Annotated in this window: 43 protein-coding genes (1 of these 43 running past the window's edge); 27 read left to right on the top strand and 16 right to left on the bottom strand. The window is 40.8% G+C overall.

Features of this window, described 5'->3' with window-relative positions:
* Positions 1–428 precede the first annotated feature (428 nt).
* Positions 429–953, top strand: coding sequence for a gamma carbonic anhydrase family protein (locus HJG39_RS08485; RefSeq protein WP_268408484.1), 525 nt, complete (start codon positions 429–431; stop codon positions 951–953).
* Between the two features lie 45 nt (positions 954–998).
* Here the strand turns inward: HJG39_RS08485 and aroE are convergent, their stop codons facing one another.
* The 7 genes from aroE to HJG39_RS08450 all read right to left on the bottom strand — a co-directional run bounded on the left by aroE (position 999) and on the right by HJG39_RS08450 (position 6,756).
* Positions 999–1,820: a shikimate dehydrogenase gene (aroE, locus tag HJG39_RS08480; RefSeq protein ID WP_268408483.1), complete on the bottom strand. Its 822-nt coding sequence runs from the start codon at positions 1,818–1,820 to the stop codon at positions 999–1,001.
* Positions 1,821–2,750 (bottom strand): oxygen-dependent coproporphyrinogen oxidase, encoded by a 930-nt coding sequence (gene hemF, locus HJG39_RS08475; RefSeq protein ID WP_268408482.1) that lies wholly within the window; start codon positions 2,748–2,750, stop codon positions 1,821–1,823.
* Positions 2,750–3,304 (bottom strand): Sua5/YciO/YrdC/YwlC family protein, encoded by a 555-nt coding sequence (locus HJG39_RS08470; RefSeq protein WP_268408481.1) that lies wholly within the window; start codon positions 3,302–3,304, stop codon positions 2,750–2,752. Before HJG39_RS08470 ends, hemF begins: the two co-directional genes overlap by 1 nt.
* 59 nt (positions 3,305–3,363) lie before the next feature.
* The gene (locus tag HJG39_RS08465) at positions 3,364–3,930 is read right to left on the bottom strand and encodes a DNA topoisomerase family protein (RefSeq protein WP_268408479.1); all 567 of its coding nucleotides are present in this window, start codon (positions 3,928–3,930) and stop codon (positions 3,364–3,366) included.
* Positions 3,931–4,002: 72 nt separating this feature from the next.
* The gene (locus tag HJG39_RS08460) at positions 4,003–4,479 is read right to left on the bottom strand and encodes a DUF494 family protein (RefSeq protein WP_268408478.1); all 477 of its coding nucleotides are present in this window, start codon (positions 4,477–4,479) and stop codon (positions 4,003–4,005) included.
* Between the two features lie 4 nt (positions 4,480–4,483).
* Positions 4,484–5,641, bottom strand: coding sequence for a DNA-processing protein DprA (gene dprA, locus HJG39_RS08455; RefSeq protein WP_268408476.1), 1,158 nt, complete (start codon positions 5,639–5,641; stop codon positions 4,484–4,486).
* Between the two features lie 41 nt (positions 5,642–5,682).
* Positions 5,683–6,756: a LysM peptidoglycan-binding domain-containing protein gene (locus tag HJG39_RS08450; RefSeq protein WP_268408474.1), complete on the bottom strand. Its 1,074-nt coding sequence runs from the start codon at positions 6,754–6,756 to the stop codon at positions 5,683–5,685.
* Between the two features lie 218 nt (positions 6,757–6,974).
* On the opposite strand from HJG39_RS08450, the gene def reads away from it, so the two are divergent.
* The 4 genes from def (at position 6,975) to trkA (ending at position 11,190) form a co-directional block, all read left to right on the top strand.
* Positions 6,975–7,478, top strand: coding sequence for a peptide deformylase (def, locus tag HJG39_RS08445; protein ID WP_268408473.1), 504 nt, complete (start codon positions 6,975–6,977; stop codon positions 7,476–7,478).
* Between the two features lie 83 nt (positions 7,479–7,561).
* On the top strand, positions 7,562–8,452 hold the full coding sequence (fmt, locus tag HJG39_RS08440) for a methionyl-tRNA formyltransferase (protein WP_442781014.1): 891 nt from the start codon (positions 7,562–7,564) through the stop codon (positions 8,450–8,452).
* The gene (rsmB, locus tag HJG39_RS08435) at positions 8,452–9,771 is read left to right on the top strand and encodes a 16S rRNA (cytosine(967)-C(5))-methyltransferase RsmB (RefSeq protein ID WP_268408471.1); all 1,320 of its coding nucleotides are present in this window, start codon (positions 8,452–8,454) and stop codon (positions 9,769–9,771) included. The genes fmt and rsmB overlap by 1 nt, the downstream gene beginning before the upstream one ends.
* Before the next feature lie 39 nt (positions 9,772–9,810).
* The gene (gene trkA, locus HJG39_RS08430) at positions 9,811–11,190 is read left to right on the top strand and encodes a Trk system potassium transporter TrkA (RefSeq protein ID WP_268408470.1); all 1,380 of its coding nucleotides are present in this window, start codon (positions 9,811–9,813) and stop codon (positions 11,188–11,190) included.
* 53 nt (positions 11,191–11,243) lie between these two features.
* On the opposite strand, the gene HJG39_RS08425 is transcribed toward trkA, so the two are convergent.
* Entirely contained in the window at positions 11,244–12,695 is a 1,452-nt protein-coding gene (locus tag HJG39_RS08425; protein ID WP_268408469.1) for a TrkH family potassium uptake protein, read from the bottom strand.
* A 784-nt stretch (positions 12,696–13,479) separates the two neighbouring features.
* On the opposite strand from HJG39_RS08425, the gene polA reads away from it, so the two are divergent.
* Positions 13,480–16,263, top strand: coding sequence for a DNA polymerase I (gene polA / locus HJG39_RS08420; protein ID WP_268408467.1), 2,784 nt, complete (start codon positions 13,480–13,482; stop codon positions 16,261–16,263).
* A gap of 452 nt (positions 16,264–16,715) precedes the next feature.
* On the opposite strand, the gene yihA is transcribed toward polA, so the two are convergent.
* A complete protein-coding gene (yihA, locus tag HJG39_RS08415) occupies positions 16,716–17,327 on the bottom strand; it encodes a ribosome biogenesis GTP-binding protein YihA/YsxC (RefSeq protein WP_268408466.1) in 612 nt (203 codons plus the stop codon).
* Positions 17,328–17,495: 168 nt separating this feature from the next.
* Here yihA and HJG39_RS08410 point away from each other — a divergent pair, with 168 nt between their 5' ends.
* The gene (locus HJG39_RS08410) at positions 17,496–18,119 is read left to right on the top strand and encodes a c-type cytochrome (RefSeq protein ID WP_268408492.1); all 624 of its coding nucleotides are present in this window, start codon (positions 17,496–17,498) and stop codon (positions 18,117–18,119) included.
* Between the two features lie 476 nt (positions 18,120–18,595).
* Entirely contained in the window at positions 18,596–19,447 is an 852-nt protein-coding gene (locus HJG39_RS08405; protein ID WP_268408465.1) for a glycosyltransferase family 8 protein, read from the top strand.
* Here HJG39_RS08405 and HJG39_RS08400 read toward each other — a convergent pair.
* Positions 19,434–20,018 (bottom strand): DNA-3-methyladenine glycosylase I, encoded by a 585-nt coding sequence (locus HJG39_RS08400; RefSeq protein WP_268408464.1) that lies wholly within the window; start codon positions 20,016–20,018, stop codon positions 19,434–19,436. The genes HJG39_RS08405 and HJG39_RS08400 overlap by 14 nt on opposite strands.
* Positions 20,019–20,143: 125 nt before the next feature.
* Here HJG39_RS08400 and glyQ point away from each other — a divergent pair, with 125 nt between their 5' ends.
* The 3 genes from glyQ to HJG39_RS08385 are packed head-to-tail and all read left to right on the top strand — an operon-like array spanning position 20,144 to position 23,632.
* The gene (gene glyQ / locus HJG39_RS08395) at positions 20,144–21,052 is read left to right on the top strand and encodes a glycine--tRNA ligase subunit alpha (RefSeq protein WP_268408463.1); all 909 of its coding nucleotides are present in this window, start codon (positions 20,144–20,146) and stop codon (positions 21,050–21,052) included.
* Entirely contained in the window at positions 21,052–23,130 is a 2,079-nt protein-coding gene (gene glyS, locus HJG39_RS08390; RefSeq protein ID WP_268408461.1) for a glycine--tRNA ligase subunit beta, read from the top strand. The genes glyQ and glyS overlap by 1 nt, the downstream gene beginning before the upstream one ends.
* A gap of 22 nt (positions 23,131–23,152) precedes the next feature.
* Positions 23,153–23,632 (top strand): hypothetical protein, encoded by a 480-nt coding sequence (locus HJG39_RS08385; RefSeq protein WP_268408459.1) that lies wholly within the window; start codon positions 23,153–23,155, stop codon positions 23,630–23,632.
* A 123-nt stretch (positions 23,633–23,755) separates the two neighbouring features.
* Here HJG39_RS08385 and gyrB read toward each other — a convergent pair whose 3' ends face one another.
* From gyrB to dnaA, 4 genes are read right to left on the bottom strand one after another with little or no spacing between them, the layout of a single operon-like run.
* Complete coding sequence (gyrB, locus tag HJG39_RS08380) at positions 23,756–26,185, bottom strand: DNA topoisomerase (ATP-hydrolyzing) subunit B (RefSeq protein WP_268408457.1); 2,430 nt, start codon at positions 26,183–26,185, stop codon at positions 23,756–23,758.
* A gap of 6 nt (positions 26,186–26,191) precedes the next feature.
* Positions 26,192–27,292: a DNA replication/repair protein RecF gene (gene recF, locus HJG39_RS08375; RefSeq protein WP_268408456.1), complete on the bottom strand. Its 1,101-nt coding sequence runs from the start codon at positions 27,290–27,292 to the stop codon at positions 26,192–26,194.
* A gap of 6 nt (positions 27,293–27,298) precedes the next feature.
* Positions 27,299–28,402, bottom strand: coding sequence for a DNA polymerase III subunit beta (dnaN, locus tag HJG39_RS08370; protein ID WP_268408455.1), 1,104 nt, complete (start codon positions 28,400–28,402; stop codon positions 27,299–27,301).
* A 16-nt stretch (positions 28,403–28,418) separates the two neighbouring features.
* On the bottom strand, positions 28,419–29,849 hold the full coding sequence (gene dnaA / locus HJG39_RS08365; RefSeq protein WP_268408454.1) for a chromosomal replication initiator protein DnaA: 1,431 nt from the start codon (positions 29,847–29,849) through the stop codon (positions 28,419–28,421).
* A 607-nt stretch (positions 29,850–30,456) separates the two neighbouring features.
* Here dnaA and rpmH point away from each other — a divergent pair.
* The 6 genes from rpmH to mnmE are packed head-to-tail and all read left to right on the top strand — an operon-like array spanning position 30,457 to position 34,766.
* On the top strand, positions 30,457–30,591 hold the full coding sequence (gene rpmH / locus HJG39_RS08360; protein WP_131257565.1) for a 50S ribosomal protein L34: 135 nt from the start codon (positions 30,457–30,459) through the stop codon (positions 30,589–30,591).
* A 14-nt stretch (positions 30,592–30,605) separates the two neighbouring features.
* The gene (rnpA, locus tag HJG39_RS08355) at positions 30,606–30,974 is read left to right on the top strand and encodes a ribonuclease P protein component (protein ID WP_268408452.1); all 369 of its coding nucleotides are present in this window, start codon (positions 30,606–30,608) and stop codon (positions 30,972–30,974) included.
* Positions 30,929–31,195: a membrane protein insertion efficiency factor YidD gene (gene yidD, locus HJG39_RS08350; protein ID WP_268408451.1), complete on the top strand. Its 267-nt coding sequence runs from the start codon at positions 30,929–30,931 to the stop codon at positions 31,193–31,195. The genes rnpA and yidD overlap by 46 nt, the downstream gene beginning before the upstream one ends.
* Before the next feature lie 2 nt (positions 31,196–31,197).
* Complete coding sequence (yidC, locus tag HJG39_RS08345) at positions 31,198–32,841, top strand: membrane protein insertase YidC (RefSeq protein WP_268408450.1); 1,644 nt, start codon at positions 31,198–31,200, stop codon at positions 32,839–32,841.
* A 26-nt stretch (positions 32,842–32,867) separates the two neighbouring features.
* The gene (locus HJG39_RS08340) at positions 32,868–33,350 is read left to right on the top strand and encodes a YajQ family cyclic di-GMP-binding protein (RefSeq protein ID WP_268408449.1); all 483 of its coding nucleotides are present in this window, start codon (positions 32,868–32,870) and stop codon (positions 33,348–33,350) included.
* A gap of 42 nt (positions 33,351–33,392) precedes the next feature.
* A complete protein-coding gene (gene mnmE / locus HJG39_RS08335) occupies positions 33,393–34,766 on the top strand; it encodes a tRNA uridine-5-carboxymethylaminomethyl(34) synthesis GTPase MnmE (RefSeq protein WP_268408490.1) in 1,374 nt (457 codons plus the stop codon).
* Between the two features lie 615 nt (positions 34,767–35,381).
* On the opposite strand, the gene HJG39_RS08330 is transcribed toward mnmE, so the two are convergent.
* Positions 35,382–35,927, bottom strand: coding sequence for a TetR/AcrR family transcriptional regulator (locus HJG39_RS08330; protein ID WP_268408448.1), 546 nt, complete (start codon positions 35,925–35,927; stop codon positions 35,382–35,384).
* A gap of 155 nt (positions 35,928–36,082) precedes the next feature.
* Between HJG39_RS08330 and HJG39_RS08325 the strand changes: the two genes are divergently transcribed.
* The 8 genes from HJG39_RS08325 (at position 36,083) to HJG39_RS08290 (ending at position 42,483) form a co-directional block, all read left to right on the top strand.
* Complete coding sequence (locus HJG39_RS08325; protein WP_268408447.1) at positions 36,083–36,610, top strand: HPP family protein; 528 nt, start codon at positions 36,083–36,085, stop codon at positions 36,608–36,610.
* A gap of 31 nt (positions 36,611–36,641) precedes the next feature.
* On the top strand, positions 36,642–37,049 hold the full coding sequence (locus tag HJG39_RS08320; RefSeq protein WP_268408445.1) for a hypothetical protein: 408 nt from the start codon (positions 36,642–36,644) through the stop codon (positions 37,047–37,049).
* A complete protein-coding gene (locus HJG39_RS08315; RefSeq protein WP_268408443.1) occupies positions 37,039–37,437 on the top strand; it encodes a cupin domain-containing protein in 399 nt (132 codons plus the stop codon). The genes HJG39_RS08320 and HJG39_RS08315 overlap by 11 nt, the downstream gene beginning before the upstream one ends.
* Positions 37,438–37,442: 5 nt before the next feature.
* Positions 37,443–38,915 carry a CoA-transferase gene (locus HJG39_RS08310; protein ID WP_268408442.1) on the top strand — a complete coding sequence of 491 codons (1,473 nt, stop codon included), beginning with the start codon at positions 37,443–37,445 and terminating at the stop codon, positions 38,913–38,915.
* A gap of 8 nt (positions 38,916–38,923) precedes the next feature.
* A complete protein-coding gene (locus HJG39_RS08305) occupies positions 38,924–40,450 on the top strand; it encodes an FAD/NAD(P)-binding protein (RefSeq protein WP_268408440.1) in 1,527 nt (508 codons plus the stop codon).
* 132 nt (positions 40,451–40,582) lie between these two features.
* Complete coding sequence (gene mioC, locus HJG39_RS08300; protein WP_268408439.1) at positions 40,583–41,029, top strand: FMN-binding protein MioC; 447 nt, start codon at positions 40,583–40,585, stop codon at positions 41,027–41,029.
* A gap of 4 nt (positions 41,030–41,033) precedes the next feature.
* Positions 41,034–41,684 carry a DnaT-like ssDNA-binding domain-containing protein gene (locus HJG39_RS08295; RefSeq protein ID WP_268408438.1) on the top strand — a complete coding sequence of 217 codons (651 nt, stop codon included), beginning with the start codon at positions 41,034–41,036 and terminating at the stop codon, positions 41,682–41,684.
* Positions 41,665–42,483, top strand: coding sequence for an ATP-binding protein (locus tag HJG39_RS08290; RefSeq protein ID WP_268408437.1), 819 nt, complete (start codon positions 41,665–41,667; stop codon positions 42,481–42,483). The genes HJG39_RS08295 and HJG39_RS08290 overlap by 20 nt, the downstream gene beginning before the upstream one ends.
* A gap of 85 nt (positions 42,484–42,568) precedes the next feature.
* Here the strand turns inward: HJG39_RS08290 and HJG39_RS08285 are convergent, their stop codons facing one another.
* Positions 42,569–43,015 carry a YHS domain-containing (seleno)protein gene (locus HJG39_RS08285; RefSeq protein WP_268408436.1) on the bottom strand — a complete coding sequence of 149 codons (447 nt, stop codon included), beginning with the start codon at positions 43,013–43,015 and terminating at the stop codon, positions 42,569–42,571.
* 753 nt (positions 43,016–43,768) lie between these two features.
* Between HJG39_RS08285 and mnmG the strand changes: the two genes are divergently transcribed.
* A complete protein-coding gene (mnmG, locus tag HJG39_RS08280) occupies positions 43,769–45,664 on the top strand; it encodes a tRNA uridine-5-carboxymethylaminomethyl(34) synthesis enzyme MnmG (RefSeq protein ID WP_268408434.1) in 1,896 nt (631 codons plus the stop codon).
* Positions 45,664–45,684: the 5' end (the start) of a 16S rRNA (guanine(527)-N(7))-methyltransferase RsmG gene (gene rsmG / locus HJG39_RS08275; protein WP_268408433.1), read on the top strand. 618 nt of this gene lie beyond the right edge of the window; only the first 21 of its 639 coding nucleotides appear in the window; the start codon lies at positions 45,664–45,666; its stop codon lies off the right edge, out of view. Before mnmG ends, rsmG begins: the two co-directional genes overlap by 1 nt.

Here is a 45,684-nt window from a genome sequence, read left to right as displayed (position 1 = left end):
TTTCTTGGTTAGCACTCTTTTTTAGTGAGTGCCCACACAAATTGTCTATTGCAAATTGTTAAAGAACGTTTGCTTCGGCTTTTGGTTATGCCCGAAGCGGAGGCGCATTCTACGCCATCCCGCGTTTCTGTCAAGCGCTTTTTTAAATCTTTTTAAAAACGCTTTTCCTTGAATCGTTTTGAGACACTCCTTTTTCACTTTAGATAAGGAGGATACTTCCTGCCTTGTCTGCTGTGTGTCTCAGCGAGGCCGCGAATAATACAGACATGAATTTTGAGGTCAACACTTATTTAGAAAAAATCCGTAATATTTGTTTATTCGACGAGGAAACATACAATACGTAGTTTTTTGAAGCGTTTTATCTATTACAATGTCTCTATCTCCTAGGGATTTAATCATAGACCCTTTTACCAAAGCTTGAGAAATAAATGACGATTCGTAAATATAAAGGCATTGAGCCTAAATTTGGCAAAGCATGCTATATAGATGAAACCAGCGTTTTAGTTGGGGACATAACATGTGGGGATGATGTCAGCTTCTGGCCATTCGTTGCTGCAAGAGGTGACGTTAATAAAATCACAATTGGCGATAGGACCAATGTACAAGACGCAACGGTCTTACATGTCACCCGAAAAAGTACAAAACGTCCGAATGGGTATCCATTAACTATAGGCGATGATGTTACTATTGGTCATCAATGCATGTTGCATGGATGTACATTGGGCAATCGCATTTTAGTTGGTATGGGTGCCATTATCATGGATGGTGTTGAAGTAGGCGATGACGTCATAATCGGGGCCGGTGCCTTAGTTCCGCCAAATAAAGCATTAGAAGCTGGACACTTGTATGTTGGCAATCCATGTCAGAAAAAACGGAAATTAACGGAAGAAGAGATTTTGTTTCTAGCACAATCATCTTTGAATTATGTCGCGCTAAAAAATGACTACCTGTAGCGTTAAATTAATATAGAGCATGTGGGCTGCTTCACATATTTTGTATCAGCCCTTCTTCTTCAAAGCTTCGATAACAGGTTCTATCTCTGGCCGTACACCTCTCCATAAATAGAAACTTTCGGCAGCCTGTCCGACTAACATTCCCATTCCATCACTTACCTTAACCGATGGATTTTCTTTAGTTACTTTTTCTATAAAGGCAGTAGATTCAGCGCTGTAGAACATGTCATAGGCAAAAATCAATTTATCAAACAGTGAATCATCGATAGTTGGCACATCACCTGACACACTGGCAGAGGTACTATTAATGATGATTTGATAATCTTGATTGGGAATGTTACCAAAGCCAGAGGCACTTATATTTTGACAACTCGCATTTGCTGAAAAAGAGCTTATAAGCGATTTTGCTTTTTCTTCTGTTCTATTAGCTATGTGCAGATGCGAAATACCGGCTGAAAATAGAGGCGCTATGCATCCCCTTGCAGCACCACCAGCACCAAGCATCAAAACACGCCACTTCTCTAGTGGGCCAAACTGGCGAATTAAGTCATAAACCAACCCAACACCATCAGTATTGTCACCGATTAAACTTTCATTTTTTAGAAATAACGTATTAACCGCACCAGCCAACCTCGCTCGTTCAGTTAATTCGTTCGCAACGGAAAAGGCTTGTTCTTTAAATGGTAGAGTAACATTGGCCCCCTTCCCTCCTTCACCAAAGAATGATTTCACCACATCAAGGAAGTCCCCTTCGACCAAACACTTCTCATATACCATGTCTTGCTGAGTTTGTTGTGCAAACATATTATGGATAAAAGGAGAACGACTGTGCTTAATTGGGTTTCCGAAAACGACATAGCGATCCATTTATAACTCATCCTCACTTAATGCCAACCAATCTCTTGGGCGAAGGAACGAGTCATATAGCTTTGCTTCGGCAGATCCCGCCTCGGGAGAGTAGTTGTATTTCCACCTCGCTAACGGCGGCATTGACATCAAAATTGATTCAGTTCTACCACCACTCTGAATACCGAAAAGCGTCCCTCTGTCGTAAAGTAAGTTAAATTCCACATAACGACCACGTCGATACAACTGGAAATTCCGCTGCGCTTCAGTAAAAGCTTCATCCTTACGCCTCAATACAATTGGCACATAAGCATCTAAATACCCTTCACCAACCGCTTTCATAAAATCAAAGCTTCGCTCAAATCCCCATTCGTTAAGATCGTCGAAAAACAACCCACCTATGCCACGAGTCTCATTACGGTGCTTTAGGAAGAAATAATCGTCGCACCATGTTTTATATTTTGGGTACACCTCTTCACCAAATGGTTCACACAAAGACTTAGCCACTTGATGCCAATGCTTGGCATCGTCGAGGTAAGGGTAAAACGGTGTTAAATCGAAACCTCCACCAAACCACCAAACCGGTTCTTCACCTTCTTTTTCCGCAATAAAAAAACGCACATTCGCATGCGAGGTAGGCACATTCGGATTTTTAGGATGGATAACTAAAGAGACTCCCATTGCTTGAAAGCTTCGACCTGCCAGTTCTGGCCTAGAAGCCGTTGCAGAAGCAGGTAGTTGCCCACCGAATACATGAGAGAAATTCACTCCCCCTTGTTCAAATACATCTCCATCAGCTAACACCCGAGAAACACCACCACCGCCTTGATCACGGTCCCAGTCATCTGTTTCAAATTTAGCTTTACCGTCTACCTGTTCAAGCTTTTGGCAGATCTTGTTTTGCAATCCCAACAAGAAAGACTTTACTTCTTCAATATTAATTGAGGCCACTAGTTTCCCCTGATAATTTTTCCAGTTAAAGCATGGCGAATTTGGCTAGGTTTTTCTTCTCCACCTAACTCTCCATCGATGTATTCAACTTGATCACCAAATACTTTATATAATTCGCTTCTATTTTTAATTGCATCCTGCCCAGAGATATTCGCGCTTGTAGACACTAAGACACTATCTAATGATTTACATAAACCACTCACAACAGGATGTGCCGATACTCTTAAAGCAACAAGCTCTGAATTACCGCATATCCAATCTGGTACGCTTTTAGATTTTGGCACTAGCCAAGTAACAAACCCTGGCCAAGAATCAAGCACTTCTTTTTTGATACTGGGCTCAAGCTGAGACTCATCAATATATGAAGAAGCCCTTCCAAAAGAATCCGCTACCAAAATAAGCCCTTTTTCAACTGGGCGAGACTTTAAATCGAGCAACCGCTGCACAGCATTTTCATTTAACGGGTCACACCCCAAACCAAACACTGCCTCAGTAGGATAAGCAAATATTTTACCCTTTTGAAATAAACTTTTTAATTTTTCTGGATCATGCATATTCATACACTAAACAACATTTAAGAAATCGGATTAAAACGGGGTTGAGACAAGTTATCTTATTCAACTCTTTCTTTATGATGGCACTGCTTCTGAGGGCATTCTAATATACGCCCTTGTGAAGTATTCTTTTCAACCATAATAGGCCAATCACATTTTGGGCAAGTGCGCTTCACAGGGGGGGAATTCAAAATATACTTACATTTGGGATAACCATTACAAGCAAAAAAGCTTTTACCAAACTTATTTGTTCTTGCGACTAAATGCCCTTCTTTGCAAACAGGGCACATTATTTGGGTATCGTCAGATTTGTTAATTGGTTCGTGGTGATGGCATTCGGGGAAATGAGTACAGCCAATGAATAAGCCATATCTCCCCTTTTTAATTACTAATATTCCCCCGCACTCAGGACACTCAGAGCCTTCAATTTCTTTGATGACCTCTGGGCTTGGCAGATGGCTAAGCGTCTTTTTATAATCGCATTGGGGATAATTTAAACAACCGATGAAGGCGCCGTTTTTGCCTCTTTTAATCCCTAGTTCTCCGCCACATTCAGGACAGTGACCAAAGGCTTCTTTCAGCGCCGTTTTTGTTCCAGTAAATAAGGAGTGATCAATTTTTGACAACGGTATTACCTAATCAATAACAATGCCATCAAGGACCTTACGCTATTGACCAATGTAACGTTCCATTCGTCTTTAATGCAATGGCCCTTCTGGCATTTCAAATAGCAAGTCTTCCATCTGAGCGTAGGCGTTTTCTTTCCCAGGTACATTGAATAACACCATAAGAACGACCCACTTAAGATCTTCTAAGCAAAACTCACTTGAATCAATTTCCATAACTCGATCTATCACCATTTCCCTTGTTGTGGAATCAAGTACATTAACTTGCTCCAAAAACATCAGGAAACCGCGACACTCTACGTCTAATCGAGCTTCTTCTTCCGCAGTATAAATGCGCGTGACAAGGGCCGCTGGGCCTTTAGTTAAATAGGGGTTGATGTCAGTTTCTTGAAGCTCTGCTAATTTTTCAAGCCACTCTAAGGCCTTGAAAATTTCATCATGATGAAAACCGGCTCGAATTAGTTCATCGGTAAGCTCATCTTGATCAACGCGGAACTCAGTCTCGTTATGAATAAAGTTCTCAAAGAGATACATGAGGATGTCAAACATATTTTTAGTCCCCTAATTTGACGTAACCTCCAGGTACAGAGGATACCAAACCGCGCAGCTCATACTCTAATAATCGAGTTAACACCACTGAAATTGGGAGCCCGCTACGCCTTGCTACCAAATCGACTGACGTGGCCTCATAGTCAACACTATCTAACAATGGGTCTAAAGCCAAGCTTTGATCTTCACTTTTTTGTATATTTTTACTAGGTTTGCTCCCTTGTTTATTGGTGAAGAATGAAAATTCCTCAAGTATGTCTCCTACACTTTCTACCAATTTAGCACCTTGTTTAATCAAATGATGCCCCCCTTGTGTCAATGGATTATTGACGCTACCGGGAATAGCAAACACTTCTCGATTTTGCTGAAGTGCGTAGTAAGCAGTAATTAAAGAGCCACTTTTTATTGCAGCTTCAACGACTAGAGTGCCGAGTGACAAACCACTTACCATCCTATTTCGCCTAGGAAAATGATGTGAAAGTGGACGAGTTCCCGGCAAAAACTCGGAAACAATGCAGCCACCTTGATTGACGATATTAGCAAAGAGAGCGTTATTTCTTTTCGGATAACACACGTCAATACCTGACCCCAAGACAGCAATAGTATTTGCGTCATTCGCTAGTGCGCCTTTGTGTGCAAAACTATCAATTCCCAACGCTAAGCCACTGGTAACTCCACAGCCTAATTCCGTTAGAGCTTTTGCAAAATCAAATGCCAAACGCTTTCCAGCTTCCGTCGGATTGCGACTGCCAACAACGGCTAACTGAGGCTGATGTAAACGTTCTACATTTCCGACACCATAAATGACTAGAGGCGGAGACGATATTTCACGGAGAGAGTGAGGGTATTTAGGGTGGTGATAAGTTAGGGCAAAATGTCCTGAATCTTGGCTCAACCAATTTTGCACCCGTTCAATATCTTGGTTCGGGAACTGCTTAATTGCTTGGATTTGCTCCTCATCCAAACCTAAGCCCTGTAACGTATCATCACCTAGCCTGAAAATATGCTCAAAATCGAACTCACAAAACTCAGCCAAGCACTTTAAACGCATTTTGCTAAAGCGAGGCACCAAAGAAAGAGCTATCCAATATGGAAGCCAGCTCTTTTCTTCAGAAGGATGGAAAGGGAAAAAACGTCCTGAATTCTCGGGAATGATACTCAAAGCCATCTCCTTATGACATAGATTAACAGCGGATGCTTGTTTTATGGTTTCGCGACGATAGCTCCATTACGTACTATACGAGTGGCCGAGGCGATCAAAGCAAAACTTGTTTTCTCAAAGGTTTTAAAAACTATCAATTCACCCACTTTCAACGCAGGCTGTGAAACTATATTGCCCCAGATAGGAGGCTGTAGCCCTCTATCGTTTTTGTACGATGGTGGCGACTCGGCGATGATGTCAGGGCCTTGCATATAAATACCCATCACCATACCTCGCTTCACTTCACTTTCTCCTAAATCTAAAACAACAACGTCATATTTACCAAGGAGAGTATGAGGGTGAAGACTAGATACTATTTTCCCAACTTGTTCTGTTGCAGAAGTAAAAGAAACAACTTCATCAGGAATCATTTCAGTTATTGGCAATAATTTATCACCTCGCTTAACTTCAAAATTAGCATCGACAACATTAACCAACATTTCACGGTCTAAACCTACATTTAGCAGTTCTGCATCAGCAACATGTCTCACCTTCACCCCTAGGCTTTCATCGTCATCATCTACGATTACGCCCTCCATGCGAACAATGCGGTACAAATTTACTTCATAATGAGGTTCATACCTCCCCAAAATAAGATCGCCAGAAGCAAAGCGAACAGCACCATCTTGATTTCCAAGTACATAAGGCAGCTTTTCATATTCATCAAGAGGCATAATCAGGTCATTTTCTATATAAGATTGAACTAACGACCACGACAATAGCGGGATTGATTGTCCTTGCTTTTTGTCTTTTTTAACGCTCGGTTGCAAATGAATAACGGGCTTATCTCGACCTGATACATCTAGCACCAGCTCGGGTTCTCCTCTTTCGTTATAACGCAAAGAAATAACATCACCGGGATAAATCAAGTGCGGATTTTGAATATGAACATTGTTGCGCCAAAGATCGGGCCATTGCCAAGGCTTATCCAAATAAATACCAGCTATATCCCAAAGCGTATCGCCCTTTTCAACCGTATAGCGCTGTGGTGCTGAAGTTTTGACGTCTATAGCCAATACAATTGATGAATGTAGCAACAACATAATAAACCACACACCTGTGATTACTTTGCTCAAGTAAGCTCCCCTTAAAACGCTGCCAATTTCTTGCTTATCAGTTAGAATAGCGCCAAATAAAAAGGTTTGAATACTTCTGTATTATCTCAAGTATGCTCTTTGATACTTCAAAGGCCTTTAATTTAGTATTGGGAACCCTTATTTAATCAATGAGATGGCTTTACGACATACGTTCGTGTTTCCATACTTTTAGCGAAAACTAGGCGGTTACATCTATTATGGCGTTATTAAATGTACTTACATTTCCCGACGAGCGACTACGCACAGTAGCAAAACCTGTTGAATCAGTAGATGCTCGTATCAAGCAGATTGTTGACGATATGTTTGAAACAATGAAAGAAGAAAGTGGCGTTGGTTTGGCAGCAACACAAGTAGATATTCACGAACGAATCGTTGTGATGGATGTTTCAGAAGATCAAAACCAACCCTACGTAATGATCAATCCTGAAATTACTTATAAGGAAGGCTCTGTCATCAGCGAGGAAGGGTGTTTATCAGTTCCCGGTAACTACGCAAAAGTTGAACGCGCCGCCAAAATTAAAGTAAAAGCCTTAAATAAAGAAGGTGAAGAATATGAATTTGAAGCCGAAGGCCTGTTAGCTAAATGCGTTCAACACGAACTAGATCACCTAGAAGGCAAGCTATTCGTCGACTACCTTTCACCACTTAAGCGCCAAAGAATAAAAAAGAAATTAGAAAAAGAAGCTAAGCTTCGGAGCTAATTTTACGCCAAATCGTTAGTAGAGGAAATTAGGTGCAATCACCACTCAATATTATCTTTGCAGGAACACCTGAGTTCGCCGCAATGCATTTACAGGCCTTATTGGATTCAGAGCATAATGTTATTGCTGTTTATAGCCAGCCAGATCGTCCAGCAGGCAGAGGCAAAAAGCTTAAGGCCAGCGAAGTTAAACAACTTGCCTTAGAGAATGACATCCCTGTTTATCAACCAACATCATTAAAAAATGATTCCGCACAATCCGAGTTAGCAGCGTTAGATGCTGACATTATGGTGGTGGTTGCCTATGGCCTGATTCTTCCTAAAGCCGTCTTAGAAACACCTAAACTCGGTTGTTTAAATGTGCATGGGTCTTTACTCCCAAAATGGCGTGGAGCTGCGCCGATTCAACGTTCTATTTGGGCGGGTGACGATGAAACTGGCGTCACCATTATGCAAATGGATGAAGGTCTAGATACCGGTGACATGCTACTCAAAAAATCGATTCCTATCGAAGCCACAGACACCAGCGCCAGCCTTTATCACAAACTTGCGGAAATAGGCCCTCAAGCTTTAGTTGAAACACTAAATAACTTAAACAAACTAACTCCTGAGCCACAAAATAACGAGCTAGCTACCTATGCGAAAAAGCTCTCCAAGGAAGAAGCACAAGTTGACTGGTCACTTACCGCAACCCAACTTGAACGCAGTGCGAGAGCGTTTAACCCATGGCCAATGAGCTTCTTCGTATATGAAGAACAAAATATTAAAATTCATGAATGTGAAGTTGTTGCTTCTTTATCAGGCGATTCTCCTGGCACGGTATTAGAAGTATCCAAAAACGGAATTTTAGTACAGACAGGGCAACAAGCTTTACGTCTAACAAAAATTCAGCTTCCCGGCAAAAAAGCATTGGCTGTCAGTGATATTCTAAATGCCAAGAAAAATTGGTTAACCCCGAATACGCAGCTTTCATAGTGAACAAATCAAATAATAAAGGCACATTACGTGCGCTCACCGCTCAAGTTCTTTATGCTGTTCTTGAACAAGGTCAGTCTTTACGCGATTGCCTTCCAAAGTTCCAAGATCAAGTTGAAGAAAAAGACAGAGCGTGGATGCAAGAAATGGTTTTTGGCGTACTCCGCAATGTTCCATTATTGCAATACTGGTTAAGACAACTGCTCAATAAGCCTTTAAAGGGACGACAAAAAATTGTTGAGCATCTTTTAATGTTAGGTTTCTATCAAATCGCGTACTCAAGAGTCCCCGCTCACGCTGCGGTTTCCGAATCGGTGGATGCAACCCAAGCGCTTGGCAGCCATGCACTGAAAGGTTTAGTCAACGGCGTACTTAGAAATTTCATTCGTGAGAATGAGCAAGACGATGTGCCAGAGCAACCACATATAAAAGTGGGTTTACCCAAGTGGTTATATAAAAAGCTCAGTGGATATTACAGCGATTCATTTGACTCACTCCTTGAAGGAATGAAAACTCGCCCGCCGCTTTGGTTGCGAGTGAATCGCCAGCAAACATCTCGCGATGAATATCTCGACACACTGAAAACTCAAGGATTTTTAGACGCAATATCTGTATCAACCTTACCTACTCATCCCGACGCGATAATCCTTGAACGCTCCACTAATATTCGCTCGCTCCCGGGTTATGACCAAGGCTGGTTTTCTGTTCAGGATGGTGCAGCCCAACTGGCAGCCCAATATTTACAAGCTGAAGATGGCGAACGTATATTAGATGCATGCTGCGCACCGGGTGGAAAAACCAGTCATATTCTTGAGCTATCACCCAATATTCAATCTTGTTTAGCACTTGATAACGATCAATACAGACTGCAAAGAGTAGACGAAAACCTAAAACGCTTAAAGCTGAAGGCGAGCGTGAAATGTGCCGACGTATCAACGCCAGAGTCATGGTGGGATGGCACACCATTCGACAGAATATTACTCGATGCTCCCTGCTCTGCTACAGGCGTTATTAGGCGCCATCCAGATATTCTCTGGTTGAGGAAAGGCAGCGACATTGAAGCACTTGTTACTTTACAAAAGCAAATACTTGAAGGACTTTGGACTACATTAAAGAGCGGCGGCACACTGTTGTATGCCACTTGTTCAGTTCTGCCTGATGAAAACGACGATCAAATTCGCGCATTCCTAGCTACTCATGCAGACGCCTCAATTGTACCACTTGAACCAGATCGCCCAGAAAATACATACGGTAGGCAGATCTTACCCAATGAAAGTGGTATGGATGGGTTCTATTATGCAAAACTGCTAAAGTCCTAAAAAGCAGATGATTTATACAGAATAAAACCTGGTTAAAAGATGAAAATAATAATCCTAGGTGCGGGTCAGGTTGGCGCTACACTTGCCGAAAACCTTGTTGGTGAAAAAAACGAAATCACTATTATCGACAGTGACTCAGTAAAATTGCGCTCTTTGCAAGATCGATTAGATTTGCAAGTGGTCACTGGCATTGGTTCTCATCCAGATGTTTTGAAAAAAGCCGGCGCAGAAGATGCAGACATGCTCGTAGCTGTTACCAACAGTGATGAAAGCAACATGTTAGCTTGTCAGGTTGCCTACAGTTTATTTAAAACCCCAACCAAAATCGCTCGAATTCGATCAGAGCAATACATCATTTACGAAAAACAGCTTTTTAAACATCAAGACGTACCTGTAGACCATCTCATCGCTCCAGAGCAACTAGTAACCAATTCCATTAAGCGTTTAATTGATTACCCCGGTGCTTTACAGGTTGTTGAATTCGCAGAAGGCAGGGCTAGCCTTGTAGCGGTAAAAGCCTATTACGGTGGATTACTTGTGGGTCACGCGTTATCGGCGCTCAAAGAACACATTCCAAATGTCGATACGCGAGTTGCGGCGATTTATCGTCGTGGTAAGCCGATTCGTCCACTAGGTACAACCGTTATTGAAGCGGATGATGAGGTCTTTTTTATTGCGGCAACAAAGCACATTCGCGCAGTAATGAGTGAGCTTCAAAAATTAGAAAATAGCTACAAGCGCATTATGATTGCAGGTGGAGGTTTAATCGGTGCAGGATTAGCAAAACAACTTGAACACGATCACCATGTTAAACTAATCGAATATAGTGAAGAACGAGCTCGCTACCTTTCCGCACAACTGGATAAAACCATTGTTTTTAATGGTGACGCATCCGATCAAGAATTGTTATCAGAAGAGCATGTAGAACAAATAGATGCGTTTTTAGCGGTGACGAACGACGATGAAGCAAACATTATGTCAGCCATGCTAGCAAAACGAATGGGAGCCAAAAAAGCAATGGTATTAATTCAACGCAGTGCATACGTTGATTTAGTACAAGGAGGCGAAATCGACATCGCATTCTCACCACAACAAGCTACTATTTCCGCTCTATTAACTCACATTCGTCGAGGCGATATTGTTAATGTGTACTCACTACGCCGAGGGGCAGCAGAAGCCATAGAGGCTATCGCGCATGGCGACAAAACAACATCTAAGGTTGTTGGCAAAGCAATTTCTGAAATTAGGCTACCACCGGGCACCACTATTGGTGCAATAGTACGTCAGGAAGAGGTACTTATCGCTCATAGCAGCACGATTATTGAAGCGAACGATCATGTCATTATGTTCTTAGTCGACAAGAAATATATTAACGATGTGGAAAAGCTGTTCCAACCAAGCGCCCTATTCTTTGGCTAATGATATTTTGGTATGCGCTTGCCTTTTGGCGCAATAGGAAAAGCATAATGAGCTTAACTGCGCCAGAAGGTTGGAGAAAATAGAACAAGCAAAGAGAAAACCTCTAAACGTCCAAAAAGCATGGCTAAAATCATAAACCACTTACTAGAGTCACCAACATACGCATAAGTTCCAGATACCTCTCCCAACCCTGGGCCAAGATTATTCAGCATGGCGGCGGTTGCGGAAAATGCGGTTAAGTCGTCCATACCGGTAGCAATTAAGCCTATCATGATGACAACAAAAATTACCGCATAAGCAGAAAAGAAGCCCCAAACAGCTTCAACAACTCTGTCAGGTAATGCTCTATCTCCTAACTTAACTGCATAGATGGCTTTAGGATGGATCAAGCGATCTACCTCACGCTTACCTTGCAAATACAGTAGTAATACTCGGATAACTTTTAAGCCGCCACCAGTGGAACCTGCACAGCCGCCAATAAAGCTGGAAAAGATCAATAAAATAGGCAAAAACACTGGCCAAGCGGAAAAGTCGGTAGTGGCGAACCCTGCGGTGGTGGATATTGAAACCGCTTGGAACAAAGCTTGATCGAAAGCCGTTTCGGCAGAATCATAATAATTGAATGCCACCAACACCAAGAAACAAACCAAAACAATCGCCGATTGCATAAAGAAAAAGGCTTTAAGCTCAGGATCGGCAAAATAAGCTTTTATATTTCGGCCAGTAATTGCAGCGTAGTGCAGCGCAAAATTTAACGCAGCAATCCATAGAAACACCACACACACTAAATTAATTGGCGTTGAATCAAAATAGCCCATACTGGCGTCATAGGTGGAGAAGCCACCAATTGCAATAGTCGAAAATGAATGACATATCGCATCAAACCAATCCATTCCAGCAACCCAATACATCACAGAACAAGCAATTGTAAGGGACAGATAAATATACCAAAGATGCTTAGCTGTATCCGCTATTCTTGGCGTCATTTTAGAGTCTTTAACAGGCCCTGGCGTTTCAGCCCGATATAGCTGCATTCCACCAACCCCAAGGATAGGAAGGATAGCCACGGCCAAAACGATGATTCCCATGCCTCCTAGCCACTGCAATTGTTGACGGTAAAATTGAACGGCTTTAGGTAGAAACTCAATGCCCTCTATAACCGTGGCACCTGTTGTTGTTAGCCCAGAAAAAGATTCAAAAAAAGCATCCGTAATGCTCATTCTTGGTTGATCCATCAGCACTAAAGGCAATGCACCAAAACTGGCTAATACAACCCAGAATAATGCAACAATGAGGAATCCCTCTTTCGCACGTAGATCTTGTTTGGCATGGCGATTTGGGTACCAGATGGTCGTCCCAGTGAACAAACACAACAAAAAGGCGAGAACAAAGGGTAAGCCTCCCCCGTCTTGAAAAATAAGTGACACAATCGCAGGTGGCATCATAGTGACACTGAAGAGAGCGACCAAAAGCCCCAAAATCCGTATGATGGAACGATATTGCATCAACTGTTACCTTAAACTCACTTTAATCGGTGTTTGTTTCTTCTCTAGGGACGCCACATCAGTAATTAAGAAGTGCAGCCTGTGCTCTACTATGCGTGAGCAAAGCCAGACCATTATGCGCTTTTAACCACCGAAAATAAAACATGTTTACTTTGCTCGTATCATTTCCCTCAGTGTTATCGCATCGGAAGAAAAGTTATTAAAAATAATGCTTAAAATACACTCAAAAAAATATATAGTAATTTTTCGCTACGTGACTGGACAGATGCTTAAATTGTAGTCTACTTTTGATAGACTGAACTTTTTACCCTGCCTGTATAAATTGTTTAGATTGAGTCAGGATGATAGTTTGTACTTACTTACGTCTTTATATTTCATGAAACTGTCTAAAGTAATAGGACGATAATAAAAAAGAATAGAAAAAACCTGTTACCCGATTTTATCTATGCTATCCTACGCGGCCTTTTTAAGGCTGTAATCGAAGATAAGCATGTGTTTATACACAATCTTAATCATTTGGTTAAGCCAAATTTAGAAAACTTATTCACAAGATAGGTATTTGTTTTATATTGAATTTTTAGATTTAATGCACAAAACAATTCAACCTAGGTTTTTTCTATCTGCTCTTTTTTCAACAAACTTATCCACAAGTTTTTCTAGCAAACTTTTCTTGAGATTGCTTCACACTTATTAGCCAATTATCGATACAATAATCGCATCAACATTATGATTGTCATTTTGACTAAATGGCGCCCTGTTAATCCACACACAAAAACACATTAGTATGAAAATAAACAACGATAGTCCCCTGATTTTAGTCGACGGCTCTTCCTATTTATTTAGAGCTTTTCACGGCTTACCGCCTCTTACAAATTCTAAAGGTATGGCTACCGGCGCAGTATATGGTGTGATTAACATGCTTCGTAGCCTAATGAAACAATATGATACCCATCAAATCGCCGTGGTTTTCGATGCTAAAGGCAAAACCTTTCGGGATGACATTTACCCTGAATACAAAGCCAACCGCCCTCCTATGCCGGATGATCTGCGAGATCAGATCCAGCCACTACACACCATTATCAAAGCTATGGGCTTGCCGCTAATTATTGAAGAAGGCGTTGAAGCTGATGATGTTATTGGCACGTTATCGCATCAAGCAACTGAGCAAAAACGCCCAACGGTGATTAGCACCGGCGACAAGGATATGGCACAGCTCGTCAACGAATATGTAACCCTAGTTAATACCATGACGAATACTGTTATGGATATTGAAGGCGTCAAAGAAAAGTTTGGCATTCCACCAGAGTTAATCATCGATTTTCTGGCATTGAAAGGCGATAAAGTCGACAATATTCCGGGTGTACCAGGGGTTGGAGATAAAAGTGCACTTGGATTATTGCAAGGGATCGGCGGTATTGATGAAATTTACGAAAACCTCGATAAAATTGCGGGCTTAGGCTTTAGAGGCTCAAAAACGCTAGCCGTAAAAATGAAAGAATTCGAGGAACAAGCCCGCCTTTCTTATGAGCTTGCCACCATAAAACTCGACGTAGAAATGGACATCACACCAGATTCAATTCAGAACGGTGAAGCAGATAAAAACACACTACTTTCACTTTTCAAAGAGCTCGAATTCAAACGTTGGTCAAATGATGTTGATGGGTTTCTAAATCCTGATGGAGGCTCTTCAACAAAAAGTGGTTCGCCTGCGGCCGAAAGCATCGAAAACGCAACCGAGTTAAACGTCGTTGACGACAATACGGAATACAGCACCCTCTTCACACTTGAAGAATTGCAACCTTGGTTAGACAAAATCAAAAAAGCTAAACTCTTCGCTTTCGATACTGAAACCACTAGTCTTAATTACACCGAAGCGGAACTCGTTGGTTTTTCCTTTTCTATTGAAGCACATAAAGCAGCGTACTTGCCTTTCGGTCACAATTACCCAGATGCGCCGCAGCAAATGTCTATCGATGAGGTCTTAAAACTGTTTAAGCCAATTCTTGAAGATGTTGAAATTAAGAAAGTTGGGCAGCACCTAAAATACGATAAGAATGTGTTAGCCAACTACGACATCGATCTCAAAGGCATTCAATTTGACACCATGTTGGAATCTTACGTGTTAAATAGCACTGCGGGACGCCACGATATGGATAGTCTTGCAGAACGTTATTTAGGGAAAACAACCACCAAATTCGAAGACATTGCTGGAAAAGGTGTTAAACAACTCACCTTTAACCAAATTGAGGTTGATAAAGCCGCTCACTATGCAGCAGAAGACGCCAATATTACACTGCAGCTTCACCAACATATGTGGGCAGAAATTGCCAAAGTCGACACCTTAAAAACATTGCTGACCGAAGTGGAAATCCCGTTAGCTGTGGTTTTATCTAAAATGGAACAGACTGGTGTTTACATCGACCCAGACAAACTTCGTCAACAAAGCTCTCAATTAGCTACGAAAATTCTTGAATTAGAAAATGAAGTACACGAATTGGCAGGTGAAAAGTTCAACCTCGGCTCAACCAAGCAACTGCAACACATTTTGTATGAAAAAATGGGCTTACCCGTTGTAAAGAAAACACCGAAGGGCGCACCATCCACTTCAGAAGAAGTATTGCAAGATCTCGCTGCTGATTACGAATTACCCAGTTTATTAATGACCTATCGTGGCCTGACCAAACTTAAGAATACCTACACAGATAAGCTGCCGAAAATGATCAACGGCAAAACCTCACGCTTGCATACGAGTTATCATCAAGCAGTTGCAGCTACAGGGCGTTTGTCTTCTACCGATCCAAACTTACAAAATATCCCCATCCGAACCGACGAAGGGCGTCGTGTTCGACGAGCTTTCATCGCCCCAGAAGGTTATAAAATTGTAGCAGCCGATTATTCACAAATTGAGTTAAGAATTATGGCGCACCTTTCTGGTGATGAAGGATTACTCCAAGCGTTTGAGCAAGGTCAAGACATTCACAAAGCCACGGCCGCTGAAGTCTTTGGAGAATCACTAGATGAAGTCACAACCGATCAACGACGTAGCGCTAAAGCCATTAACTTTGGTTTAATTTATGGCATGTCGGCATTTGGTTTAGCCAAACAATTGCATATTCCACGTAATGACGCGCAAAAATATATGGACTTATATTTCGAGCGCTACCCCGGCGTATTAACTTACATGGAAGCAACTCGTGAAAAAGCGAAAGAGCTTGGTTATGTAGAAACCGTTTTTGGTCGTCGTTTATATCTACCTGAGATCAACGCCAGAAACGGCGCTCGTCGTAAAGGCGCAGAGCGTGCAGCAATCAATGCTCCTATGCAAGGCACGGCAGCAGACGTTATCAAAAAAGCGATGCTTGCTGTTCATCAGTGGATTGAATCAGAAAATTGTGACGATATTCGTATGATCATGCAGGTGCACGACGAATTGGTTTTTGAAATTAAGGAAGACAAACTAGAAGCCTACACCTCAAAAATTAAAGACTTAATGCAAAATGCTGTTGAACTTAAAGTTCCTTTGTTAGTTGAAGCCGGAGTCGGTGACAACTGGGACGAAGCTCACTAATTATTTTGATGCAATCACTCAGGGGCGCCATGCCCCTTTTTTGATCAAAAACCTACATTTTAGAAAGTTAACTACATTTATTCATCCAATGAATGTAAAAACTTATTATTAATAACCTTTTGATGTAATAAAATTACATTTTAGACTTTATTTTTCAGGTTAGCTCATCTATATTTTCAATCGTAGGGTACAGAGGTGAGATGTTCTATCTTTTAAACCTTTGTTTTGGTCCCCCGGATTTCGGGGGATTTTTTTCATATGCCAGACTTTCTAAACACGCATTCCCTGAATTTCTTCTCTTCCTTAATACGAAACATTCTAAAACGTCACAACACTTCCAAATAATTTAAAAAATATTTTGAACTAATCTTAAATGAGCCGGTCTTAATTATCAGTTGTGTGTGTTTTCCCAGTTTTTACCCCTCTCATTCAGAGGGGTTTTCTTTATCTGCTTATTGCCCTTCATCAGTCACAAAACCAAACCATTTATCCAAAACGTCTTCAAGCTCCTTCAACCCCAAACCATTTTGTCCAGAGAATGCATGAACCGTTACATCACCACAAAAGGCCAACGCAGCTTCTCTAGCCATTAATACTTGTGCTTTTCGCTTTCCTGATTTGAATTTATCTGCTTTTGTTAGCAACGCTAAGACAGGAATATTGCTTTGAACAGCCCAACGAATAAGTTCTTGATCCATTTCTTTAAATGGATGACGAATATCCATTAATACAACTAACCCTTTCAAACTCTGCCGTTTCTCCAGATATTCCCCTAGCGCTCTCTGCCACTTCTTTTTCATTTCCAGTGGTACTTGGGCATACCCGTATCCGGGCAAATCAATTAAACGGCGATCATCGTCAAGCTCAAAAACATTGATTAGTTGCGTGCGGCCGGGTGTCTTACTTGTTCTTGCAAGGTTTTTTTGACGAGTTAGGCAGTTTAAGGCTGTTGATTTACCAGCATTTGAACGACCGGCAAAGGCAACTTCTATGCCTTCATCATGCTTTAAATGACTAATATCCGGTGCGCTGATCTGAAATGTCGCTCTTTGGTAATGGCTCATTATTTTCTATTGTCTATACTAGATTGCACACATTATAGCGATTGAGCGTAGGTAAAGAAGCACTAAAAACCTTATTATTCTAAGGAAATAGTTCTACTACGTTTTTATTTGTGTAAAATAGCCGGAATTTTATCCCCTGGACGAAATAATCAAGAAATGAGAGTGATGATGAAGAAACTGCTTACGCTACTTGTAGTATCAACTTGCCTGGTGCCCGCAGCCATTGCCCAAGGTAATGCCGAAGCAGGTAAAGCGAAGTCTGCCACTTGTGCAGCCTGCCATAATGCTGATGGGAATAGCATGCTTCCAGTGAACCCGAAATTAGCGGGTCAACATGCTAAATACCTTGAAAAACAGCTTAAAGAATTCCGTCTTGCTTCTCAAACGGGTGGTAAAGAAGGTCGTAACAACCCAGTTATGAATGGTATGGCAGCCGCTTTATCTGACCAAGATATAGCGGATCTCGCAGCTTATTTTTCCAGCCAAGAGGCAAAAGCAGGCGCCACGCCAGAAGATAAAGTCGTACAAGGCGAAAAGCTTTATCGTGGGGGAGACATGGAACGTGGATTAACCGCTTGCATTGCTTGTCATGGTCCTCGAGGTAATGGCACAGGCTTAGCAGGCTTCCCAGACATTAGCGGTCAACATGCAGAGTATACAAAAATTCAGCTACAGCAGTTCCGCGATGGCAAACGTGCTAACGACCTAAACGGAATGATGAGAGACATTGCTAAACGTCTCACTGATGAGGACATTGAAGTGTTGTCTCAATATGTTGAAGGTCTACATTAAAACTCGGCACTGTATGCCCATGCGTACAAAATAGACAAGTATCTGCTGGCATAGTAACTTGTAAACGAGTTGTAAATAATATTGCTTCATGTATGATTTACGTCGCTGAAACGGCCAGCATTAAGGTTTGAGGCTTAAGCCCTAACCCTATTTCAGCTTAAAATAATAAAGATTTGGCAGCACGGAAGAATTATTATCGAGTTTGGAAGACCTGAGTACATAAGCCGCGAAGAAAAAGAAAAAGAGGCTTTTATGGATGTTGCTTTCAGGTAAGGATACTCATTTGGGAAAGGTGTCAAGGCTACAGTTCTTGAACAATAGGCGATAGTATAATCTATCGCCTTTTTTGTATCTGTTTTCAGTAATTTTCAATCAGGTTAATATAAACTTCTTACTTAAGAGAAACTTAAGAAGTTCATAATAGTCTAAAGCTCGTTTATTCTTGTTAAATCCAATCATCAAGAGAGTGGGAAAAGTTGAAAAAAGCTATATTTACTATTGCGATAGGCAATGATAACCCTATGTATAAAGCCGCACTAGAGAGCTTCAAGCACTACGCCCAAAAAGTCGAAGCAGATTTAATCGTGACGGACTCACCTCGTTTCGATATAAAAATCGAAAATCCCAAATACCTTGCTCACCCGGCTTGGAGTGAAAAGTGTCGTATTGGTGAATTATTAGAAGAATATGATCGCGTCCTTTATTTAGATGCTGACATGTTGATTACTCCAGATGCTCGCAATGTGTTTGATGTTTATTCCGACTTAGAAACAGTTTACATGTTGGATGAAGGCAAAGAAACTTGTAGAAAAGCAGTATTGGATGATGTATTTCAAGCGCTAGGCACACTCGAAGATTGGCCTAAGCACGGCGAGCTACTTACTTATTACAATGTTGGAATGATCCTAATTTCTCGTCAGTGTCCCCTTTTCCAATACGCCTGTTTCAATGAACTTCAAGACGTTTCCCACAAAATAAAATACTACGAGCAAACTTATTTCAATTACCTAATCCAAAAACACAACATCAAAAATGAATGCATAGCACCAGAATTTAATCGAATGGATTTATTTGGGCAGGAAGGTTATCTAGAATCCGACTTCATTCACTATGCCAATAAGGGCTACAGCCCAAGTGGACGACGTAGAGAACTCCAATACGTCGCAGACTTCTGTAAATTTTATCAATCCCATCTACCCGCTGGGCGATTGAGTGAATTAAAACAAGAAGCTTGGGCCTTTTTCCTCGATAAAGTCTATAAGCGCTATAAGCTGCCAAATCCACTTTTGAAACTAATATGCAATAGCTTTGTTTCTAAACCTGTTTAAGCTCTTGATGTCTAAAGCAGGTTGTAAGGTGATCATTAACTAAACCAACAGCCTGCATAAATGCATAACAAATAGTGCTACCAGCAAAACTAAACCCTGCCTTCTTTAGCTTTTCCGCAAGCATATCGGATTCCTTAGAGGTCGCAGGAACATCTGCCAAGTTTTCATAATGATTAACGATCGTTTTGTAGTTCACTGTAGACCAAATGAAATCTGAAAACTCAATGCCCTCTTCTGCTAACTGAATAAACGCCTTAGCATTTTTAATGATGGATTCAATCTTGCGGCGATTTCGGATAATTCCCGAATTCTGCAATAAATCCTCAATGTTAGATTCCGTAAATTGTGCAATTTTATAAGGGTCAAATTGATGGAACGCCATCTCATAGTTTTTCTGTCGCTTTAAAATCGTCAGCCAACTTAGTCCTGCTTGCTGACCATCCAAACATAACTTAGCAAACAAGGCTTGATTATCATATACCGGTACTCCCCAAATTGTGTCGTGATAAGGCAAATAGGCGGGATCTTTACTCGCCCAATCACATCGCATTTGTTGTTGCTCTAAATCCATATATTCTCTCGTGTTGAAGTAGAAAAAACCTACATTACGGCGTGCAGTAAAGGTATACTGGCAAACATTTTTTAATACCATTACTCACGGCGCGACTCTGCGGGTATATAAGACACAGATTCGATATGCAAAATTACGATATTAAAACTTTCCAAGGGCTTATTCTAAGCTTACAAAACTATTGGGCAAATGCCGGCTGCGTTATTATTCAGCCTCTCGATATGGAAGTGGGTGCAGGTACATTTCATCCAATGACATTTTTACGCTCAATCGGCCCAGAGCCAATTAGTAGCGCCTATGTACAACCTTGCAGACGCCCAACCGATGGTCGTTATGGTGAAAACCCAAATCGCCTTCAACATTATTACCAATTCCAAGTAATGCTAAAACCCTCTCCTGACAACATTCAGGATTTGTATTTAGGCTCGTTAAAAGAAGTCGGTTTTGATCCTCTAGAACACGACATTCGTTTCGTCGAAGACAACTGGGAGTCTCCAACGCTAGGTGCGTGGGGCTTAGGCTGGGAAGTCTGGCTAAACGGGATGGAAGTCACTCAGTTTACCTATTTCCAGCAAGTTGGCGGCTTGGAATGTAAGCCCGTTACAGGTGAAATCACTTACGGGCTTGAGCGTTTAGCTATGTACATTCAGGGCGTCGATAGCATTTACGATCTTGTTTGGACTAAAGGCCCAATGGGCACAGTAACTTATGGAGATGTATTCCATCAAAACGAAGTTGAACAGTCTAAATATAACTTCGAATTCGCTAACGTTGACTTCCTATTTAAAGCCTTCGATGAAGCGGAGCGAGCTTGTCAGGAGCTCATCGGTGAACGACTCCCTCTACCGGCGTACGAGCAAGTAATGAAAGCTTCCCATGCTTTTAACTTATTAGACGCACGACATGCAATCTCAGTGACTGAACGCCAACGCTTTATTCTGCGTGTAAGAGCTTTGGCACGTGAATGTGCAACCATTTACTATGAAGAACGAGAAAAATTGGGCTTCCCTATGTTAAATAAGGAGGCAAAATAATGCTAAAGAACGATCTTATTATTGAAATTGGAACCGAAGAGTTACCACCAAAATCATTAAAAAAACTTGCCGTTGCTTTCAAAAACAATATTGAAGCGGGTTTAACGCAAGCGACTTTAGCTTTTGATGATGCTAAATGGTTTGCTACACCAAAGCGTTTAGCAGTTTATGTAACTGCGCTACAAGAAAAGCAAGAAGATACCATTGTAGAAAAGCGTGGTCCCGCAGTATCAGCGGCCTTTGATGCGGATGGTAATCCAACAAAAGCAGCAATGGGCTGGGCGAAAGGTAACGGTATTGAAGTTGCCGATGCAGACCGCCTTGTTACTGAGAAGGGCGAATGGTTAGTCGTTCGTAAAGAAGAGGCAGGAAAACCTTTAAGTGAATTATTAGAAGGAATTGTTGAGCAAGCGCTTAAGCAATTGCCAATCCCTAAACCCATGCGCTGGGGTAATAGCGATGTTGAGTTTGTTCGACCTATTCATAGTGTACTCGCGCTCTTTGGAAGCCAAGTCGTTAATATTACGATAAAAGGTAAAAAAGCCTCTGATAAGGTTCAAGGACATAGATTCCATTCTCCAACGTTTGTCTCTGTTCCTTCGGCCTCCGAATATGTTTCAGTGTTAAAAGAACATTCAGTCTACGCAGACTATGAAGAGCGTAAACACTACATTTCTACGGAACTTAAACGCACCGCAGAGGCACTGGGTGCTGTCGTGGATATGGAGGATGAGCTACTTGAAGAAGTCACTTCATTGGTTGAATTGCCAGTTATCATGCAGGCAAACTTTGAAGAGCATTTCTTGAAAGTCCCAAAAGAAGCGCTTATCTACACAATGAAAGGTGATCAAAAATACTTTCCTCTGTTAGATAACAACGGAAACCTTCTGCCCACCTTCTTGTTTGTTTCAAACATCAAGAGTTCATCACCAGAAAAGGTTATCGCAGGAAACGAAAAAGTGATCCGCCCTCGCCTTGCTGATGCCGAGTTTTTCTATAATACCGATCTTAAAAACGATTTTGCCTCGAACATTGAAAAACTCAACAACATCGTGTTCCAGAAGCAACTAGGCACTATTAAAGAACGAGTTGAGCGCATATCAGTTCTAGCCAGCTTTATTGCAGACAATATTGGTGGTAATTCAAAGGATGCGGCCCGAGCGGGTTTGTTATGTAAAAACGATTTAGTTTCAAACATGGTGCTAGAGTTTCCTGCTATGCAAGGCATTATGGGACGCTATTACTCAGCGGCTAATGGTGAAAATGAGTCAGTATCAACAGCAATTGGTGAACAATACCTTCCTGCGTTTTCTGGCGATGCACTACCAAGCACCAAAGAAAGTGCGTCGGTTGCGTTAGCCGAAAAGCTCGATACATTGGTTGGTATTTTTGCTACCGGCCAAACGCCTAAAGGCGACAAAGATCCATTTGCTCTGCGTAGAGCCGCGATTGGTATACTCCGTATTTGTATTGAAAAGGACTACGCTTTAGATCTTTGTTCACTCATTAGTAAGTCAGCGTCATTGGTTCAAAGTAAATTTGAAAAGCCTGTTGATGAACAAGCTGTATTAAACTTCCTCTTTGCTCGACTAAAAGCCATGTATCAAGAACAAGGATATGACAGCAAGATCATCCAGTCAGTTCTAAGTCGAGCGCCCAGTGTACCAACAGATTTCGATGCTCGAATCTCAGCAGTAAAGGAATTCGCAGCATTAGATGCAGCGGAAACGCTTATTGCAGCAAACAAACGTGTCGCCAATATCCTACGAAAGGCACAAGAAGAAGGTGACATAAAACTAGGGACAGATGTTGATACTCAATTATTCGAGTCAGAACATGAGAACTCATTGCATGCAGCGGTTAGCGATATTAAAGATGAGGTAATCAAACTCGTTGCGTCACAAGGTTACACAGAAGCCCTAAATGAGTTAGCTAAACTAAAAGACACCGTAGATGACTTTTTTGAGAATGTAATGGTTAACGCTGATGATTCGCAAATTCGCAAAAACCGATTAAACTCACTCAATAATTTACGTTCTTTGTTTTTGCACATTGCTGACGTGTCAGTTTTAAATTAAACGTAGTTAAAAAGCAGTATCTATGAGTTTAAGTTTTAGAATGAAATCCAACACCGTGGCTAAATGCTTCGGTGTTGTACTATTCACAACAACCCTTTCAGGCTGTAGCTCTACCAGCTTTACCTCAATTCTTAGTATTCAGAATGACACCGACTGGAGCACCTTATATTTACGGGGCAGCTTTACTTGGTGGGAGGCGGACGCAAAATATAAAGTGGAGCCAATAAACGCAGAACTTTATCGGGCAAGTGTCGAACTGGTTGCAGACAATCAACCCTATGATTTCAAATTTGCCGATGCAGATTGGACTCCCGGCACCCGATGTGGATATTTGGATAAGGCGAAGGATGAAATCGTCAAGGAAGATAAAATCGTTCAAGCAAATTGCGATACCGCAGCCGATAACTTCAAATTTACCCCCTCTTCCAGTGGCCTTTATCACTTCTATTTTGATACATCTAACGATGTACCCCAAGTTTATATTAAAAAGGCTCAGGATTAATTCTAGACAGCTTTAACCGGACTTTCTGTCTACACGCCCTCCCTTTTCTTATTCAATAACCAATAAAAAAGCCAGCAGGTCTTAACATGCTGGCTTTTTTGATAATAGCAATAAATGCTAAAGCTATACGTCTAAGTTCATTACCTTTAACGCATTTTCTTCGATGAAAGCGCGTCTTGGTTCAACTTGATCACCCATTAGCGTCGTGAACAACTGATCGGCTCCTATGGCATCTTCAATTGATACTTTCAACATGCGACGACTTTCTGGGTCCATTGTTGTCTCCCATAATTGATTAGGATTCATTTCTCCTAACCCTTTATAGCGTTGAATGTATTGACCTCGCTTGGCTTCATCCATCAACCACGTTAGCGCTTCTTCAAAGTATTCTACTGATTTAGTTTTCTCACCACGCTTAACATAGCCACCTTCACCTATTAAACCATTGATGGCTTGATTAAGTTCTCTAAGCTTGTTGTATTCAGAGCTGGAGATAAAACCTTTATCAAAGTTGTATACTGTGTCAATTCCATGCTGGCGAACGAGCAGTTTACCAATATAACTTCCCGTATTTTCTTCATCAGGAACGACCTCATAGCGATAGCTAATGCCGTCATCTGATTTCTCATCTAACACTTCTGCTAAAGACTTAATTTTAGACTCTAAAGATGCCGTATCTTTTAATACATCCTCGTCAAAAATTTCTGAGTAGATGAGTTGAGTAAGAATTTCTTCAGACATAAAACGACTCAAGCGAGTAATCATCGTCTTGACGCTATGGAACTGTTTAACAAGATTTTCCAAACCTACGCCAGAAATAGGGGCGCTTCCTTCCGTTGTATAAATGGCAGCGTTATCTAATGCGATTGAGGTTAAGTAAGCTATTAACGCAGGATCATCCTTCAAGTAGCTTTCTTGCTTCCCTTTCTTGATTTTATAAAGCGGAGGTTGTGCGATGTAAACATGACCACGCTCTATAATTTCCGGCATTTGACGATAGAAAAATGTTAATAGTAATGTTCGAATATGAGAACCATCCACATCAGCATCCGTCATGATTATGACATAGTGATAGCGTAGTTTTTCAGGGTCATATTCATCACGACCAATGCCACAGCCCAACGCGGTGATTAAAGTTGCGACTTCTTGAGAAGAAAGCATTTTATCGAAGCGTGCTTTTTCTACATTCAAGATTTTACCCTTCAAAGGTAAAATAGCTTGGTTCTTTCTGTTTCGACCTTGTTTGGCGGAACCACCGGCCGAGTCACCCTCCACTATATAGAGTTCAGAAAGTGCGGGATCTTTTTCTTGGCAATCTGCCAATTTCCCAGGTAGTCCTGCTAGGTCTAATGCCCCTTTTCTACGGGTCATTTCCCTTGCTTTTCTCGCTGCTTCTCTTGCTCTCGCCGCATCAATGATTTTGTTTGCGACGACTTTAGCGTCACCCGGATTTTCTAGTAAGAACTCTTGGAGCTTTTCACCCAAGATGGATTCAACTGCTGATTTAACTTCTGAAGAAACCAATTTGTCTTTTGTTTGAGATGAAAATTTAGGATCTGGCACTTTAACAGAAACAACTGCCGTCAATCCTTCTCTGGCGTCATCACCACTGGTTGAAGTTTTCGCTTTCTTAGTTAAACCTTCCGCTTCCATATAGTTATTAAGAGTACGAGTTAAAGCACCCCGGAATCCCGCCAAATGGGTTCCACCATCTCTTTGTGGAATATTGTTGGTAAAGCAAAATATGTTCTCTTGGAATGAGTCATTCCATTGCAATGAAACTTCTACCGTAATGCCGTCTTCCCTTTCATGACAGAAGTGGAAGACTTTCTGATGAATCGGTGTCTTTTTCTGATTTAAGTATTCAACAAAGGCTTTTATACCACCTTCATATTTGAAGTGGTCATGCTTCCCATCTCGCTCATCAATCAAATGGATAGACACGCCAGAATTTAGGAATGAAAGTTCACGTAAACGTTTGGCTAATAGATCGTAGTGATATTCTAAGTTAGTGAATGTTTCACCACTTGGCCAGAAATGGATGGTGGTGCCAGTTTCACTCGCTTCACCAACGGCAGCTAAAGGCGCTTCTGGATTACCGTGTATATATGTCTGTTCGTAAACTTTGCCAGCACGCTTGATTCTCAATAGCAGCTTTTTTGACAGCGCGTTTACTACCGAAACACCTACACCATGCAGACCACCCGAGACTTTATAGGAGTTATCATCAAACTTTCCTCCTGCGTGGAGAACAGTCATGATAACTTCAGCAGCCGACACTCCTTCTTCGGGGTGCATTTCTGTTGGAATTCCGCGGCCATCATCTTGGACTGAAACCGAACCATCAATATGGATTTTTACATAAATCTCGGAGCAGTGTCCTGCTAACGCTTCATCGATAGAGTTATCGACAACCTCGAATACCATATGGTGTAGACCTGTACCATCATCGGTATCACCAATATACATACCAGGTCGTTTCCTTACAGCATCAAGACCTTTAAGTACCTTGATACTTGAAGAGTCATAGTTGTTATTGGATTCTTCAGACATTTATTTTTATTCCTCTTCTTTAATTGTTCCATGTTCCACGTGGAACAACTTGTAAGATTTGCTGAAATTCTTCTTTAAAAGTTCAGCCAATTTAACATTCGCACTGGTTACGAAACATTGATTCCCTGTCTCGATGATCTTGTCGATCATAGTGCAAATATTTTGATCATCTAGTTCTGCAATTATATCGTCAATTAGTACAACACAGTTCGATTTTCTTTCTAATTTAAGAAATTTTATTTGCGCGATATGTAACGCCAATGCCAGTATTTTCATCTGCCCTCTAGACAACACTAGACTTGAAGGCTTGCCATCGACCGTAATCTTTAAGTCCGCTCTTTGAAACCCATATCGGCTACTTCCGAATTTAAATTCGTTGTCGATAGCTTTCGAAAACAAATCGGAAAGTTCAGTATCTTTACGCCAACCTCTATAAAGTTCAAAGTGGAAATCAAATCCATTTAACGAATCACTCACTTCGTCTTCCACATAAATTTTAAATTGTTCAAAATTATGTTCTGCCATCTCACTTAGCCGAACACTAGACTCAATTAGCTGACTCCGCCAATACGGCTCCTGACCTCTATCCTTTTTTCTTAAAGTCGCATTACGATTTGATAAAACAGATTTGAATTGTTTTTGCTGTGGAAGATAGTCCGGTTCCACGTGAAACATCAACCAATCTAAAAACCGCCTCCTTAAGCTTGGCGCGCCTTCTATCAAATTTCCTTCCAAAGGAGACAGAAATTTCATTGGTAGTAAACGAGCTAAATCAGATGAATTTTTTATTTTCTCCCCTTCAATTTTCGCTAAGCGTTCCTTCTTGTCAGAAAACATAAAGCCAACGTTAACGCCAAGGTTTCCTTCCCATTCTCTCAATTGGCTTTTGACTTTACCCCTTACAAGAAAGTGCTGCTTTTCAAACTGGAGTAAATTCTTAAGGTCAACGGTTCGAAAGGAACGGCCTGTAGATAAAATATGGACACTTTCTAAAAGGGAGGATTTCCCACTTCCATTCTCCCCAAGCAATACGTTAAGGCTTGGGGAGGGAAATAGTTTAGCGTTTTGAATATTTCTTAAATTAGAAACTTGAAGTTCTTCTAACACAAAAATTTACAGACGCATTGGCATGACAACATACAGGGATTCGTCGTTATCTGGATCTTCGATTAACGCACTACTATTAGAATCTCCTAAAGAGATCCTCACTTGCTCGCTATGAAGTGCATTCATTACATCAATCATATAAGCAACGTTAAACCCTATTTCTAAGGGATCACCACCGTATTCAACGTCAACAACTTCTACAGCTTCCTCTTGCTCTGGATTATTTGCTGTAATAGTTAACTCAGTAGCATTCAGGTTAATACGAACTCCCCTGAATTTTTCGTTAGATAAAATCGACGCACGAGCCAAAGAATCTTTTAAATCATTTCGATTAGCACTGATAAACTTGTCACCATCTTTAGGCAATACACGACGATAGTCTGGGAACCTGCCATCTACAAGTTTACTTGTAAAAATAAAATCGGTGGAATGTATACGAATATGGTTTCCGCCTAATTTCACTTTTAGCAGCTGCTCTTCATCACTGATAAGTCGTAACACTTCATGCACGCCTTTACGAGGTATAATAACCTGCTTGTTAGCTGCTAAAGGATGCTCGCAAGTGATCTTAGAAAGAGCTAGACGGTGCCCATCAGTTGCTACCGCTCGAATAACATTCTCGTCTGTTTCTAACGACATGCCATTCAAATAATAGCGGACGTCTTGCTGTGCCATTGCGAAATGTGTGCTATCGATTAGTCTTTTGAGATCTTTCTGTGCGATTTCAAATTCAACTTCGCCTTCCCAATCTTCTAAATTAGGATAATCTTCTGCGGGCAACGTTGATAATGTGTAGCGACTACGACCAGACTTAATCAGCGCTTTAGTACCGTCAATTGAGAATTCGACAGTACTTTCATCTCGTAAACTCTTGCAAATATCCACGAGCTTTTTCGCTGGAACGGTAATTTCACCCTCTGTGAAATCACCATCTAGCTCTTGGCTAGATATCAATTCCACCTCTAAATCTGTACCTGTAAGCCACAGTTTGTTAGCACTTACACGTATCAAAACATTAGCTAAAATAGGCAATGTATGGCGTCTTTCCACTGCCCCTGATACAAGTTGCAATGGCTTTAAAAAGTTTTCCCTACTGATTGAAAATTTCATACTGTACTCAGCTTACTTACGATGACAAAGTGCGAATTAAGTTTTGGTAATCTTCTTTTATATCGTGGCTTTCTTCTTTCAATTGGGCCACTTTACGACAAGCGTGTAAAACAGTCGTGTGATCTCGTCCACCGAACGCGTCTCCAATTTCAGGCAAACTATGGTTGGTTAACTCTTTAGCCAACGCCATAGCTATCTGTCTTGGCCTAGCAACGCTTCTACTTCTACGTTTAGAAAGTATATCAGCCAACTTAATCTTATAATATTCAGCGACTGTCTTTTGTATGTTGTCAATAGTAACGAGTTTTTCTTGTAAAGCTAGCAGATCTCGAAGCGCTTCTCTAACGAAATCAATTGTAATCGCGCGTCCTGTAAAATTCGCATTTGCAATTACCCTATTTAGCGCTCCTTCAAGCTCGCGCACATTAGATCGTAAGCGCTTGGCGATGAAAAAAGCGACCTCATTTGGCAATCGAATTTTGTTTTCGTTTGCTTTCTTCATCAAAATAGCTACGCGGGTTTCTAGCTCAGGAGGCTCAATTGCAATAGTTAATCCCCAACCAAATCGGGATTTTAATCTATCTTCTACCCCATCAATCTCTTTAGGGTAGCGATCAGACGTAAGAATAATTTGTTGATTATCTTCCAACAATGCGTTGAAGGTATGAAAAAACTCTTCTTGTGATCGTTCTTTATTAGCAAAGAACTGAATATCATCGATGAGCAACGCATCAACAGAACGATAATAACGTTTGAATTCCTCAATAGCGTTATTCTGTAGCGCCCTGACCATATCTTGTACAAAGCGCTCGGAATGCATATAAACAACTTTTGCATCTTTCTTTAAATCACGGATACCGTTACCAACTGCATGCAATAAGTGTGTTTTACCTAACCCCGTTCCGCCGTAAAGAAATAAAGGATTATAAGCACCGCCGGGATTATCAGCCACTTGCTGAGCAGCAGCTCTTGCGAGTTGGTTGGATTTACCCTCAACGAAGTTATCAAATCGATAAGAACTATTAATATTAGATTTTTGATCAGAGTTAACTTTTATTTGGCTCTGCTCAATAACTTGACTATTGCTAGTGTTGCCACGCTGGGAAGGTTTTACTTGAGCCGTAGCATTAGCTCGCATGTTTTGTCTTGGTGGTTCGTTTTCTTGATAAGACGACACAGGAGCAGCAACTGGCGCGACTTCTCGTTTCGCTACATCAAATCTCAAGCCTGGCGCTTCCGTACCGCAAAACTCCTCAAAAAGGGTGACGATACGCTCTACGTACTTATCTCTCACCCAATCTAACACAAAACGATTGGGTGCAAATAACGTTAGGGTTTCCCCTTGTTCTTCTGCTTTTAACGGCCTAATCCACATACTAAATTGTTGTGTAGGCAGATCCTGTTGCAATCTATCTAGACACTGATTCCATAAAGCTACAGATGACAAAGATATAACCTCTTTAAAATAAAACCATTTGAATTTGGAGACATTTTGGGCGGGAAAAATGATGGATAAAGCAATCAGAAGTAACCCACCTGTGAATTATTAACGAAAGAATTTAAGACTTCAATCTTGATCTTTTTTAAATATGTGATCTAGCCACAAATTAACGCTATCTTTATGTATTTAAATGATTTTAATTATTTTTAAACTTCGACTCACTCTCACAATATACATAAATAACCACAAGATTTCCCAAGGAGAATATTTATCGTGTTAATAAAAATTCGAGTAACTCTGTTAATAGTTTGTGGATAACATTTGTATAAGTTTTTAAGTACAAACTCAAACTTAAAACTAACAGCGCGACGGCATCCATTAAGATGGAATAATGAATCCAAATTGGAAGATAAACTATTGCACCAACCTTCCTTCCCTAACGGCCAAAAACATCAAATCAATCTTGAAATACGATTAATCACTGAGCTGTTTAACAATACGTCAAAAAGGCGTTGACTTGCTTCGGCAAAATCATTAAGATTCGCGTCCTTTTATTGGTCTGAGCAAGATTAATAAAAGATATTTTAACCTGTTTGTGCAATGGACAACGGCTATGAAAAGAACATTTCAACCAAGTAACTTGAAGCGTAAACGCTCGCATGGTTTCCGCGCTCGCATGGCGACTAAAAATGGTCGTAAAGTGCTAGCTAGACGTCGCGCTAAGGGTCGTGCCCGTTTATCAGCTTAATAAATGTTATCGAAGTGGGTAATACTCAGTATTCACGGGAGTTAAGGTTATTAACTCCATCCCACTTTGAGAACGTTTTCAAAGACGCAATTCCCTCTGTTTCTCCCTCTGCAACTATTCTCGGTCGTCATAATCATTTATCTCATCCTAGACTTGGGATTACTGTTTCTAAAAAGAATGTAAGAAAAGCACACGATAGGAATCGCGTTAAACGTGTTATTCGTGAAAGTTTTCGACTGAACCAGCATAAACTTCCCCATATCGACATCGTTGTCGTTGTAAAACCGGGTTTGGATAAACACACTAACGCAGAAATTTTTGAACTACTGGAAAAATTATGGAAAAAGTTAACCAAACGTTGCGACAAAGCTTTATCTTCCTAATCCTAGCGTATCAAAAATTACTATCTCCCTTGCTTGGAAATAACTGCCGCTTCCAACCAACCTGTTCAAATTACGCTATTCAAGCAATTAAATTGCACGGTGTACTGAAAGGGGCTTGGTTAACATTAAAACGCATATTAAAATGCCACCCTTTGCACGAAGGCGGAGAAGATCCTGTTCCGCTTAACGCGTCCTATAAACCTACTCACAAAAGAAAGTAATTATGGAATCTCAACGCAGCCTCTTTGCCATCGGTTTATTAGTTGTCAGTTTCTTGCTTTGGCAAGAATGGCAAAAGGACTATGGTCCTCAGCCAGTACAACCGATCACAGCAGAACAAACCGTCGATGTAAATGCGGAAAATGACGCTGACGTCCCTAGCTCCTCAGACACTAGTGACGCTCTTCCCATTACAACCGTTGTTGCTGAAGACAAAGTGATTTCAGTCTCAACAGACTCACTTCAAGTTGAGATCCGCTCACAAGGCGGTGACGTTATCAGCGCCAAACTGAAAAAGTACCCCGTTGAACAAGGTTCAGAAGAGCCTATTGCTATCTTAAATAACAACGGAAACACTCTACATATCGCACAAAGTGGCTTAATTGGTAGAGATGGCCCAGACGAAACGGTATCTGGACGCCCCATCTACCAAATAGAGAGCAACCAATATGTCCTCAGTGAAGGTGAAGATGAATTACGCATTCCCTTGGTATGGACTTCGGAAGATGGCATAAAAGTTATTAAAACATTTGTGTTCAAGCACGATTCTCACGCGATTGACGTTGAATACACAATAGAAAATGCATCTGATAAAAGTATCGCTCTACAACAATATGCCCAACTTAAACAAACAATGGTGGCCCAAGAAGGCAGCATGTTTATGCCAACCTACCGTGGAGGCGCATATTCAAGTAGTGAAGACCGTTATACAAAATATGAATTTGGCGACATTGTTGATGAAAACTTAAAAATTTCGACGAAAGCTGGATGGGTAGCCATGCTTCAACACTACTTTGTGGCTGCTTGGGTTCCACCGCAAGACCAAACAAATAATCTTTACTCCCGCGCTATCAAAGAAACCTACGCTACTATTGGCTTCACTGGTGAGATGGTGAGCATTCCAGCGAATAGTGACACAACATTAAAAACTACGTTATATGTTGGCCCTAAAGACCAAGACACCTTGGCAAAGTTAGCAGACAACCTAGATCTAACAGTAGATTACGGCTTCCTTTGGTGGTTAGCACAACCACTATTCGGTTTACTAAGTATTATTCAAAGTGTTGTCATTAACTGGGGTGTGACAATTATTATTATCACCATCATTGTGAAGGGTGCTATGTACCCACTCACGAAAGCCCAATACGAATCCATGGCGAAACTGCGTAATCTTCAACCCAAAATGCAAGCTTTAAAAGATCGCTATGGCGATGATAGACAAAAGATGTCTCAGGGCATGATGGAGCTCTACCGTAAGGAAAAAGTAAATCCAATGGGTGGTTGCTTCCCATTACTCTTACAAATGCCGATATTCCTTGCTTTATACTGGGTACTTATGGAGAGTGTTGAACTTCGCCACGCTAGTTTTATTTTCTGGATTACTGACCTGTCCGTTAAAGATCCATACTTTGTATTACCTGTGTTAACCGGTGCAAGTATGTACTTACTGCAAAAACTTCAACCAATGACTATTCAGGATCCAATGCAGCAAAAGATTATGCAGTTTATGCCTGTATTCATGAGTATCTTCTTCCTTTGGTTCCCAGCCGGTTTAGTGCTTTACTGGTTGATTAGTAATGTAATAACACTTGTTCAAGCGAAAATAATTTATGCGTCGATGGACAAAAAAGGTCTGAAATCCAAATAAACAAAAGAATTTAGAGGAACAGAGTGATGCCTTCATTCGACATTATTTCAGAAATTGAATTACCCGAACTACAAAATGCTGTCGACAATGCTAACCGTGAAATCGAAACACGTTTCGACTTTCGCGGTGTAGCGGCAACATTTGAACGTAATGAAAACGTAGTAAACATGAGTGCTGAAGCAGATTTCCAACTCCAGCAGATGCAAGATATTCTGCGTAGTAAATGCGTAAAACGTGGCGTTGATACATCTGCAATGGATCTTGGCAGCATCGAACATAGCGGTAAAACTTACAAGCAGGCTATTACCTTCAAACAAGGTATTGATCAGCCGATGGCGAAAAAGATTGTGAAAACCATTAAAGACGCCAAGCTAAAAGTTCAAGCACAGATACAAGGCGAGCAAGTTCGTGTAACGGGCAAGAAACGAGATGATCTTCAAGAATGTATCGCACTGCTAAAATCTGCTGAACTTGGACAACCTTTTCAATACGAAAACTTTAGGGACTAACTCTTAAGAAGTGAAGTTGCACAGAATAAGTGGAGTGCGGGAATTATGAATCAATCTATCGATACTATTGCCGCACAAGCCACGGCTCCCGGAAAAGCAGGCGTCGGTATTATTCGCATTTCGGGCCCTCACGCGAAAGAAGTAGCAAATACTATACTCGGCTATTTGCCTAAGCCTCGTCAGGCCGATTACGCAAACTTTCAAGATTCCAACGGCGAAATCATCGATCAGGGTATCGCCATTTATTTTAAAGCTCCGCATTCATTCACTGGCGAAGATGTCGTTGAACTTCAAGGACACGGCGGCCCTGTCATACTCGATATTCTGCTTAAACAAGTGTTATCAGTGGAAAAAGTACGATTGGCTAATCCAGGGGAATTTAGTGAGCGCGCCTTTTTGAATGACAAGCTTGACCTTGCACAAGCTGAAGCCATATCCGACTTAATCAACGCTAATTCAGAACAAGCGGCCAAAAGTGCCCTACTCTCAATGCAAGGCGCCTTCTCAAAATACGTTCAGGACCTTGTCGATCAAATCACACACCTAAGAATGTATGTAGAAGCGGCTATCGATTTTCCTGAAGAAGAAATCGATTTCCTATCAGATACAAAAATCCAAGATGACCTAACCGACATTATTGAACAGCTTGAAGCAACTCTTGCCAAAGCGAAACAAGGCTCACTGATGCAAGAAGGAATGCATGTTGTTATTGCGGGTAAGCCCAATGCAGGCAAATCCAGCTTGCTCAATGCACTTGCCGGATATGAAGCTGCAATTGTAACTGATATCGAAGGTACAACCCGTGACGTGCTTAAAGAACATATTCATATTGATGGTATGCCCCTTCATATTATTGATACTGCTGGTTTACGTGAAAGCCCAGACAAAGTAGAACAAATTGGTATTGAACGAGCTTGGCAAGAAATTAAAAATGCCGATTTGTTACTTTTCATTCAAGACAGTACAAACACTGGCATAAATGACGAAATTCAGCTCCCGTTTTTAGATCAACAACACGATATCCACTCACTTCCGCCGATGACAGTAGTGAGAAACAAAGCAGACCTTTCTGGTGAAACAGTCGCAATCACAGAAAACCGAGCCCATCCAACTATCACCCTTTCTGCTAAGGATGAAACCGGAATAGAGTTACTCAAAAATCACCTGAAGCAACGTATGGGATTCACTGGCGGTGTTGAAGGGCAGTTTATGGCAAGAAGACGGCACTTAGATGCTTTGGAACGTGCCCAGCAGCATGTTTTGCTTGGTCAAGAACAACTATTAAGTGCTATGGCAGGCGAATTACTTGCAGAGGAACTTAGAATAGCCCAACAATCTTTATCTGAAATTACGGGTGAATTCACGTCTGACGACCTATTAGGTAAAATATTTACTTCGTTTTGTATCGGTAAATAGCTTCATATCGTTCTATTTCAGCCTGACTCTATCGTCCATTCCCTCAAAAAAATGTGAACCACTACCAAACTTCAAACAAATTTGTAAATTTTTTAATATTTATGAGCAAATACCCCAAGGTTTACCTTTTCAACCAGACACAATTAGATCATTCCCTCTGAAACTTCGGTTCTTGCCGTAGAAGAATAAATATCAAATAAAAGCCTCTTAACATCCCTCTATAATGAATTTTATATATTATATTCAATAGGTTAAGACAATTTGTTTCAGAAAAATAACGTAGTTATCACAATTTTATAAATTCTTTCATACAAGATAAAACTGACAAGGAAATATTTTTCACTATCTCGGTTTTATGGTGGTGAAAATGTAACTCCCACTAAGATTTCGCGTACTTTTTTAACCGTATAAAAGAAAATTCCGTAAGAATATCTTTACAAAAGGGGGGTTTATTTACTATTTATTAACATCGAAAACTCGGCTAATTATCGATTCATAAGGAAAGCTTTATGTATAAATTAGTTTTTCAAATATGTCTCGCAGCTTAGTAAATTTAAAATTATTCCAAGGACACTTTTTAAACCTATCCCCCACTCAAAGTAGGGTATTTAATTTTTAAGAGTAAAAAGCAATTCTACACATTTGGTCAACACACTCTTGTTTTGACAAACGCAAAGTTTTAAATTCAGCGCGAATAATCATTCCCTCTAAAAACGTCATCATTAACTCTGCTTTATGTTGGTATTCACTATTTTTTTCACCAAGAAGATCGTAGATAACATCAAAAAGCCATTCCTTATGATCTTGTGAAACTCCTTTAATTACAGCATCTTGTTGTTTAAATTCTGATAAAGCATGCATAAACATACAACCTTCAAAATGTTCAGAATTAAACCAATCAAAATGCCAATTAATTAAAGCTTCAATCTTCCCACTAATTCCAACTTCTGCACTCAAAGCTTGAGCAATAGAATCATGAAAGCGCTTATGCCGTCTTTTTAAAACATGCTCAATTAACACCGCTTTACTTGAAAAATGACGATATATAGTTGTCTTCGATATGCCAGCTTCATCCCGAATTAAATCGATACCAACAGCGGTATACCCACGACGGTTAAATAAAGACTCAGCCGTATCCAAAACTTTTTCATAAACGCTCATTTTTTGCTCCTGTACATCACATTGCAGGGAAGTGAACAGATCTGTAACTTTTATAAAGCAGTACAGGTCTGTTCCCTTGAAATTTAAGCTCACTCCTATTCGGAGCGAACTGAATCAGTAGCTTTAATATTTTTTAATTATGAGGAGATAAGTACATGGGTAAGCTTTCTGGTGGCGGTGCATTACCACCTAAACCCACATCAACCGACTTAATCAGAGGTTTCGTCGGAGGATTCATAGGTATTTTAGGGTTAAGCCTATTAACCAAACTTGTGGATCAACCTCTATTAATGGCTCCTTTTGGTGCTACGTGTGTCATCTTATTTGCCGCTTCGGCATCTCCTCTTGCGCAACCGAGAAATGTTATCGGTGGTCACTTTGTTTCTACCCTTATTGGCCTAGTTGCCCTGTATACGCTAGGAAACGACATGGTTGTAGTGGCCGCATCCGTTGGATTATCTGTTGCTGCAATGCAATTTTTCAGAGTTGTTCATCCCCCAGCAGGAGCAAACCCCATCGTAGTTCTCATAGCAGGAGCAGGAGCCGATGGCTACGGATTCGACTTCCTCGTATTCCCAGTGTTGTTAGGAGCCATTTTCTTGGTTGGCGTTGCTTCGCTAATCAATAACGTAGGTTCCCCTAACAAATGGCCACTTTATTGGTATGGGTTATCCAGCAAATAAATTTTCAAATAACCAAACAGGATGATTATTAATGCCTAATCTCGTCTTTTCAAGTAATAAGCCAATCAGTGAGCCACAAAAAGCCACGATTGCAAGTCGACTAATGCAATACACCGCGGAGTTTCTCAAAAAAGACCCGCAAGTAACTAACGTCATTATGTCTGATGCTCCTAGCACTTGGTTCAGTGCAGGAAACGCCATGATAGATACACAGATGATTACGTTAACTATCTACGTAACAGCAGGAACTAATACACCTGAAGAAAAAACGCTTTGGCTAGAGCACGTCTGGGGATACCTCAAAGACGAGCTTCAGATTCCAGAAAATAACCCAAACTACATCGTCATCCAAGACGTTGCCGGTGATAGCTGGGGATATAACGGCGAAACGCAACTACAACGTAAATTGAATAAAGAGGAGAACCCTGATGGAGTTTAAAGTTCCACCAGAATCAAGAGATCGCATTTTGAAGCTTGGCTTCGATACTGACATGGAAATTCCAGCAGATTTGGAATGGGCCCCTTATATGCCTGGTTTCCGTGAAGGCGTTGAAATTTCAGTTATCTTCGACCAAACACAAGAAGATCCGAATGGTGCTGACATGGCTTTCTTACGATATGAGCCAGGCTCATATACACCTGGACACGTTCATATGGGCTTTGAAACGGTACTTGTACTTCAAGGTGACTACATCGAGAACGGCCAAACATTCACACCAGGTCATTTGGTTGTTCGTGCGCCAGGCACCTGCCACAGCATGTCATCTAAGAATGGCTGTGTGATTTTGGCATCACGCTACGTACCAGTAAAACAGTTACAGGAGTAAAACCTATGCAAATTGTAGCCGCTTCAGAAATTGCAGAAATGATATTTGATAACGCAACAGTCATTCCTGGAGGATTCGGATGTTGTGGGCATCCAGACCTTTATACTGAGGCGCTGCAAGCAAGGTTTGAAAGTACAGGACACCCAAAGTCACTTAATTTGCTATTTGCCTCTGGCGCAGGCGATAAAGCCGGAAAAGGCTTAGATCGACTCGCTGCCAAAGGCATGGTTAAACAGGCAATTGGAGGCTTTTGGGGTTTCTGTCCTGAACTTTCCAAAGCAGCAAGAGAAGGACAACTTGAAGGACATAACTGGCCAATGGGTACGGTCAGTCATTTGTTCAGAGAAATCGCTTCTGGATCACCGGGTGTGCTAACCAAAGTTGGACTTAGCTCATTTGTTGACCCTGATGTTGATGGTGGATGTTTAACACAAGGCGCGAAACCAATTGTGCAAAAAACCACTTTTATGGGTGAAGAATATATGTTCTATCCTAGCCAAAAAGTGGATTTCACAATTCTGCGAGGAACCTATAGCGATGCGAAAGGCAACATCTCAATGGAAGATGAAGATGCCTATCATGACGCAATGATCCAAGCGATGGCGGCAAAGCGCTATGGCGGTAAAGTAGCCGTTCAGGTGAAAAAGCTTGTGGATAAAATCCCCCCTAATCAAGTTCAAATACCAGCAGTTATGGTTGACTACGTAACGGTCTGTGATGATGAAGCAAATCATCCTTCATCATACGGAATTTTAGAGTCTGCCAACAAAGAAACGGATAACACTATCCCACTAGAAAAAAGATTGGTTCTTAATCGTGCCATCAAAGAAATGCCAGAAGGCAAAAACTGTATCAACTTAGGTATCGGTATTCCGGCTTTGATTGGTGAACAATTAAACAACGATTTTGGCGAAAATTCATTAACAGTTGAATCCGGATTATTCAATGGCACACCGCTATATGAATTGTCATTCGGAGCTTCAGATAACCCTGACGCTGTTATTGATCAAGCCGACCTTTTTACTTTCTACGATGGTGGTGGCATTGATGTGGCATTCCTCGGATTTGGGGAAATAGATGCCCACGGAAGATTGAACTCCAGCATGTTTGGTAAAAAACAAACCGGCGCAGGCGGTTTCATCAATATTGCGCAATCAGCTAAGAAGATTGTGCTTTGCGGCACGATGACAACAGCAGGTTTGAAATTACAAGAAAACAACGGTGAATTACAGATAATCAATGAAGGCAAAGTTAAAAAATTCGTCAGTGAGGTACAGCAAATAACGGTCGACACCAGTCACTCGTTGTTCGCTAATAAAGAGATCCTTGTTATAACGGAAAGAGCCGTTTTTAACCTATCCAGAGATGGATTAGAACTGATTGAAATTGCACCTGGGGTTTCAATAGCTGAGGTCACAGCACAAATTGACTACCCGATTTCAATATCTCCTTCATTAAAAAAAATTAACTTAGTATAGGTTTCAAAATGGGCAAAAAAATCGCAATAGTTGGTGGTGGTGCATCATGCATCGCATTTATCGAATCATTTATTAATGAGTGCAACAAGGAATCCACAGATAATCTTCATTTTATGGTTTTTGAAAAATTACCTGAGATTGGTCCTGGTAACGCTTATCAATCAGATGCCAAGTCTAACCTTTTAAACACAAAAGCAGGTTACATCACTGCATTAAAGGATCGCCCAGGCGACTTCTTCAAGTGGTTGGATGAAAATCAACAAAAATGGAAACCAGAGTATCCGGGCTTAGAAATCCACGAAGATACTTACGCTCCTCGCCCGCTGTTCGGCATGTATATGCAGGACACATTTAATGCTGTTGTTAATAAAGCCCGAGAAGCTGATATTAAAGTTGATGTTATTCAAGACGAAGTCGTTAACCTAAAAGAAAACTACGAAGCAGAAACCGTGATTGTTTCCACGATTTCTGGCGCTGATTATGAAGTTGATAAATCTGTTATCGCCTGCGGTACTTCACTACTCAGCCCGGATGCATTAATTAATCACAAACAAATTTATCATTCACCTTATCCTGTGGATAATATCACTAACAATATTCCAAAAGATGCAGATATAGCGGTTATCGGCGCACGTTTAAGTGCAATCGATGCAGTTATCGGCATGATTGAGAATGGGCATAAAGGTAAGATAACACTTTATTCTCGAAGTGGTTTATTCCCTAGCGTCCGAGGTGTACAAGGTCGTTATAAAAACCAGTATTTAGCTCTGGATTTCATTAATCGAAATTATCCTGACATTAACATCACGGATCTTTCTGACTTATTCTTTAAAGAAATGGAGCGCTATCGTGCTCAGAACCCAGACAACATGGAAGAGGAATTAGTATTCCCACCACCACCAATCACAGATTTTGAGAAATTCTTAAGCTATGAAATTGACATGGCACAGCATAAGCGTGGATGGCAAGCCGTCCTTTATGACACAAATTCTCTACTTGCTGATGTTTGGGGCATGCTGCCAGATGGCGAAAAAGATTGGTTTATGAACGAAATGCTTGCATCTGCTATGTCAATGCGTATTTCAATTCCAATCGAGAATGCTATAAAAATGCGTGAGTATGTGCGTTCTGGTCAATTGCAGTTTGTTACAGGTAACAGCGAAATCGCGAAAGAAGGCGATCAGCTATTTATCACAACTGATGATGGCCAACGCGTTGAAACAGGCGCCGTTATTTATGCTACGGGTAGCCCTAGAGATGCCAACATGTGTGACTCCCAATTGCTTCGTAATCTATTACAAGATGGCTTAGTAAGACAACATCCATTCGGCGGCATTGATGTTTGTGAGCAATATCACAATATTGTTGATAACAGCGGTAACTTCAGCAACACCATTTATGCTGTAGGCGAAATCACTAACGGTAAATTCCTATTTACCAGTGCTATGGATATTATCGTTCGCCACGCACACAAATGCGCCACAGTTTTACACAAGCACATCACACATGGGATAAAACGCGATTTAGTTGCATAACCACAATCTTCGTTTCCCCGCATAGGTCACAGGTTGAGTCCAGCTATACCAATCTGTGGCCTATTACTTTCCTTAGATATAAATAGCATTCAGCGTTATCATGGGCGAATTCCCAAATAACATCTAAACACTATGCTAAATATCGAGATCATTGTTGGCTCTATGTTAGGCGCAACCGAATACGTTGCTGATGAACTCAAAGCTAAGCTTGAACAACATAATCACCAAGTACATATTCATTTAAACCCAAAACTGGAAGATATGTCATTTGATAAATTATGGATTGTCTGTTCGTCCACCCATGGTGCCGGAGATCTACCTGATAATATTGAACCTTTTGCAGAACAACTGAAAAATACCAATTTATCAGACGTTAAATTTGCCATTGTCGGTTTAGGTGATACCAGCTACGACACTTTCTGTGAAGGTTCGAAACAGCTGCTTTCCTTATTACAGAAACAAAATGCAAAATTGGTTCATACTCCTTTGTACATCGATGTATTGGAACACCCATTGCCAGAAGAAGCCGCAGTGGAATGGCTCGAACAATGGCTAGTAGAGAAACCAGAGCTCATCTAAATTAATGAATCATTCAGAATTACAAGCATTAACCGGCAATATCAGTAATGATGCAAGAGTGCTTTATTGCTTAGCGATTAGACCGAGCGCCAATGAAATAACAGGTATCACCAAAGAATTAAATTACAAACACTTCTCAGCTTTACTCAATAGTAAAGAAACAAAATATACTCGAGGCCGCCAATTAAATAACTTAATTATTGAGTTACTCCAACAAGGGTTAGTGAGTTTTATTGAAGAAGTGCCACAAGATAAATCTTTTAATAAGCAAAAATTGCTTTTACCCCTACTTGTTTTAGCGGACGATGACTATCAAAATTTACATCAATCCAAACAGTCGATGAACGTAAATTGGGTACCGAATGACACGTTGTATCAAGATCTAGCACAATTAGTTGGAATCATTGAAAAGGATTATTATAAAGAAGAACTTGGCGACTTTATTGCCTATTGGATGGGTCGACCAGATGCATTACATACCCCTTTTCAGTGGACTCACAGGTTTGTTCAACATATAAAGAAAAACCGCACCAAACTAGGTTACAAACCAGTTAAACAACTCGCGACTCAAACAGTGAATAAAAAACCTGAATTAGTCGCGGATGACAATACCCGAAAGTTAGTAGAGAAATACAGTGGAAAGCATCAACGATAAAATAAAACGGTTTGCAGAGACTTTAGGCAAAAAGCCAAGAAAAGGAAAGCCTGCGGATTATCAGTCTTTACGCAAAATCTACGACATGCAAGCAAACGAAGACGTGCGCCGCTTGCAAAAAGAAGCAAAAACTAAACGCATAGCATCACTTCATGGTCGCTCTGATCTTAACCCCAAGTGGGTCTTTGATACACTCGACATCGACAGTGAAGATACTAATGAAGCGGTCAGTATCGCTCAAAGCTTTATTGCTGCGCACGACGATCCTAATTGGCGTCAAAGTTCTGCACATATGATGATTTTTTACGGTGATTATGGACGTGGTAAGTCACATATTGCAGGCTCCATCGCGCACGAACTTATCGAAACCTATGAAATAACAGTTTTATATCGCCAGCTCTCTAGTCTATTAGAAATGCGCCAATCTTCTTTCGACTTTAGCGCACAAGACAACGCAGGTGAGAAGTTTCGCCAAATAAATCACGACCTATTAGAAGTGGATTTATTAATATTGGATGAAGTGTGCGTTAATGAAAGTATATTGAAAAAGCACTCACAAAGCTGGCTTGGAAACCTTTTACGTCAGCGCTTAGTTAACAAGAAAAACTGCATATTAATCACCAATCATAACTTAGCAGATCTTGAAATTGCTTTAGGGCAATACTGTTTCGAATCAATCAAAGAATACGACACTTACAAAGTACATTTTCAAGGCCCAAGCCGTCGTAAGCCGATTGAAGACGAATACCCAACAGACAGCACTTACAAACCTAAATATGTGCCGAATCAAATAAAATAGCCCTTTCAGAGATATTTCAAACACAAAAAAGCCCGCACTACCTTAAATAATGCGGGCTTCTTTCAAATAAAATTAAACTCGTTATCTACTTTTCTTTCTCACGCTCGGTATAAAAACCGTCAGCTTCGCCAATAAACTTATCTTTTTCTTTAACCCAATGACCTTGAACGCTCTTACTATAGTTAAGATAAAGCTTGCCGTTATAAATCTCGAAAACTTCAGGATCAACGCCTACTAATTTATCATCAGACATCGCATAGGCACAGTGACCACCGTACTCTGGCAGATATTTAATTGGGTCGGCTTTAAATAATTCCATATTTTCTTCAGAAGAAAAGCGCCATTTCGCACCACGCCACTCATAAGTAAACGCCTTTTTACCCTCAACCGCCTTATTTTCCTTCCAATAAGCTACAGTGTCATAACCATCAATGGCTAAACCACCGAAAAAAGTCGTGTTAATTGGGCCTTCCGCCAACACAGCACTAGTCCAAAATGCAACGAGCACTAACAATTTAGCTAAATATTTCATGTAAAACTCCAATGATTGACTGAATTACTAAACCGTTTTGAAGCCAATGAAATTTCATTACCATTCATTTTTCCCTGTGTAAAACATTTTTAATCACATTAAAACAGATTGATCTCGCCTTAAAAAACGATCATTTAATGATCAAACATTGATCGAACACTGTTTAAACATTGATCGTAGAATGATCAATCAATGATCACTTTTTTCTGGAGATCAGTAAATACGGGGATCTCAAGGTGATCAAAACTTATCCACCTCGATCCACTGTGATCAATATTCACACTCTGATCGCACGTGTTGAAAGGGCCAGCGCGATCAACTTTTGATCATATTCATCGCTTATCCACAATTTGATCAAAGTTTTGATCTGTCTGTGGATAGATCACTGGAAAACATCTGGTAAAACTTTGATCTACTGGTGATCAAAAAATGATCTTTTTTGACCAGTGGATATTTCCACGGTTTACTCCCAGCTTTTAAGCTGGTTGATCAATCTTTGATCACATTTTATGATCTTGCTAAAATTTTGATCAATAAAGACTTTTTTGAGTTAACCACAGAAAGGGCCTTGCCTAATAATAGAAATAATAATCTAAAGAAGATCAAAGAGATCTTTTTTTGTTCAGCTTTTGATCAAACATTGATCATCAAAGCCAGTTAATAAAAAATCCAAAAAATTTATTCATTTCCCTTCTGTTGATTTCCATTTAAAATACCAGCCTCTTTTTTAACCAGTGTTTGACGAGATACTTTATGTTCTATGCACAACAATATGATGTCATCGTTGTTGGCGGAGGCCACGCAGGGACCGAAGCTGCCCTAGCAGCCGCACGCATGGGAGCGAGCACCTTACTTCTTACCCACAATATCGAAACATTAGGACAGATGTCCTGTAATCCTGCTATCGGGGGGATCGGAAAAGGTCACTTAGTAAAAGAAATTGATGCATTAGGTGGCGCAATGGCCACAGCTATAGACAAAGCTGGTATTCAATTTCGCACACTAAATTCAAGTAAAGGTCCTGCTGTTAGAGCTACTCGCGCACAAGCGGACAGATCATTATATCGTTCAGCTATTCGTCAAATTATTGAGAATCAACCTAATCTCACTTTATTTCAGCAATCTTGTGATGATCTAATTGTTGAGCAAGACAGAGTAACCGGTGTTGTTACTCAAATGGGTTTAAAATTTAAAGCAAAAACCGTTGTTCTAACAGTCGGCACCTTCTTGGGCGGTACGATTCATATTGGTTTAGAAAATTTCAAAGGTGGTCGAGCAGGTGATCCACCTTCTATCGCACTTGCTGATCGTTTAAGAGAGCTGCCTTTTAGAGTTGATCGTTTAAAAACAGGCACGCCTGCTCGGCTTGATATTCGTACGTTAGATTTCTCTGTTATGCAGGAACAAGCAGGTGATAATCCCACACCTGTATTTTCTTTCCTTGGTGATCGCTCTCAACATCCAAAGCAAATTCCTTGCTATATCACACATACCAACGAAAAAACCCATGAAATTATTCGCAGCGGTCTTGATCGATCACCAATGTATACCGGTGTAATTGAAGGAATTGGACCACGTTATTGCCCCTCAATCGAAGATAAAATCATGCGTTTTGCTGATAAAGATACGCATCAAATCTTTGTAGAGCCTGAGGGCTTAACTAGTTGCGAAGTCTACCCTAATGGTATTTCAACGAGTTTGCCTTTTGATGTACAAATCAATCTTATTCATTCGATAAAAGGATTCGAACAGGCTCACATCATCAGACCCGGTTATGCCATTGAATATGATTTCTTTGATCCCCGAGATTTAAAACAAACGCTGGAAACGAAATTCATCCAAGGTTTATTCTTTGCTGGGCAAATCAACGGTACAACAGGTTATGAAGAGGCAGGTGCTCAAGGATTAATAGCGGGTGCAAACGCTGCACTACAAGCTTTTGGAAAAGACCCTTTCTCGTTGCGTCGTGATGAAGCATATATGGGAGTATTAGTGGATGATCTATCCACGCTTGGCACAAAAGAACCTTATCGAATGTTTACCAGTCGAGCAGAATACCGATTACTGTTAAGAGAAGATAACGCCGATATTCGTTTGACTGCGAAAGGCCGAGAGATTGGGTTAGTTGATGATCACCGTTGGCAAAAATTCAATGAGAAAATGAATGCGATTGAGCTTGAATCTCAGCGTTTACGCGAACACTGGGTGCATCCGGGACATGAATCAGCCGCAGACATCAACACATTGTTGAAAAATCCAATTTCCAAAGAGCATCGACTCGAAGAAATTATTCGTCGTCCAGAGATGACGTATGAAAAATTAATGAGCATTGATGCTTTCGGACCGGGATTAGTTAAGGAGCATCCTCAAGCTGCGGAACAAGTAGAAATTCAAATCAAATACGCAGGTTATATTGAGCGGCAAAAGGAAGATATTGCGAAAACGCAACGTAATGAGAATATGCTGTTGCCTATCGATTTCGACTACAGTGTTATTTCGGGTTTATCAAACGAAGTAGTTGCTAAATTGAAAGAAGCGAATCCAGAAACATTGGGTAAAGCTTCACGTATTTCTGGTATCACGCCTGCCGCAATTTCATTGCTCTTAGTGTATTTGAAAAAACAAGGTTTATTGAGAAAGTCTGCCTAATGCAATTTCCAACAGAACAA

This window comes from Alteromonas sp. a30 (assembly GCF_026788005.1).
Lineage (GTDB): Bacteria > Pseudomonadota > Gammaproteobacteria > Enterobacterales > Alteromonadaceae > Paraneptunicella.
This window is presented reverse-complemented; position numbering and strand designations above follow the sequence as displayed.

Bases quoted from the DNA above. Each gene is read 5' to 3' on its own strand.
- HJG39_RS08485 (WP_268408484.1), top strand. From the start codon at position 429: ATGACGATTCGTAAATATAAAGGCATTGAGCCTAAATTTGGCAAAGCA.
- aroE (WP_268408483.1), bottom strand. From the start codon at position 1,820: ATGGATCGCTATGTCGTTTTCGGAAACCCAATTAAGCACAGTCGTTCT.
- HJG39_RS08470 (WP_268408481.1), bottom strand. From the start codon at position 3,304: ATGCATGATCCAGAAAAATTAAAAAGTTTATTTCAAAAGGGTAAAATA.
- HJG39_RS08460 (WP_268408478.1), bottom strand. From the start codon at position 4,479: ATGTTTGACATCCTCATGTATCTCTTTGAGAACTTTATTCATAACGAG.
- def (WP_268408473.1), top strand. From the start codon at position 6,975: ATGGCGTTATTAAATGTACTTACATTTCCCGACGAGCGACTACGCACA.
- fmt (WP_442781014.1), top strand. From the start codon at position 7,562: ATGCATTTACAGGCCTTATTGGATTCAGAGCATAATGTTATTGCTGTT.
- trkA (WP_268408470.1), top strand. From the start codon at position 9,811: ATGAAAATAATAATCCTAGGTGCGGGTCAGGTTGGCGCTACACTTGCC.
- HJG39_RS08425 (WP_268408469.1), bottom strand. From the start codon at position 12,695: ATGCAATATCGTTCCATCATACGGATTTTGGGGCTTTTGGTCGCTCTC.
- polA (WP_268408467.1), top strand. From the start codon at position 13,480: ATGAAAATAAACAACGATAGTCCCCTGATTTTAGTCGACGGCTCTTCC.
- yihA (WP_268408466.1), bottom strand. From the start codon at position 17,327: ATGAGCCATTACCAAAGAGCGACATTTCAGATCAGCGCACCGGATATT.
- HJG39_RS08410 (WP_268408492.1), top strand. From the start codon at position 17,496: ATGAAGAAACTGCTTACGCTACTTGTAGTATCAACTTGCCTGGTGCCC.
- HJG39_RS08400 (WP_268408464.1), bottom strand. From the start codon at position 20,018: ATGGATTTAGAGCAACAACAAATGCGATGTGATTGGGCGAGTAAAGAT.
- glyQ (WP_268408463.1), top strand. From the start codon at position 20,144: ATGCAAAATTACGATATTAAAACTTTCCAAGGGCTTATTCTAAGCTTA.
- glyS (WP_268408461.1), top strand. From the start codon at position 21,052: ATGCTAAAGAACGATCTTATTATTGAAATTGGAACCGAAGAGTTACCA.
- HJG39_RS08385 (WP_268408459.1), top strand. From the start codon at position 23,153: ATGAGTTTAAGTTTTAGAATGAAATCCAACACCGTGGCTAAATGCTTC.
- gyrB (WP_268408457.1), bottom strand. From the start codon at position 26,185: ATGTCTGAAGAATCCAATAACAACTATGACTCTTCAAGTATCAAGGTA.
- dnaN (WP_268408455.1), bottom strand. From the start codon at position 28,402: ATGAAATTTTCAATCAGTAGGGAAAACTTTTTAAAGCCATTGCAACTT.
- rpmH (WP_131257565.1), top strand. From the start codon at position 30,457: ATGAAAAGAACATTTCAACCAAGTAACTTGAAGCGTAAACGCTCGCAT.
- yidD (WP_268408451.1), top strand. From the start codon at position 30,929: ATGGAAAAAGTTAACCAAACGTTGCGACAAAGCTTTATCTTCCTAATC.
- yidC (WP_268408450.1), top strand. From the start codon at position 31,198: ATGGAATCTCAACGCAGCCTCTTTGCCATCGGTTTATTAGTTGTCAGT.
- HJG39_RS08340 (WP_268408449.1), top strand. From the start codon at position 32,868: ATGCCTTCATTCGACATTATTTCAGAAATTGAATTACCCGAACTACAA.
- HJG39_RS08330 (WP_268408448.1), bottom strand. From the start codon at position 35,927: ATGAGCGTTTATGAAAAAGTTTTGGATACGGCTGAGTCTTTATTTAAC.
- HJG39_RS08325 (WP_268408447.1), top strand. From the start codon at position 36,083: ATGGGTAAGCTTTCTGGTGGCGGTGCATTACCACCTAAACCCACATCA.
- HJG39_RS08320 (WP_268408445.1), top strand. From the start codon at position 36,642: ATGCCTAATCTCGTCTTTTCAAGTAATAAGCCAATCAGTGAGCCACAA.
- HJG39_RS08315 (WP_268408443.1), top strand. From the start codon at position 37,039: ATGGAGTTTAAAGTTCCACCAGAATCAAGAGATCGCATTTTGAAGCTT.
- HJG39_RS08310 (WP_268408442.1), top strand. From the start codon at position 37,443: ATGCAAATTGTAGCCGCTTCAGAAATTGCAGAAATGATATTTGATAAC.
- HJG39_RS08305 (WP_268408440.1), top strand. From the start codon at position 38,924: ATGGGCAAAAAAATCGCAATAGTTGGTGGTGGTGCATCATGCATCGCA.
- mioC (WP_268408439.1), top strand. From the start codon at position 40,583: ATGCTAAATATCGAGATCATTGTTGGCTCTATGTTAGGCGCAACCGAA.
- HJG39_RS08295 (WP_268408438.1), top strand. From the start codon at position 41,034: ATGAATCATTCAGAATTACAAGCATTAACCGGCAATATCAGTAATGAT.
- HJG39_RS08285 (WP_268408436.1), bottom strand. From the start codon at position 43,015: ATGAAATATTTAGCTAAATTGTTAGTGCTCGTTGCATTTTGGACTAGT.
- mnmG (WP_268408434.1), top strand. From the start codon at position 43,769: ATGTTCTATGCACAACAATATGATGTCATCGTTGTTGGCGGAGGCCAC.